The organism is Streptomyces sp. KL116D (assembly GCF_030766975.1).
Classification (GTDB): Bacteria; Actinomycetota; Actinomycetes; order Streptomycetales; family Streptomycetaceae; genus Streptomyces; species Streptomyces longispororuber_A.
The window spans coordinates 1-57215 of sequence record NZ_JASERH010000136.1; the positions used below are offsets into that span (position 1 = coordinate 1).

The 57215-nt window shown below is 69.2% G+C and carries 49 protein-coding genes and 7 pseudogenes (1 of these 56 running past the window's edge); 34 read left to right on the top strand and 22 right to left on the bottom strand.

Annotation, left to right across the window (positions count from 1 at the left end; genetic code table 11):
- Positions 1–807: 807 nt before the first annotated feature.
- The 3 genes from RBJ77_RS48480 to RBJ77_RS48490 form a co-directional block, all read right to left on the bottom strand.
- Positions 808–999, bottom strand: a complete 192-nt coding sequence (locus RBJ77_RS48480) for a hypothetical protein (RefSeq protein WP_372350797.1) — start codon at positions 997–999, stop codon at positions 808–810.
- Between the two features lie 312 nt (positions 1000–1311).
- Positions 1312–2403 (bottom strand): hypothetical protein, encoded by a 1092-nt coding sequence (locus RBJ77_RS48485; protein ID WP_372350798.1) that lies wholly within the window; start codon positions 2401–2403, stop codon positions 1312–1314.
- A 403-nt stretch (positions 2404–2806) separates the two neighbouring features.
- Positions 2807–4039: a hypothetical protein gene (locus RBJ77_RS48490; RefSeq protein WP_372350799.1), complete on the bottom strand. Its 1233-nt coding sequence runs from the start codon at positions 4037–4039 to the stop codon at positions 2807–2809.
- A gap of 320 nt (positions 4040–4359) precedes the next feature.
- Here RBJ77_RS48490 and RBJ77_RS48495 point away from each other — a divergent pair, with 320 nt between their 5' ends.
- The 3 genes from RBJ77_RS48495 (at position 4360) to RBJ77_RS48505 (ending at position 6306) form a co-directional block, all read left to right on the top strand.
- Entirely contained in the window at positions 4360–4869 is a 510-nt protein-coding gene (locus RBJ77_RS48495) for a hypothetical protein (RefSeq protein ID WP_372350800.1), read from the top strand.
- A 402-nt stretch (positions 4870–5271) separates the two neighbouring features.
- Complete coding sequence (locus RBJ77_RS48500; RefSeq protein WP_372350801.1) at positions 5272–5754, top strand: peptidoglycan-binding protein; 483 nt, start codon at positions 5272–5274, stop codon at positions 5752–5754.
- Positions 5755–5913: 159 nt separating this feature from the next.
- A complete protein-coding gene (locus tag RBJ77_RS48505; protein ID WP_372350802.1) occupies positions 5914–6306 on the top strand; it encodes a hypothetical protein in 393 nt (130 codons plus the stop codon).
- A 252-nt stretch (positions 6307–6558) separates the two neighbouring features.
- On the opposite strand, the gene RBJ77_RS48510 is transcribed toward RBJ77_RS48505, so the two are convergent.
- Both RBJ77_RS48510 and RBJ77_RS48515 read right to left on the bottom strand, forming a co-directional pair.
- Complete coding sequence (locus tag RBJ77_RS48510) at positions 6559–6981, bottom strand: hypothetical protein (protein WP_372350803.1); 423 nt, start codon at positions 6979–6981, stop codon at positions 6559–6561.
- Positions 6978–7295: a hypothetical protein gene (locus RBJ77_RS48515; protein WP_372350804.1), complete on the bottom strand. Its 318-nt coding sequence runs from the start codon at positions 7293–7295 to the stop codon at positions 6978–6980. Before RBJ77_RS48515 ends, RBJ77_RS48510 begins: the two co-directional genes overlap by 4 nt.
- Before the next feature lie 482 nt (positions 7296–7777).
- On the opposite strand from RBJ77_RS48515, the gene RBJ77_RS48520 reads away from it, so the two are divergent.
- Complete coding sequence (locus RBJ77_RS48520) at positions 7778–8089, top strand: hypothetical protein (protein ID WP_372350805.1); 312 nt, start codon at positions 7778–7780, stop codon at positions 8087–8089.
- Positions 8090–8263: 174 nt separating this feature from the next.
- On the opposite strand, the gene RBJ77_RS48525 is transcribed toward RBJ77_RS48520, so the two are convergent.
- Positions 8264–9580: an XRE family transcriptional regulator gene (locus RBJ77_RS48525; RefSeq protein ID WP_372350806.1), complete on the bottom strand. Its 1317-nt coding sequence runs from the start codon at positions 9578–9580 to the stop codon at positions 8264–8266.
- 289 nt (positions 9581–9869) lie between these two features.
- Between RBJ77_RS48525 and RBJ77_RS48530 the strand changes: the two genes are divergently transcribed.
- The 5 genes from RBJ77_RS48530 (at position 9870) to RBJ77_RS48550 (ending at position 16072) form a co-directional block, all read left to right on the top strand.
- Positions 9870–11105 carry a cytochrome P450 gene (locus tag RBJ77_RS48530; protein WP_372350807.1) on the top strand — a complete coding sequence of 412 codons (1236 nt, stop codon included), beginning with the start codon at positions 9870–9872 and terminating at the stop codon, positions 11103–11105.
- An 86-nt stretch (positions 11106–11191) separates the two neighbouring features.
- Positions 11192–12601, top strand: a complete 1410-nt coding sequence (locus RBJ77_RS48535) for a hypothetical protein (protein ID WP_372350808.1) — start codon at positions 11192–11194, stop codon at positions 12599–12601.
- A gap of 14 nt (positions 12602–12615) precedes the next feature.
- Positions 12616–13602 carry an aspartyl/asparaginyl beta-hydroxylase domain-containing protein gene (locus RBJ77_RS48540; RefSeq protein WP_372350809.1) on the top strand — a complete coding sequence of 329 codons (987 nt, stop codon included), beginning with the start codon at positions 12616–12618 and terminating at the stop codon, positions 13600–13602.
- A gap of 41 nt (positions 13603–13643) precedes the next feature.
- Positions 13644–14792: a glycine amidinotransferase gene (locus RBJ77_RS48545; RefSeq protein ID WP_372350810.1), complete on the top strand. Its 1149-nt coding sequence runs from the start codon at positions 13644–13646 to the stop codon at positions 14790–14792.
- A complete protein-coding gene (locus RBJ77_RS48550; protein ID WP_372350811.1) occupies positions 14789–16072 on the top strand; it encodes an ATP-grasp domain-containing protein in 1284 nt (427 codons plus the stop codon). Before RBJ77_RS48545 ends, RBJ77_RS48550 begins: the two co-directional genes overlap by 4 nt.
- Here RBJ77_RS48550 and RBJ77_RS48555 read toward each other — a convergent pair.
- The 4 genes from RBJ77_RS48555 to RBJ77_RS48570 form a co-directional block, all read right to left on the bottom strand.
- A complete protein-coding gene (locus tag RBJ77_RS48555) occupies positions 16033–17016 on the bottom strand; it encodes a phosphotransferase family protein (protein WP_372350812.1) in 984 nt (327 codons plus the stop codon). The two genes, RBJ77_RS48550 and RBJ77_RS48555, sit on opposite strands and share 40 nt — an antisense overlap.
- Before the next feature lie 129 nt (positions 17017–17145).
- Positions 17146–17532, bottom strand: a complete 387-nt coding sequence (locus tag RBJ77_RS48560; RefSeq protein ID WP_372350813.1) for a peptidase inhibitor family I36 protein — start codon at positions 17530–17532, stop codon at positions 17146–17148.
- Between the two features lie 221 nt (positions 17533–17753).
- Positions 17754–18209: a hypothetical protein gene (locus RBJ77_RS48565; protein ID WP_372350814.1), complete on the bottom strand. Its 456-nt coding sequence runs from the start codon at positions 18207–18209 to the stop codon at positions 17754–17756.
- A 189-nt stretch (positions 18210–18398) separates the two neighbouring features.
- Positions 18399–18596 carry a DUF6417 family protein gene (locus RBJ77_RS48570; RefSeq protein ID WP_372350815.1) on the bottom strand — a complete coding sequence of 66 codons (198 nt, stop codon included), beginning with the start codon at positions 18594–18596 and terminating at the stop codon, positions 18399–18401.
- 124 nt (positions 18597–18720) lie between these two features.
- On the opposite strand from RBJ77_RS48570, the gene RBJ77_RS48575 reads away from it, so the two are divergent.
- Complete coding sequence (locus tag RBJ77_RS48575) at positions 18721–20136, top strand: TfuA-like protein (protein ID WP_372350816.1); 1416 nt, start codon at positions 18721–18723, stop codon at positions 20134–20136.
- On the opposite strand, the gene RBJ77_RS48580 is transcribed toward RBJ77_RS48575, so the two are convergent.
- A complete protein-coding gene (locus RBJ77_RS48580; protein WP_372350817.1) occupies positions 20058–21386 on the bottom strand; it encodes an MFS transporter in 1329 nt (442 codons plus the stop codon). The genes RBJ77_RS48575 and RBJ77_RS48580 overlap by 79 nt on opposite strands.
- Before the next feature lie 6425 nt (positions 21387–27811).
- Between RBJ77_RS48580 and RBJ77_RS48585 the strand changes: the two genes are divergently transcribed.
- The 11 genes and pseudogenes from RBJ77_RS48585 to RBJ77_RS48635 all read left to right on the top strand — a co-directional run bounded on the left by RBJ77_RS48585 (position 27812) and on the right by RBJ77_RS48635 (position 35403).
- Positions 27812–28042 carry a hypothetical protein gene (locus RBJ77_RS48585; RefSeq protein WP_372350818.1) on the top strand — a complete coding sequence of 77 codons (231 nt, stop codon included), beginning with the start codon at positions 27812–27814 and terminating at the stop codon, positions 28040–28042.
- 74 nt (positions 28043–28116) lie between these two features.
- Positions 28117–28248, top strand: coding sequence for a hypothetical protein (locus RBJ77_RS48590; protein WP_372350819.1), 132 nt, complete (start codon positions 28117–28119; stop codon positions 28246–28248).
- Positions 28249–28439: 191 nt separating this feature from the next.
- Positions 28440–29027, top strand: coding sequence for an STAS domain-containing protein (locus tag RBJ77_RS48595; RefSeq protein WP_372350820.1), 588 nt, complete (start codon positions 28440–28442; stop codon positions 29025–29027).
- Positions 29028–29563: 536 nt separating this feature from the next.
- Complete coding sequence (locus tag RBJ77_RS48600) at positions 29564–29884, top strand: hypothetical protein (RefSeq protein ID WP_372350821.1); 321 nt, start codon at positions 29564–29566, stop codon at positions 29882–29884.
- 593 nt (positions 29885–30477) lie between these two features.
- Positions 30478–30771: pseudogene (locus RBJ77_RS48605) on the top strand (hypothetical protein); the annotation flags it as partial.
- A 137-nt stretch (positions 30772–30908) separates the two neighbouring features.
- Positions 30909–31580: pseudogene (locus RBJ77_RS48610) on the top strand (hypothetical protein).
- Complete coding sequence (locus tag RBJ77_RS48615; RefSeq protein ID WP_372350822.1) at positions 31577–32026, top strand: AAA family ATPase; 450 nt, start codon at positions 31577–31579, stop codon at positions 32024–32026. Before RBJ77_RS48610 ends, RBJ77_RS48615 begins: the two are co-directional and overlap by 4 nt.
- A gap of 194 nt (positions 32027–32220) precedes the next feature.
- A complete protein-coding gene (locus RBJ77_RS48620) occupies positions 32221–32541 on the top strand; it encodes a hypothetical protein (protein ID WP_372350823.1) in 321 nt (106 codons plus the stop codon).
- A 755-nt stretch (positions 32542–33296) separates the two neighbouring features.
- Positions 33297–33815 carry a hypothetical protein gene (locus RBJ77_RS48625; protein WP_372350824.1) on the top strand — a complete coding sequence of 173 codons (519 nt, stop codon included), beginning with the start codon at positions 33297–33299 and terminating at the stop codon, positions 33813–33815.
- Positions 33816–34012: 197 nt separating this feature from the next.
- Positions 34013–34261, top strand: a complete 249-nt coding sequence (locus tag RBJ77_RS48630; RefSeq protein ID WP_372350825.1) for a hypothetical protein — start codon at positions 34013–34015, stop codon at positions 34259–34261.
- Positions 34262–35139: 878 nt separating this feature from the next.
- Positions 35140–35403, top strand: coding sequence for a hypothetical protein (locus RBJ77_RS48635; protein WP_372350826.1), 264 nt, complete (start codon positions 35140–35142; stop codon positions 35401–35403).
- Positions 35404–35659: 256 nt separating this feature from the next.
- Here RBJ77_RS48635 and RBJ77_RS48640 read toward each other — a convergent pair whose 3' ends face one another.
- Complete coding sequence (locus tag RBJ77_RS48640) at positions 35660–36121, bottom strand: hypothetical protein (protein WP_372350827.1); 462 nt, start codon at positions 36119–36121, stop codon at positions 35660–35662.
- Positions 36122–37899: 1778 nt separating this feature from the next.
- Between RBJ77_RS48640 and cutA the strand changes: the two genes are divergently transcribed.
- The 5 genes from cutA to RBJ77_RS48665 all read left to right on the top strand — a co-directional run bounded on the left by cutA (position 37900) and on the right by RBJ77_RS48665 (position 46253).
- Positions 37900–38115 (top strand): divalent cation tolerance protein CutA, encoded by a 216-nt coding sequence (cutA, locus tag RBJ77_RS48645; RefSeq protein ID WP_372350828.1) that lies wholly within the window; start codon positions 37900–37902, stop codon positions 38113–38115.
- A 1994-nt stretch (positions 38116–40109) separates the two neighbouring features.
- On the top strand, positions 40110–40463 hold the full coding sequence (locus tag RBJ77_RS48650) for an ATP-binding protein (RefSeq protein WP_372350829.1): 354 nt from the start codon (positions 40110–40112) through the stop codon (positions 40461–40463).
- A 451-nt stretch (positions 40464–40914) separates the two neighbouring features.
- Positions 40915–41058 (top strand): hypothetical protein, encoded by a 144-nt coding sequence (locus RBJ77_RS48655; protein ID WP_372345127.1) that lies wholly within the window; start codon positions 40915–40917, stop codon positions 41056–41058.
- 593 nt (positions 41059–41651) lie between these two features.
- Positions 41652–42550 (top strand): IS5 family transposase gene (locus RBJ77_RS48660; RefSeq protein ID WP_372350830.1). Its coding sequence is split into 2 segments (ribosomal slippage): positions 41652–41988 and positions 41988–42550, totalling 900 coding nucleotides; the frame shifts between segments, so codons are not numbered across the junction.
- A gap of 3517 nt (positions 42551–46067) precedes the next feature.
- Positions 46068–46253, top strand: coding sequence for a hypothetical protein (locus RBJ77_RS48665; protein ID WP_372351578.1), 186 nt, complete (start codon positions 46068–46070; stop codon positions 46251–46253).
- 44 nt (positions 46254–46297) lie between these two features.
- Here the strand turns inward: RBJ77_RS48665 and RBJ77_RS48670 are convergent.
- The 3 genes and pseudogenes from RBJ77_RS48670 to RBJ77_RS48680 form a co-directional block, all read right to left on the bottom strand.
- Positions 46298–46393 (bottom strand): annotated as a pseudogene (locus RBJ77_RS48670) (patatin-like phospholipase family protein); the annotation flags it as partial.
- A gap of 146 nt (positions 46394–46539) precedes the next feature.
- Complete coding sequence (locus RBJ77_RS48675; RefSeq protein ID WP_372350831.1) at positions 46540–46866, bottom strand: patatin-like phospholipase family protein; 327 nt, start codon at positions 46864–46866, stop codon at positions 46540–46542.
- Positions 46867–46999: 133 nt separating this feature from the next.
- Positions 47000–47657 (bottom strand): annotated as a pseudogene (locus tag RBJ77_RS48680) (nitroreductase); the annotation flags it as partial.
- A gap of 141 nt (positions 47658–47798) precedes the next feature.
- On the opposite strand from RBJ77_RS48680, the pseudogene RBJ77_RS48685 reads away from it, so the two are divergent.
- Positions 47799–48487: pseudogene (locus RBJ77_RS48685) on the top strand (FMN-dependent NADH-azoreductase).
- On the opposite strand, the gene RBJ77_RS48690 reads toward RBJ77_RS48685, so the two are convergent.
- Positions 48459–48824 carry a MarR family winged helix-turn-helix transcriptional regulator gene (locus RBJ77_RS48690; protein WP_372350832.1) on the bottom strand — a complete coding sequence of 122 codons (366 nt, stop codon included), beginning with the start codon at positions 48822–48824 and terminating at the stop codon, positions 48459–48461. The pseudogene RBJ77_RS48685 and the gene RBJ77_RS48690 sit on opposite strands and share 29 nt — an antisense overlap.
- A gap of 819 nt (positions 48825–49643) precedes the next feature.
- Between RBJ77_RS48690 and RBJ77_RS48695 the strand changes: the two are divergent.
- Positions 49644–49742: pseudogene (locus RBJ77_RS48695) on the top strand (sigma factor-like helix-turn-helix DNA-binding protein); the annotation flags it as partial.
- A 143-nt stretch (positions 49743–49885) separates the two neighbouring features.
- Positions 49886–50107, top strand: coding sequence for a hypothetical protein (locus RBJ77_RS48700; protein WP_372351579.1), 222 nt, complete (start codon positions 49886–49888; stop codon positions 50105–50107).
- 190 nt (positions 50108–50297) lie between these two features.
- Here the strand turns inward: RBJ77_RS48700 and RBJ77_RS48705 are convergent.
- Together RBJ77_RS48705 and RBJ77_RS48710 are read right to left on the bottom strand one after the other, a co-directional pair.
- Positions 50298–51051, bottom strand: a pseudogene (locus tag RBJ77_RS48705) (SDR family oxidoreductase).
- 431 nt (positions 51052–51482) lie between these two features.
- Positions 51483–51980 (bottom strand): MBL fold metallo-hydrolase, encoded by a 498-nt coding sequence (locus tag RBJ77_RS48710; RefSeq protein WP_372345131.1) that lies wholly within the window; start codon positions 51978–51980, stop codon positions 51483–51485.
- Between the two features lie 277 nt (positions 51981–52257).
- Here RBJ77_RS48710 and RBJ77_RS48715 point away from each other — a divergent pair, with 277 nt between their 5' ends.
- The 3 genes from RBJ77_RS48715 to RBJ77_RS48725 all read left to right on the top strand — a co-directional run bounded on the left by RBJ77_RS48715 (position 52258) and on the right by RBJ77_RS48725 (position 54696).
- Positions 52258–52611 (top strand): hypothetical protein, encoded by a 354-nt coding sequence (locus RBJ77_RS48715; RefSeq protein WP_372350833.1) that lies wholly within the window; start codon positions 52258–52260, stop codon positions 52609–52611.
- A gap of 211 nt (positions 52612–52822) precedes the next feature.
- A complete protein-coding gene (locus tag RBJ77_RS48720; protein WP_372350834.1) occupies positions 52823–53518 on the top strand; it encodes an alpha/beta hydrolase in 696 nt (231 codons plus the stop codon).
- Positions 53519–53625: 107 nt separating this feature from the next.
- On the top strand, positions 53626–54696 hold the full coding sequence (locus RBJ77_RS48725; RefSeq protein ID WP_372350835.1) for an RNA polymerase sigma factor: 1071 nt from the start codon (positions 53626–53628) through the stop codon (positions 54694–54696).
- Here RBJ77_RS48725 and RBJ77_RS48730 read toward each other — a convergent pair.
- Positions 54662–54823, bottom strand: a complete 162-nt coding sequence (locus tag RBJ77_RS48730; RefSeq protein ID WP_372345132.1) for an ester cyclase — start codon at positions 54821–54823, stop codon at positions 54662–54664. The genes RBJ77_RS48725 and RBJ77_RS48730 overlap by 35 nt on opposite strands.
- 292 nt (positions 54824–55115) lie before the next feature.
- Complete coding sequence (locus RBJ77_RS48735) at positions 55116–55286, bottom strand: ester cyclase (RefSeq protein ID WP_372345139.1); 171 nt, start codon at positions 55284–55286, stop codon at positions 55116–55118.
- Positions 55287–55984: 698 nt separating this feature from the next.
- Here RBJ77_RS48735 and RBJ77_RS48740 point away from each other — a divergent pair.
- Positions 55985–56320 carry a MarR family transcriptional regulator gene (locus RBJ77_RS48740; RefSeq protein ID WP_372345133.1) on the top strand — a complete coding sequence of 112 codons (336 nt, stop codon included), beginning with the start codon at positions 55985–55987 and terminating at the stop codon, positions 56318–56320.
- Between the two features lie 40 nt (positions 56321–56360).
- On the opposite strand, the gene RBJ77_RS48745 is transcribed toward RBJ77_RS48740, so the two are convergent.
- Positions 56361–56600, bottom strand: coding sequence for a helix-turn-helix domain-containing protein (locus RBJ77_RS48745; protein WP_372350836.1), 240 nt, complete (start codon positions 56598–56600; stop codon positions 56361–56363).
- Here RBJ77_RS48745 and RBJ77_RS48750 point away from each other — a divergent pair.
- Positions 56587–57039 (top strand): low temperature requirement protein A, encoded by a 453-nt coding sequence (locus tag RBJ77_RS48750; protein WP_372350837.1) that lies wholly within the window; start codon positions 56587–56589, stop codon positions 57037–57039. The genes RBJ77_RS48745 and RBJ77_RS48750 overlap by 14 nt on opposite strands.
- A gap of 48 nt (positions 57040–57087) precedes the next feature.
- Here the strand turns inward: RBJ77_RS48750 and RBJ77_RS48755 are convergent, their stop codons facing one another.
- Positions 57088–57215, bottom strand: the end of a protein-coding gene (locus RBJ77_RS48755; protein WP_372350838.1) for a cupin domain-containing protein. The gene runs 187 nt beyond the window's last position; only the last 128 of its 315 coding nucleotides appear in the window; the start codon falls outside the window, past its right edge; its stop codon occupies positions 57088–57090.

Here is a 57215-nt window from a genome sequence, read left to right on the forward strand (position 1 = left end):
GCGTAGAGGATCTTGAGGTGGTCGGCGTCGTTGGCGGGCCAGTCGAGAAGGCGGAACTGTCCGTCGGTGCGGATGAGCAGCGCGAAGCCGGTCGGGATACGGGTGTTGGGCATGGCTTTCTCCATGGGTTTGGGGTGTGTCTTTGGTGTCGTGGGGCTTTGCCACAAGCCTTACCGACGAGATAAATGTACCGAACTTTCGCGATGCGCGAGGGGGTTTCGAGAGATTGCTGCGACGTGTTTTTGCAGGCCAGAGCTGGTTTCGCAAGGCGGGTAGGGGCGCAGCGTGGGGTGTGTCGGGGCCCTGCGGCGCGTAGCGCTGTGGGCAAGGAGTCCGGCAGCGCGGAGCGAGTGAGCGGGGCGCGGAGCGGCCCGGGAACGTCTGCCGGTCTCCGCAGTGCGTGAGAGCGCGGAGCGCTCGGTCCGGCGGCCGCGGAGCGGCCGGCGGCACGCGGCCAGGCCGGTGCAGCGCGGAGCGCTGCGCCTGCCGCCCGGCACACACCGCGCTGCGCCCCCACCCGCCCGGTGAAAGAGGGGTGGTGCGCCCCGGTGCGGGCCGCAGACGGCCGACGGTGGTGCGCCCAGTGCTGCGCCTCGGTGTCCGGGGTCTTGGCGTGCGTCGGCCCACTGGTACGGGGGTGGCCAGCGGGCCGATGGCTTCCTGCTCGCACGCTGTCGCGGGCGGCGTGCAGGGTTCGCGTGGGCGCTGTGTCCTGCGCCGGCGTCCGTGGCCGGCGCCCGGGGCAGGGTCCTGGAGCTCATCGGCTGGTGGCCGACGAACTCCAGGACCCTGCCCGGTTCATCGCTTCTACTGGTCGTCCTGAGGGCCTTCCTGGACGGGGTCGGTGAGGGTGAAGCTGTCGCGGGTTCGGGACAGAACGCGGTCGTAGGTGCGCTTGCGGTCGTCCATGCCGCCTCCCCCGCCGTCCAAGGTCAGGGTCTTGGCGTTGGCGCGCTTGACGGGGTAGAGGCGCGTCAATTTCCGCAGGTCACATGGCATTTGGGGTGGGTGAGGGCGCTCGGCGGCCGCACGGTCGGAGCCCGGCACCGCGCCGTAGACGCGGAGCGCGGGACGGGTCACGCGGCCAGGGCGGGGGCGGCGCGGAGCGGCGACCCCGCCCGTCCGGCGGGGCGCTCGGCGAGCGCCCTCACCCGCCCCGCCGCTGCGCCTAGGCTCAAGGCCGGACATGCCCCGACCGTCAGCGGCAGGCGGAAGCCGCGGAAGCCGCGGAAGCCACCGTGGACACAGCGCTGGGGCTGTCGCGGGTCGACGTACGGGCGTGAGGCAGGCGGCCGGCGTGCGCAGGTCCGTCTATTCGGCGGGGCGGTGATGCACCGGCTGGTGGCTTCGGTGCCGGCCGTCGTGCAGGGCCTCCACCACGTCCTGAGCCGAGGCCTGCAGCTGCCCGCTCAGGTAGAGGATCCCCTCGCCCTGCGGGGGCGTGCCCGTCTCCCGGCCCAGCGGGTGCCGGCGGTTCGTCGCGGTGCGCCAGCCCCACCGTTCGTCCCACACCAGCGCCGCCGCCGGGGCGTTGAAGGACAGCGCCACCCCCGCGGCGACCGCATCGTCCGCCACATGCACGACGACGACCTCCTGCGGCTCGGCCAGGCCCTCGCCGGCGAGGTGGTCGGCCACCTGCTGGACATAGGGCCGGGCGGCGCGGGCGCGCAGTTCGGTGACCGCGAAGGCGATGGCGGCCCGATGCACGAGGGTGGGGTATCCCAGCTCGCGCGCCGCCTGTTCCAGGTCTTCGGGCGGCACCGTCGCCGGGCTGGCGCTGAAGTAGTCGGCGATACGCGCCCCGCGCAGATGCGAGAGCGTGCGAGTGGCGGTCACCTTGGACAGGCCCAGCTCCTCTATCACCGTCTTCGCGGTGACGGCCGGGTCCTGGTCCAGGAGCTCACCGATGCGCAGCGCGATCTCGTCACGGGGCACCATGTCGCCGCTGCCGCGCGGTCGTCCGCGCCCCGCGGCCGGCGCACCGCGGCCATCGCGCAGGGCGGCCACCACACGGCGCGGGCAGTGCTCCACCCCCTTGACCTTGACCAGATGGGGGGCGATCCGCGGATCACTGCGGTAGCTGTCCCACGTCCTGGCCGACACCCCCAGCAGCCCGGCGCACTCACTGCGGTCCAGCAGGTCCTGGTCGCCCTCGCCCTCCGGCAGCGCCGGGACCGGCCGGCCCGCGTAGAAGGCGGCGGTCTGCTCGCCGTCCCACAACAGCACCCGTGCACCCGGCGAACTGACCGGCTCGGGATGCCCTTCGGCCGCGTACACCTTCTGCCGGGCAAACGTGCTCGCCTTCAGACCGGTATAGGGGAACGCGGCCTGCGCCAACTCCTCCCGCGTCTGCACCCATTTCTCACGGCCGGCCCGGATCACACGGACCTCCCCGCCCGACATGCTCCCGCCACCAGCACAGACAACTCCCCAGCCCGATCCTCGAGGACGCCGGCCACACCACACCAGCGAAAGAAAAGTACCGGACTTCCACGACGAACAACAAGGAAACCCCGGCCACGCCGCCACGCGCCGCTACACTCGATCCCAGCACACGGCGCAGGGTCTCCTTGCCTGGGTGTGTCTTTGGTGAGGCCGGCGCCCTTGCCACCCCGCCCCGGCGGGATTGGGCGCCGGCCACTTTCATGGGCCAAGCCACGCTGAGGGGCCTTCACCGCGTCGCCGAGCGCGGCCTTGTCCCGGGGTGCCGGCCGCAGCAGCCTCAGCAGCCGGGTTCATTGATCATCGATCGGATGGTTCGAGGAGAGTGCTCGGGCCGCGCGCCCAGGGAAGATGCGGGGCGGGGTCAGCGCCGCGGGGTGGGTGCGGACAGGACGAACGGGATGAAGGCGAGGCGAATCTCGCGGCTGGCGTCGTTCGCCGGCTCGAACACGAAGTCGTGCCGCTCGTTGTCCTGCGGGGAAAGTGCGCGCTTGCACTGGGGGTGCTTGCTGATGCGCTGTGCGGCCTTGCGAATGATCTCGCTGGGATTGCCTTCCCTGATGAACAGCAGGAAGGCGCCCTTGGTATCGCGCCAGACGAGGTAGCGCAGGAGCTGTTCGTCCAGGGCCTCGGTGACGGCTTTGGGGCCGCTCCAGATCTTGCACTCGGCGATGAAGATGTTCCGGCCGTCCGCGCGGACAAGAATGTCGGTCTTCCCGTTCCCGTTGAACACCTCGCCCGCGGCCTGGCCCTCGAACGTCGCGTTGAGGCCGATCAGGATCTGGTTGCGGATGTCCTCCTCGCCCAACTTGGCCACGGTGGTGGGGTTGCGCTCCAGGCCGTCACGGATGTGCCTGATGGCGCGAAGGACGTCCTCGAAGTCGTCCATCGCGAGCGTCGGCTCGGGCGTGTAGGGCCCCGCCGCTTCCGGGCGGGGCCGGGAGACGATCTTGCGGCGGCTGACCGGGGCCGCATGAAGCGTCGGGCCCTCCCGCCGGCGGACGGGAAAGCCGAGACTCGACTCCATGTTCCGGTCGGACAAAAGTTTCGCTCGGCGCTCCTGGACGAGCCGGTCGGCGACGGACCGGAGCTGCTCGTTGTGCGGCGTGATCTGGGCCCTGGCCGTGGCGAGGTGCTTGTCGATGTCGTCGAGCTCCGAGTCGAAGTGCCGGCGGGCGGCGTCGCCGGCCCCGCTCTCCCCCGACCACCGGACGTGTACCTCCCCCTCTTTCACCTGGACGTTGTCCCACGAGCGGAGCGTGTAGGTACTGGGCCGGAGCCGGAAAACCCGCGCTTCCCCCTGGAACGGTACGACGATGGTCATCACGGTCGCCTGGCGCGGGAAGGCCCGTCCGGCGATGTCATGGACCGTCACGGTGCTCTCGGAGACGGGGAGCTGGTGGATGTTGTCCCGGTCAAGCTGCGGACAGACCACCGAGTACTGCTCGACCAGGTAGTCGATGACATCGTTCACGGGCATCCGCAGGAGCTCATCCGCACCCCAGCCAAGGACTGCGTTGCGCAGGCCAGCCATCTCACCCAGTAGGGCCTCGCGGAGCTCCTGCTGCCCGAACAGGCCCACCCGCGCGAAGGACATATCTCTCATGTACTCATTGTGCAAGCTGGCACTGACACTCCGTTAGCGAACCGGGACGCGGGCGTCCGCCACGGAGCGCCGCCGGGGTCCGGCCCAGAACGCCGCGCGACGCTCATGTCCCCCTGGTACTGGGATACTTGAACCGGCGACAATGGAGGTCGGCCGTAGCACGCTGGCGGCCGCCGGCTTCGCCGCCTCATCCCCGTGACGGCGAAGCCGGGCGCATCGCCCCGCCACGCCCAGCGCATCCCGCCGGCTCCAGCGTCGGCGAGGGCGCGCATTCACGGGACGCGGCGTTCGATCACGTCTACGGTGAACTCATGGACGGGGAACGGTGGTTGGCGGCGTGCCACACCGATCCCAGTGCTATCCGCGCCCAGTGGGCCACCGCCCCGCACCTTGCCTCGATCCCGGCCGGAATCCGCTTCGATGTCCTGCGGCTGCTGCAGCCACTGGCCCTGAATGTCCTGTGGGAACTGGGCGACGTCGCCGACAAGACGCCCGTCCTCGAGGAGCACTGCCCACCCCGCCCCGTCCTCTACCTCCTCGCCGAACCCGGCACCGCTGCTGCCTGGCCACCCGACGCGCACAGCACCTGGCTCACCACCGGCCACATCCTTACCTGCCCCTCACCGGACGCGGACGCCATCGCCGGTGTGCAGCGCCACGCGTTCTTGTGGCGCACCCCGCCCGACGGCATCCGCCAGCCCGCAGCCACCGACCTGCTGCTCACCGCGTACAGGCACGCGCGTGACCCCGAGCGCCAGGCCGCCCGAATCCGCGCTGCCCGCTCCGTGTTCTGGGGCACCCAACGCGCTCGCCACACCTGACACTCCAAACTGCCCAAGAGCCTGCAGCTGCACGCGGCGGGCATCCGCAGCGACCAGCTGGTCGTCGACGCCAGTCGGATTGATGCGGCCGGTCTCGAGCAGGCACAGCGCTTCCGTGACGAATCACCGGGCCGGTGTGCAGGGCGTAGGGGCGTCGGCGGGCGTGTGCGGGCAAGCGGAGCAGGCGCGTCCTCCCCAGTGGGCTGGGCTTTTCAGGCGTCCCCGAACTCCCTGGCCCGCCCAAGGTCACGTCGGCAACACTCGGTTCACGGACAGCGTCGTCGAGGGCGCTGGCGCGCAGCGTGTGCGACAACAACGGGGAGGAAGCATATGAAGACTCGCGGGAGACGTCATGGGATCGCCACAGTGGTGGTGAGTGCCGCTGTGACAGGAGCGCTGGCCTTGAGCGCATCACCTGCGTCCGCGAAGCGGTCAGACGGCTGGGTGCGCGGCTACGACCAGTACTCCGACGACTGGGACGACGAAGGTCCCATGCAGTTCTTCCCCGTCAACAAGTCGAACGCGGTCTGCCTGTGGCAGAAGATCCTGTACGCCGAAGGAGCGCTGCAGGCAGACGGAACGAAGTTCCCGGAGAGCAGGGTGACCGGGAGTTTCACCACCTACACCATGCAAGCCACCAAGAACTTGCAGAAGCGGTGGGGCCTGGCCGTCGACGGGGAAGTGGGGCCTGCCACCTTCGGCCGGGCCGCGGATGAACTCATCAAACGTGACGGCAGCACCGCCCGCGGGAAGACGCTCTATCTCGACTACATGGGCGACCGGTACGGACTGAAGATCCGCCGGAACACCGAGGGCAAGTACCTCTTCATCGACAAAAGCGGCACCTGGCGGCAGGCAGGCTACGACTACCTCACCTGCTCCTGACACCAGCAACACCCTTCACCGCGTCCGCCGACAGGCGCCCGGCACACCAGGCTGGGTCCTCGTGGTGCCGACGGCTCACCACCACAGGCGTGCAGCGCCCTCTCCCACCAGCCGTCTTGCTCTCTGCCGTTCCCAACACTGCTCGTCAGGGGAATCACTATGCGTAACTTCAAGAAGAAGGCCTTGTCCGCTGTACTCGGCGGTGTCATGGCCGGCGGACTCCTTCTCGCGGGAGGGTCACCGGCAGCCGCAGCCTCCTGCAGCCTCACGCCCGGCAATGTGCTGAAGACCGGAGCATCCACTGGAGATTCCTGGGTCACCGGCTACGGTGCCTGGACCGGCAGCGGCTGCGGCTACATGACGATCAAGATTCAGCGCAAGGTCCTGGGGATCTGGTACACCGCGAACAGCGACGGCTGGGACGCCAGCGGCGACAGCTCCGGCAACGTCTACCTGCCGACCACGTGCAGTGGCACTCACACCTGGCGGGTGTGGCTGGACGGCGAGCACACCGACAGCAGGACCGGCCCCACCAAGTCGATCACCTGCTAGCCCTCCGACCACACAGGTCCACCAGATTGCGCTCTGGTCCGGGCGATGTGGTGAACGCGGAACGCTTCACCGTGCTGCGTCCAGCGCTCCGCAAAGTCAGTCCGAGCACCACGGCGCCGCGGGGCGGAGTCCCCGAGGAGCATCAGTTGCCATGTGACGGGACGTTCGGAGATGGGTCTGGATCCTTTGAAGTGACAGCCACCCCCTCGAGTATGTAGCGAAGAGCCCTTTGATCACAGGGAGTTGGTCTGGTCAGCGCCCGGACAGGTGTGTCCCCCCGAGAGGGCCTGTACTCATCGAGGATTCACGACGACGCCGAATGAGGGCAGCGCCCGGCATGGCAAGGGCAGTACCGAAGGCGATCCAGAACACGAGCTTGCCGGTCGGCCCGTTGACCGTCCGCAATTCCCCGTCATCGTGCAGGCAGAACGAGTCGGGCGGGAAGTACCGCGAGATCGGAGTGCCGATGCTGTGGCACGGCGATGTCTCAGGAAACAGGTCCGGTTGCGCACGCCGCGAGAGCATCCCGCCGACGGCCACCGCCAGCCATCCGGCCAGCAAGAACACAGTCAGCATCCAGGCAGAGACCTTCGCTCGTCGCCCCAGGAACCAAACGACACCTGTCGGCACGACAAACACAGTGACCACAACGGACAGCAGGAGCAGTGCCTTCATGGCTCGATTACAGCATCGGCCACCGGTGAGCCTCGGCCCAGGGTCTGCCCCACCAACAGGGAGACGATCTTTGAAGTGGCGGTGGCGACCGTGTTGTCGACCAGCGCCAGTCCCAGCGCAATCAACGCCTGGCCTGCCGTTGCCACAATGATCAGGCGACCGCTCTCGACCCGGTCGACGAGCGGCGCGGCCAGCGGTCCGATGACGACAATGGGCACCACACTCGCGATGACCAGCATCGAAGTCACCGTACCCAATGCGCCCTGGTCATGAAGTCGCAGCGTCAGCGCGACCATCGCCATCTGATCACCCATCGCGGACAGCCCATACGTGGCCGCCACCACGGATAAGACGACACTCGGGTTCCGAAGCATCCGCCGATGCTGCCAGCTGCCCCACCACAACCGCCACACCGGCCAAGGGCACACGCCCCCGCTTCTGACCAGAACCCGACTGCGCGAGTGGCCTCCGCCTCGTGGTCAGCCGTCCCTTCCCAGCAATTGCTGAGCCGGCCGTGCCTCAGCCCAGAGCCCCGCCGGCCCTGGCTGTCCCACCAGCCTTGAGTGTTCGGCTCGGGCGAAGGCTGACGCGTAGGATCTCGGTCCCACCGGCTCTGTGTCACCGCCCTGCTGCTCCTCGCAGGCGGCCACCATGACCACATTGGTTTGGTCAACTGGCGGCGCCGTGCTGGGGCGTGACCATGCGTGCTGGCATCTAGGCTGCGCCCAGGGACGCCGCTCACGGCAAGGCCATGACCGGCAGCCAGTGGCGGCCGACCATACGAAGGATGGTGCACATGACCGAGACGCAAGAGGAGATCGTCACCTTCCTGCGGCATACCTACGCCGAGCAACTACGCCTGGCCCACGACCTCGGCTTCGCTCTCACCACCGCCAGGGAAGACCTCGGCATTCCTGAAGGCGAGGCTGCGGCACAAGCACGCAGCTCGATGCATGCTGCCCAAACCCGTGCCCGCTTCCTGGAGGAGACAGTCGTCGCCTATCTGGGGACGGCCGGGCCGACAGGGCAGATCGCAGATCAGCAGCTTCGTCTGCTCGCCTTGGAGTTCATGGATTGCCGCGGCTACGACTCAGCCTGGATGTCCTGACGATCTGGCGCTGACATCAAGCGCCCCTCCTCAAAATCACAGCCGGCCGCCGACGCAGTGCGGCACGGCCGGGTGCCCAGACGTCGTTCGTCCGCGGCCCCCAACGCCTGGTCGTCCTTCCCTGCGCGACTGGCCGTGCGCCGTCGGCACCTCAGCCCCGCCATCGACGGCTGGTTAGACGGCTCGGAGCCGGTCCAGGAGTACATTCACGCCGGTCACGCCGGCATGGGCGGACAGTCCTGGCGCCAGGTCTTTGATCATCGTCACGCAGCGGGGGGCGTTGATCCGAGTGGCCAGGTCCAGGGAGTGCGTCGCGGTGGCTGCGGCGATCTCCGGTTCTCCGTCCTGCAGATAGGTCTCGGCCTGGTAGGTCAGGAACACGGCGCGGGTCTTGGAGCGGGCTTCGGGCAGCAGGGTGATGCCCTCGTCCATGAGTTGATGGGCCTGTCGGCGCTGGCCGAGTTCGGCCAGGCAGCGTCCGCCGTCGGCGGCGAGGTCGGCGTGCGACATCCACTCACACCAGACCGGCGGTGGGTCGTATGACGGGGCGTCGAGTGCCTTCTCTGCGGCGGTGAGGGCCTGGCGGCACTGGCCGGCCTCGTCGAGTGCGGCAAGAGCGCGGGCCTGGCGCAGGTGGAGCAGCGAGCGGGCGGTGGGGTGCTGGGTTCGGGGGATGGCGTGTTCGAGGATCGCCGCTGCGGTGCGCGCGTCTTTGAGCCAGAGCATCTGGTAGGCGAGGTCGGACAGGATGCCCGCGCCGAGGTCGCGCTGTCCGGCGGTGTGGGCGTTGTGCAGGGCGGCGTGCCAGAAGCGGCCGGCGGAGGCATGACGGTGTTCGTCGAACTTCTGCCAGGCGATGGCCTGGGAGAGGGATGCGGCCAGGGTGTGGAGGCGCTGTTCGACGGGGCGTGTGTAGCGGCCTTCGCTGATGATGTCGGTGACCGTGGTCAGATGCTCGCCCAGCAGGTGGCGGGTGCGTTTGCGGCGCTGGGTGGCCAGGCGGATCAGGTCGGCGCCGGTGGTCTCCAGCCAGTCGAGCAGTTCGGTGTCGACCGCGAGGCGGGCAGTCCAGCGGGGCGACGGTCCGGGTTCGGTTATCGCCCACTGGTGAGCGAAGGCGGCGAGGGCGCCGCTGGTGTAGGCGATGAACGACCGGCGGTCCAGGGAGGTCATCAGGGCCTCTCGGAGGGAGGGGACGGCATTGTGCGGGCCAAGGGGCAGCGGCTTGTCCTGGCCGGGGAGCCAGTTGGGCCAGCCGAGATGGGCGATGGCCGCATAGTCGATGCCGAAGACCTCGGCGATGAGCGGCTGGGATTCTTCCTCGTCGGGGGTGGTCCGGCCGGTCTCCCACTTGGAGATCCGTGATCCTCTGGTGCCCGATCGCAGGCCGCGGCGGGCGGCGGCCTGCCGGATGCGGCGGGCCAGTTCCTCTTGCGACCATCCGCGCTCGTTTCTGGCGTAGGCGAGGGGGTGGCGGATCTCGTCGTCCACCCGTCCATTGCACCACCCGCGTCAGCTGCGGGAGAGCCGTTCGGGCAAGCCGGGGATAGGGCGGGGATAGGCCCTCGCCCTAGGCGCGAGGGCCTGCGGGGGCTGTACTCGTCGTGGTCCCGCCCGGCGCCGCCACCGGCCGGTCGGATCAGGTGAAGACCGGTGTCCGCACCGTCTTCAGGCCCGCCGCCAGGGGATCGCACGCGCTCCTCGTCGGTGGGCGGGATGTCTGCGCCGCCGTCGATGCACAGGGAGGGGGCTGCCATGTCGTACGACCACTGAGCCCGGAGTGCTGGGGCGGGTCCGCGCGGCGGGCCCGCCCTGGTCCGTCCGTTTCTGGAAGGGATGCGCGATGTCATCTGCCACCGACCTGTATGACCCGCTGGACGCGCAGGTCCTGCGTGACCCGTACCCGGTGCTGGCCGAACTACGGCGCACAACGCCGGTGTTCTGGCACGAGGGAATGGGCTCGTGGGCGCTCACTCGGCACGCCGACTGTGTGCGGGTGCTGCGCGACCACGCCCTGTTCGCCCGCGATCCGCGCCGCACCGGGGGGAGCGTCGCTGAGCCGTCGTTGAGTGTGCAGACCCTTGACCCGCCGCAGCAGAGCCGCGTGCGCTCGCTGTTCATGACGGCGCTGCGGGCTCAGGACCTCGGGGCCGTTGAAGAGCGCGCCCGCCGCCTGGTGGCCGGCCGGCTCGGTGTACTGGCTGCAGGAGGCAGGGAGTTCGATGTGGTCGCGGATCTCGCGGTGCCCCTGTCCGTAGCCGTTGTCGCGGACCTGCTCGGCGTCGAGCCGCCGCCCTATGCCGAGTTCGCCGAGGTCTCGGACGCCATCATGCGGAGCATGGACGGCGAGCTGGACCCCTCGCTCGTGGAGCCGGGGCGGATCGCCCGGCAGAAGCTGAGCGACCTGGTCGACGGGTGGTTCGCCGCCTCGTCCCGGCCTGGCCTGCTCGATCACGTCCGCCAGGCCGCCGGGCCGGATGCCGATTCGCTCGCCCGGCTGTACGTGAGGAACACCGCGCGGGTGATGTTCCAGGGCGGCTACAGCACGATGGCGGCCGCCGTCGGGAACACGGTGGCTGTCCTCCTCGACCGCCCCGATGCTCTGGAGCAGATGCGTGATCCGGCGCGGCTGGCCACCGGTGTGGACGAACTGGTGCGCTTCGACGGGCCGGTGCAGGGCACCACCCGCGTGGCGGTGCGCGCGTGCCGGATCGGTGGGGTCGACGTCGCTGCAGGGCAGAAGGTGGTGGCGCTGTTCGCGGCGGCCAACCGCGATCCGGATGCCTTCCCCGGTGCGGACCGGCTGGTGCTGGAGCGCACACCGAATGCGCACCTCGGCTTCGGGTGGGGGCCGCACGCCTGCATCGGTACAACCGTCGCCCAGGCGGGCCTGCGCGCCCTGGTCACGGCTCTCGCCTCCTGCCCGGCGCAGCTGGTCGCCGCCGGCGAGGGTGTGCGGCGCCGTACGGCGACCATGCGGGCGTATCAGACGCTGCCCGCGCGCCTTCACCGCTGACCCGTCCTCGGCGACGCCGCCCGCCGCTCGGATACCGCCGCCGTGTCTTCCCTCTTCTCTCTTCCCTCTGCGTCAGGAGATCCGCCGTGCGCATCCTCATCGGCAACCACATCGACCCGTCCATTCGGGCACGCGGCGACATGCGGGCCTGGACACAGCGCTTGTTCTGGTTCGCCCGCCCCGGTGACCTGCTCGTCTTGTGCTGTGAGCCCGACGACGCATTTCTCGACTACGCCCTGGCCCACACCGGTGTGCAGCGCAGCGAGCTGACCGTCCTGGTGACGCCCGCCGGAGCGTGGGGCGACAAGCTCCTCGACCCGGCCTCCCTCACCGACCCCGGCTTTGTGAAGGCGGTGCGGGGCATGCTCGACACGGCGGGCGGACCGGGGGCGGTGAGCGAGGTGTTCGCGCTGTGGCCGTCCGCGTCCGTCGCCCATTTCGCCGCCGCCTGCGGCATCGAGGACCGGTTTCCCGGCGCCGCGTTCTTCGCCCAGGGCGGCGGGGAGATCGGCAACAACAAGGCGAACTTCCGGGCCCTGGCGGCCGCCGCCGGGGTGCCGATCCTACCCGGCCGCGTCTGCCGCAGCCGCACCGAGGCCATCGCCGCAACCGGGGAACTGCTGACGTCACCGGGCAGCGGCGCAGTCGTGGTCAAGCAGGCCCACAACGGCGCCGGCGTCGGCAACCAACTCCTCGTACGCGACCCGCAGCTGGCGGTGGACCATGTCGGGGCCCGCCATCTGCACCACCTGGCGCCCGGCGTGAACAGCATCACCGCGTACTGGGACCAGCGCTGGTCGTGGGCGAGCGGAGATGGCCGGTGGCCGGTCGTCATCGAGGCCTTCGCGCGGGATGCGGACGCGGTGTACTCCGAGTACTACGCCGCCGACACCGGCAGCGAACCGACCGAGATGGGCCGCCTGCTCTACGTCGGCCGGCGCCTGAGCCACCAGGTCGTCCCCCTCGACGGCGTGCGCGAGACGGTGCGGGCGGCGCTGCTGGACGGGGGCACCCGGCTGGCCGAGGCATACCGGGCCATCGGCTACCGCGGGCACCTGAGCGCGGACGCCCTCGTGCTGCCCGACCAGTCCGTGGTGTTCACGGAGGTCAACGCGCAGGTCTCCGGGTCGCTGCACATCTACCAGCAGATCGCCCGCCACGTCGTCGATGTCGCCGCCGCCCCGCGCCGCCAGGTGGTCGAGTACCACGTGCCGCCCACCTGGACCGTGCCCGACTTCGCCACGTTCCGCACCGTGCTGGACGAGACGGGCCTGACCTACAACCCGGCCACCCGGACCGGGGTGATCGTGTCGATGCCCGCCATCCCCCTCACCGACGGGGCGCCGGTCCAGTTCGTGTTCTGCATCGCCTACGACCCCGCCACCGGCTACGACGACGCGTTCGCCCGGCTCGCCAAGCGCTTCCAGACCCTGCCCGCCGGCGCCGTCGACGCCAGCGAGCACGTCGGCCACACGACCGTGTCCTTCTCCTCCTGACCGAAGGCCCTGCCATGACCACCAGCACGACGGCGGCCGCCGAGGCGGCCCAGCTCACCCCCGCCTTCGACCTCGACGCCGACCGGCTCGCCGCCGAACTCGCGGCCGTCACCTCCCACACCTGGAACGTGCAGCGCACCCACACCTGTGGCGGGCAGGTCGGCCAGCCCGCCCCGATCGACTGGCGCGTCCTGCCGCTGCGCAGTCTCGGCGGCGACGCGGACCGCACCGACCCGGGCGGCCCCGGCCCCCAGCCGTTCGCCCCAACCCGCTGGCTGAAGCAACTGCCCTACCTCGCCCGCCTCCTGGACCAGGTCCCCGCCCCGCTCAACGCCGTCCGGCTGATGGCGCTGGGGCCCGGCGCCGCCTCCACCCCGCACTGCGATCCCAAGTACCGGCTCGACCGCGGCCTCACCCGCCTGCACATCCCCATCGTCACCACACCGGACGCGGTACTCGTCCTGGACGGCGTCGACCACCGCTGGCAGCCGGGCACCCTGTGGTACGGCGACTTCTCCCGCGAGCACCTGGTCCGCAACACCAGCCGCGCGGTCACCCGCGTCCACGTCGTCATCGACGCCCTCCTCACCGCCGAACTCGCCAGCTGGTTCCCCGCCTCCTGGCACGAGCTGCTCGCCCGCGGGGAGGTCCTGCTCAACCGGCCCACCCCGGCCACCGCGCCCGCCTGGCCCACCGCGCTGCCCTACAACGTTCTCCTGCCCAGCGGGTTCGCGGACTTCGACGCAGCTGCACCGCTGGACGGCTCCCTCCTGCCCGCCCACCTCGACCACGCCGACGGCGAGGGTGACGGTCTCGCCCTGACCGTCGCCGGACGCTCCTTCGCGCTTCTCCCGGCCGGCGACAGCGGCGAGTGGCGATTCTCCGGCTGGAGCGAACAGCGCACCCTGCAGCCCGGCCCCGACGGCGGCCTGCTGCTGCGGGTCCGGCGCGGCCGCGCGCTCGCCGACCGGCACGTCCCCGCCGCACCCCCTGCGCCCTGATCTCTGGTCCCGCCCGCCCATCTGGAAGGAACCGTCCCGCCATGCGCCTGCACAGCCACGACGACTTCACCCCGCTCAAAGAGATCATCGTCGGGTCCGCGGAGAACTACCTCGGCCACGACCGCGACGTCTCCTTCGAGCTGTTCCACCACGAGAACATCAGCGGCTTCCGCTCGGACTGGGCCTATCCCCGGCTCGCGCACAGCGGCACCGGCGCCCGCGGGCAGAACTGGGCCGTCAAGCAGCGCTACGCCGAGGAGCTGCACGAGGACGTCGAGAACCTGGCCGCGACCCTCACCGGCCTCGGAGTCACCGTGCACCGGCCGCTGGTGCTGCCGCCCGACGCAGCCCGCATCGCGGGCCTGGGCTGGGAAGCGGCACCCACCCCCGCACTGAACATCCGCGACAACACCCTCATCGTCGGGGACCAGATCATCGAGACGCCGCCAGCGATCCGCTCGCGGTACCTGGAGACCCAACTCCTGCACCACGTCTTCCGCGCCTACCAGAGGGCCGGGGCCCGATGGACTGTCATGCCGCGCCCCACCCTCACCGACAGCTCGTTCGACCTGTCCTACACCCGCGATGCCGCCACCACCCTGGGCGGCCCGACCGAGCCGATCGCCGACCCGCAGCCCAGCCCCTACGACATCGGTCTGGAGATGATCCTCGACGGCGCCCAGGTGCTGCGCCTGGGCCGTGACCTCGTCGTCAACGTCGCCCAGCACAACCACGAACAAGGCCTCCACTGGCTTCAGCGCCACCTCGGCCACGACCACCGCGTGCACCGGGTGTGGCGGATGGCGGACAACCACATCGACTCAATGATCCTCGCCCTCAAGCCGGGAGTGTTCCTGGCCCGACACAACGGCATCCGCGACCTGATGCCCCAACCGCTGCGCTCCTGGCGCTACATCGTGCCGCCCGAACCCGATGCAGGCGCCTTCCCCGTCTACGGCGACGACGACCTCGTTCTCACCAGCCCCTACATCGACCTCAACGTCCTGTCCGTCGACGAGCACACCGTGCTCGTCAACGAGGACTGCACCGGCCTGGCCAAGACGCTGGAAGCCGAGAGCTTCGACGTGGTGCCCGTCCGCCACCGGCACCGGCGGCTGTTCGGCGGCGGGTTCCACTGCTTCACCCTGGACACCTGCCGGGACGGCGACCTCGTGGACTACCTGTCATGACCGGCACCACCGTGCTCCTGCTGGACGCGGCGGGCCCGGAATCCGCCGCGCTCGCCCGCGCGGCGGCCGCCCGCGGGCACCAGGTCCACGCCGCCACCGCGGCAGAGAGACCAGCGCCGGCGCCCAACCTGGCCGGGCGGGTCGTCACCGACTTCGCCCGGCCCGACCGGGCCGTGGAGGACATCACCGCGTACGCACGACGCCGCGGCGTCGAAGCTGTCCTCACCGCCAACGAGTACCTGACCGAGACCGCGGCGCTCGTGTGTGCCGAGCTCGGCCTGCCCGGCAACGATCCGCACCTCGCACACGCGGCCCGCGACAAAGCGGCGATGGCGAGCGTGCTCACCGCGGCCGGCGTGCACGTCCCCTGCACCCGACTCGTCCACGACGACGCCGAACTGCACGACGCACTCACAGACCCGGTCGTCGGCTCCCCTTGCGTGATCAAGCCGATCGGCGGGGCGGGCTCGGCCGGGGTCACCGTGGTCACCTCACCGGCGCAAGCCGCCGCGGCCGCCGACACCGCCCGCGAGGCGCGCAGCCGGTACGACCGCGGCGCAACCGGCGTCCTGGTCCAGGCGTACGCCGCCGGCGCCGAGTACAGCGTCGAATCGGTCACTCAGGAGGGCGTCACTACGCACCTGGCCGTCACGCGGAAGGCGGTGACCGGCGGCGTGCGCCGCGTGGAGACCGGGCACAGCCTGCCCGCACGGGTGCCCCCGGCCACCGAGACAGCGCTCCACCGGCAGGTGGGCGCGGCGATCCGGGCGGTCGGCATCCGCCACGGAGCCTCCCACACCGAGGTCGTCATCGCCCCCGACGGCCGGTGCACAGTCCTGGAGATTGCCGCCCGGCTCGGCGCCGGGCACATCGGCATCCTGCTCCAACACGCCCTGGGTATCGACATCTTCGCTGCCCTGGTCGATGTCGCACTGGGCCGTCCGGCCGCGCTCGCCCCCACCGCCCATGGCCACGCCACCGTCCGCTTCGTCACCGCCCCATGCGCCGGACGTCTCACTTCCGTGGCCGGGTTCCCCAAGCCGGGGCCGGGGGTGCCGTTCGTGCGCTGGCGTGCCGCGATCGGCAGCCCGGTGAAGGCGGCCGGCGTCAACGCCGACCGGCTGGGCGCCTTCGTCGTCACCGGCCCGGACGCAGCCGAGGTGGAACAGCGGGCCGAGCTGCTCGCCCGGCAGATCCACGTCCGCGTCGATGCGGCAACGCCCGAGCTGTGCGAGCCTGATCAGCTCAACTCGGCGAGCAGGCCGGACATCGCCCCGTAGCTGTCGTCGACCGCGTCCGCCTTCCCCAGCCGGTACCGCTCCAGCCGGATCGCGCCCAGATGCCGCGCCTCGTAGATCCGCGCCCTCCACACCGCCGCCGCAGAGCCATCCAGTAGCCCGTAGGACTCCCAGAACGCGGTCCGCTCATCGGTCTTGGCCCGCGCCATCCGGATCGTCCAATCCGCCTCCGGCGCCCCGAAAATGCAGCGGTCGAAGTCCAGCACACCGCTGATGGTCGGCACGTCGGCATCCCGGTCGAGCAGCGCGTTCACCGTCCACAGGTCGCCCGTCAGAAGGTGCGGTTCGGTGACCTCGTCCAGCACCGCCCGGTCATGCGCGGCCACGGCAGCGATCTTGCGCACGTCTGCCGAGTCCAGGCCCACCCCGTCCAGGTCCGCGGCAATGTCGTCCAGCGAGGCGATCACCGCCTCGCTCCACGTGGCGTAGCCCGGCCCGGCCACCGGCCCGAATTGCGGTCCCCGCACATCGTGCACGGCACGGGTAATCGAACCCAGCTGCCGGAAGAAACCTGTCCAAGAAGTGCGCGGGTAGGTGCCCAGATGCTGTGGAGCCGGGACACCGTCCAGGCACGTCTGGATCATCCAGTCCCGGCCGATCACATCATGCGACCAGTCCACCGTGATCACCTGTGGCATCAGGGGCGAAATCGCTGCCAGCCACGGCACGCTCGCAAACTCGTTCCGCATCAAGTGGCGCTCGCTGCGGAACTGCCGTCCCTCCTCCGGAGCGACCCGCAAGATCACCGGCTGCTCTCGGCCCGCCAGCGCCACACGGTAGACGTTGTTGTACATGCCGGTGCCCAGCTCAACAGCGGACACCACCACATCGCCGCCAAAGGCCCGCCCGCAGACAGCTTCGACCTCCGCAGCAGACAACGACTGCTGGAACGCCCCCGAGACCCGCTCGACCGGTCGGAAATCCATGAGACGCATCCTGCCCTACCTCGGCCCCAGCGCCATGCGAATCCGGCCGGAGTGAGCAGACCTCCGGCGTCCGTCGACGCGAAGGGGCCGCATTGCAAGCCGCGTGGCAGGGCGGGCTGATTCCGCGGATCAGGTGCAGTTGACCCACTTGTTGGAGAGGATCTTGATTTCGTGTCCGACTCCGGCGCCCTTGCCTCCGCGCTTCACGGTCCCAAGGTAGTTGGTGTAGTTCTTGCCGCCGTACAGGTTCACGTCGCAGCTTCTGCCGTTGTTGAAGTCTGACCTTGCGTGGACAAAGACCGTGTACCGCGACAGGTCCGTGTTGTTGCCCTCGACCTTCTGCATCTGTGCCGTGTAGTTCTCACCGGCCCACACACAGAACCAGCCCGGCGGGCAGTCAGATGCGGCTGTCGCGGAGAAGCTCTCGGCATGGGCCGAGCTGGTGAACGCGGTGCCCGCGAGCACGAGGGCCGCGATGCCGCCGCCGATCCGCTTGGCGCTGGCCTTGATGATCATGATGTGTTTCCCCCTGTGCTGATGGTGTTCAAAGCATCGGCAGTCAATGACGTACTCGCAGACGCGTCACCACCCAGACGCCACCACAGTCCACCGTGAGGCACCGATGCCTCGGCGGCGGGAGCAGGCGCGATCTACGGTCACGACCTCATGCTGGAGCGGCGCGGCCGTTGGCTGCCGCCTCACCCGGGTGACGCTGGGTGGTGGGCATACGTCCTGTCCTAGAAGGCGGCGTAGCCGCCGGAGTAGCCGCTGGTGCGGAACCGGAACCGGAACAGGACGCCGTCCTTGACGTCGCTGGCCACCACCACCCAGGTGCTCGCCGTGGTGGTGGTGTAGTTGGCCTGGCAGTAGTTGAGGCTGTAGTCGCTCTTGTAGAAGCACACCTTGACGTCGCGGCTCATGCCGGAGTCGATGTTGATGTCCGCGCACCGACTGGTCGTCTTGTAGAAGGCCGGCGTGTCCGGCAGGTAGTAGTCCCCCGAATCCTTGTGATAGACGACGTGATCCCCGTAGCAGCTGGCAGCTTTCGCTGTGGCCGCGCTGCCGCTCACACCGGTGACACGCACGCCGCCGTCGGACACCCCCGCCGACGCTGGCGACACGCCCAGCCCCACGGCGGCGAAGGCCACCGCCACGGTCAAAGCCACGCCCGCATTCTTCTTGCCAACAGCCATCCAGATTCCCCCTCAACTAGATCGTGCGGAGCACTGGAAGTCACCCCTGCGCTCCGCCTTCTGCACGAGCATCGCCAACCAGGCGAGCTGACAGCCAGACCTTTCACCCCTACCTAAAAGGCCGAGTTCAGGCACCTGAACGAGAGGATCCGGATCTGCACAGGACTGTCCCCCGCCTCGACGCGATCGTCAGTTCTCGGACGGGATCCGGCTGACGAGCTCCTGGGCGAACCAGCCAGCTTCCTCGCTCAATTCGTCCGGGCCCTCCTGGGCGATCAGCTGGAGCAGGCGCAGCAGGTCGTGTGCTTCCTCGAGGGTGAGCAGTTCCAGGCGGCGAGCCACGGCCGCTGCCTGGGCGGGGACCAGGTGATGAATGTCTGACGTCATGCCCAGGTAACGACCCCCGCCGGCGCAGGAATCCCCGCGCCGGCGGGTGAACACCCGCACGGACGCACCAGCGCGCTGGCACGTCGCGGCTGACGAGCTCTCCTTCTGCGTCCCGAACACGCCGATGGCCACTCCCCATGCGTGGAGTTGTGGCCGGCCGACAGCGGCGCGTCCTCCTTGGAGTGACGTTGCTGGGAGTGGACCCACCATCAGCCCCGCCGAGATTCGCGCCCTGCTGCCCGAGGCTGAGGTCCATCCGCCGGTCGTACATGGCGACCTGCTGCGCCTTGGCCTGTTCCCAGGCGACCGGGTCCTGATCATCGACGGGCTGTGGCACCAGAGCGCCCCGGTACGGCACAAGGAGATCCTCCTGCTCCTGGCCCACGGCGTGGCCGTGTTCGGGGCCGCGAGCATGGGCGCGCTGCGCGCCGCCGAGCTGGCACCGTACGGCATGGTCGGCATCGGCGAGGTCTTCCGCGCATTCCGGGACGGCGACTTGGACGGCGACGACGAAGTCGCCGTGCTCCAAGGCACGGACGGCCGGCCGCTGACTCTGGCACTGGTCGACGTGCGCGTCATGCTGCGCACAGCCGCCGAGTCCGGTCGCATCACCCAGGGCCAGGCCCGAGCGCTCACCGAGCTCGCGGCCGCGCTGCCGTATGCGCGCCGCAGCCGGACCGCGCTCGGCCAGGCCGCAGAAGACCACCAGCTGGGCGCGGCGCTCGAGGCCGCACAGGCACGGTGCGGGCGGCCGTACAGCCAAAAGCACGAGGACGCCGTGCATGCCCTGAGGCTGCTGGCCACGGGCGCCGCCGCAGCCAATGGCCGGCCGGCATGGGCCACGGAGCCGTGGGAGACCTCCTTCGTCCGGGCCTGGCGGGCACAGTACGAGCCGACCGGATCACGACTGCCGTTCCTCGCCCTCCTGCAGCACCAACAGCTCTACAACCCCGGCTTCCCGGCCCGGTGGCGCACTCACGTCCTCACCCGGCTCCTGAACACGGACCCAACAACCCTGACCGGCAGTGCCGTTGAGGCATGGGCGGCGGACCGCGGCCTGGCCGTCAGCGACCTGTCCGAAGAGCAGCTGGCGTACTGGCTCACACCGGACGAGCTCGCCTGCCCGGATCCGCATACGCAGCTCACCTTCCTTCTTGTACGGTCAGCGCGACTGAACGATGCCTGGCCGATCCTGCCCATCTCGCCCCAGGATGCGGGCCACCTCTTCGACCCGAAGCGGAACACCGAGCAGGCCGTGCGCGAGGCGCTGGAGATCAACGCCGCGCACCAGACCACCCACCCGCAGCAGACACTGGCGCACCTCAACGCTGAGCGGATGGCGGCCCATCTACGGCGCACCTGGGAGCTGCCGCCAGGCAGTAGCCCGCGTGGTGACGATGCCGCCGCACGCGACCGCGGCCTGCGCAGTTTCCCGGCCGCGGTCGAGATCTGCCGGAGCTTCTACCTCGGCGCGCTCACCAGGGCGCCCTCGGAATCGGCGGTGGCAGCGGCCGGCGCGAGCGCCAGCACGCGGACCTGACGCAGCACCAGCGGAAGGACCGCGGCGGCCACGATCACCACCGCCCCGGCAGCGAGGGTGGAGCGGACTCCGATGGTCGCGCTGAGCCGTCCGGCGATCAGATAGCCGACCGGTACAGGCAGCAGCTGGCCGAGAGTGGAGTAGGACGTGACCCGGCCCAGCCGCTCCTTGGGGATGCGCTCCTGCACCAAGCCGGCCCACACCGTCATGCTCAAGGCCAGGCCTGTCCCGGCAACACAGGTGGCCGCGGCCACCACGAGAAGCGGCCCCTTCAACGCCATCGCGGCCAGCGGCAGGGCCATGGTGCCGGTGCCCAGACAGACCACGATGCCTACCCTGCGGGCCGTCGTCAGCAGCGCGACGGCCGCGCCGAGGACCAGACCGCCGGAGAAGGCAGAGGCGACGACACCCCAGGCGCCGGCGCCTTTGAGGAACTCCTTGCCGTAGACCGGCCCCAGCAGCTGGAAACCGACAAGCCACGCCGGGACCACGACCGCGCCCTGGATGACCATGACCCACAGCCAGCGGCGCCCCCAGAAATCGGCCCAGCCCTCGCGCAGGTCCGCGACCACACCCGTCCTCACCTTGGCGCGGGCCGGGGGCAGGGCGATGCACGCGCACAGGACGGCCGCGACCGCGAAGGTCGCAGCGTCCCAAGCGATCACCCACGAGGTCCCGACAGCGGCGACGAGGACGCCGCCGACAGCCGGCCCGCCGATCTTCACGAGGTTCTGGCTCAGCTTGAGCAGCGCATTGGCCTGCCGGCGCATCGTGGCCGGGACGACCTCGACGACGATGCCGCCGGCGGCGGGCCCGAAGAACGCGGACGCGGCGCCGCACAGGGCCGACATCACCACCAGGTGCCACACCTCGGCGCGCCCGGCCCACAGCAGGAGAGCAGCGACGCCCTCGACGACGGCCGAGATGATGTTCGTCCACACCATGACCTGGTCGCGGGAGAACCGGTCGGCAACCACGCCCCCGATGAGCAGGAGAAGGATCTGCGGGATCACGCCGGCTGCGAGCACGAGGCTCAGGCCGGCCGGCCCGCCGCCCAGGCGCAGAACCGCGAAGGCGAGTGCGATCGGTGCGACGGCCGAGCCGGTCCACGAGCACATACGGGCCGCGTAGTGCAGACGGAACGGCCGCACCGCCAGGGGTGCGCAGGCCTCGCGCAGCCGGACCTTCAGCGATATGCGGGGCGTCGGGGCTGATGGTTCGGTCCGCCCTGGCATCCACGAGAAACGCATGATCGACTCCGCCCAGGAACCACGAAACCCGGCACCAGACGGCACCAGACGGCACCGGGACAGCGGCCCACCCTAGGACACCATGAAGATCACCTTGCCCGTTCGCCACATCCCGGCCGGGCCCCGGCGACGACGCGGTGAGCGATACCGGACACAGAACCCTTGCACCAGGCGCGCCATGGCGTCCCCGGCCGCCCCCCGACGGCCGGTGCACGGTCCTGGAGATCACCGCCCGGCCCGGCCGCCGACCACATCGGCGTCCCGCTCCAACATCCCCCGGGCATCGACGCCTTCGCAGCCCTGACCGCTGTCGCGCTGGACCGTCCGCCCGCGCTCGACCCGACCGTCCACGGCCACGCCACGGTCCGCTTCGTCACCGCCCCGTGCACCGGACGTCGCACCTCAGTGGCCGGGTTCCCCAAGGCGGGACCAAGGGTGCGGCGGAAAGGAATCATGTAGCGGCGGGTCAGGCCCTGCAGCCACCATGCCCGCCAGCACGGCGTCCCACCGGCCGAGCACACCCGGCTCCGATCCCCTCCCGCGCACGCCTGTGGACCTGCCGCCTGCTCTATCCCTGTTCTTTCCTTTCCTTTCTGTCTGCTGGGCCGGAGGGTGCGTGGGAGGGGTTGTCGGCACACCCGGTACACCCTCATTAGGTGCCCTGAGCTGCACCTTCTCCATGCCCGGCGCACAGAGGTGCGGTAGGGCATACGGCACCGCTGACGGACCCTCCCCGACGCCGCACCCGCCGACCACCCACTTGCCCGTGGGGCGACCGGACAGGCCAACCACCCACACGCCCGTCGGACAACCGGACAGACCCTCACCGGCACACGCCGCAGCCAACGTCCGGCCTCGACTTCGGCTTCAACCTCGGCTTCGGCTTCGGCTTCTGGGCGGAACCCCTCCGAGTCCGGGCAATCCGCCAGGGACATCGGCAGGTGCGATGGCATGAACGCATCGGGGCATCCAACACCACTGCCCATCAGCCGAGTTGGGGACACGCCCGGCAGCACGCAGCAGCACCACCGATGCCGTCCGGATCACGGCGGCACCAGGGCGCGCCGCAGCCGGACCCACGCCCCACGTCACAGCAAAACGGCAGCAGACGACGGCGCCCGCGGTCCACGTCAACGATGGGGTGAGGCGACGGCGTACCCGGCGCCTGAGTCAGAGACTGCGGGCTGCCGCGCGCCGCATTCGCGCACGTCTCACGCCCACGGGCCACGCTCCCCAGCCGGGCCAGCGTCGTCCCGATCACCGGAAACGGCGTCTCGCAGCCTCCCGACCAGGTTCGCTGACGACACCGGCTCCGGGCCAGCACACTCTTCTCACTGCGACCGGACGGGACCAGCGCGACCACCGGCCCCACGCCCTCAGGCGCGTACCAGCGGCTGCGCCACCACACTCCTGGCCCTGCTTGTCGCGGCGCTCGAGGAACAGCTGGTCGCGGCGGATCTTGTCCACCACGCGCTCGGGACCATCGTGGAGCGGTCGACCTCCACGAACAGCAGCGGGAGACGATGCTCGGGAGCGGCCAGGACAAGATCGGCCTGCACCGAGCCGCGGCCCGGACGGCTTCCGTGCCGGTGACCGGCAGGCCGACCTCCTCCGTACTCTCATCGCCTCCAACGCAGGCCCGCCGGCCGGGCCTCGACGACCGCCCGCTCCACCCGGCCCAGCCGCTCCAGATCGGGCCTTCCGGGCTGGCGGCTGCAGCTGCCAGCACGGTGGCGTTCACGTCCATGGCGTGCGCGGCGCCGTGAGTGGCCGCACCGCGGGCGATCGCATCTCAGCGGCCGCCGCAACACCTCGCGCAGCCGCCTCCAGACCGGCCAGACGTCAGACCCACAACTTATTGTGCCTGCTGATCGGCTCACTCGGACACCAGCAACTCCACGATGCGTCAGATCCAGGCGCAGGCATTGCGATGGGCCTTGGTCCGACGGCCGCGCGTGCGGCACCGGATGCCGCACCAGTCAGACTGCGGACGCGCCGGGCTCCTGCACCTGCTCCGCCGTCGCCGCGCTTCAACACGCCAAAACCCGCAGCACATCCTCACGCAACGCACCGTCGCCATACGGCCACCACGCGCTCTTCACCACCCACCACTCCCCTGAACGATCACCCCGCCCACCAAACAGTCTGTCACCGATCGACCCCTCAAAGCGTTCGAACCAGACCACAGACCCGGCCACGGCGCACCGCCGACTGACCCAACACCTCCACCACAGACAGCAGCAGTTACGCAGGAACGTGCGCAGTAGACGGGATCGAGAGGTGCGCAATGGAGTCGCACATTGGTGAGTGCGGCGCAGCAGACCGGGTCGAGTGAGTGCAATGCAGCAAGCGCGCAGGTCTCTCTCCTGCGCTGGCTGCCAGGCACCGGCGCCTGCCGGTACCCAGCAGACCGCCCGACGCCGGACGCGTCCTCCCGCAGCTAGCCCCCACACCCCGAACGCCGCAGCACCGGGCACGCGCTGCCCCGGGGCCCGAAAACGCGTACCGAAACGCGCACCGGCAGGGGTACCAGCCAGGTCACCTCCTGCCGCACAGGGACATGCGAATTCACCCCACCCGTGATCACCCAGCACCGGTACACGTTCTGCTGCGCACCAGCACCGACCGGTACGCGTCTCGACCCCACCCTCAAACGCGTGCCACTGCCCCGCGGACGACCGGTACACGAGTCCCCAAGACCGTGCGCAAACCGGATGAACGCCGAGCACTAAGCAATCGGCGACACCCGCCGACAGCCGAGTGGCACCAGACCGCAGCACCCACCCGAACGTGGCGTCCCACCGACGACGACAGCTCCGGCGCAAACCGCCGATGCCGCCTCACAGAAGGCGACTCCCCACAGGCCACCTCGACCTGCAACACGGCATCGAGCAGGCCACCACCACCGGGCTCGCCCGCATCACCACCGTTCTACCGGCCCGACGCCGCGTCCTTGTGGGCACCTTCCCACAAGCACGGGGAGCACAACGAGGGCCGGGTCCTGCATCGGCAGGAAGAGGGGACCATCCCCGCGGGCGCAGGGAGCACTCTTCGTGACCTGCATTATTGCTCGACCACGGCTCCGCTCAGGACACTTTCACTGACTCCGACATTAGGGACATCGTGACGACGGATGGTCACCTTCCATCGAAACGTCGGCGTTGGCGGCCTTGCTCCAGCCCTTCTTCGGCTCGAAGGGGATCGAGTCAGCATCTCGCTCCGGCCGGTGGATGAGGGCAGGCCCTGGTGATCGATGGGTGCCAGGCGTGGTCGTGGGCCTCACAGCTAAAACCCTGCTCGTTGGTGGTGGTGTTAGTAGTGAGCTGAGCACGCCCCGCCTTTGACCCGCGTTCCGACTCCACTTCGGAGGATCCGCACCCACTACCTTTGCAGGCAACGTGGTCGCGGGGATGGCAAGGTACTCGATCTATCGACGCCTGGCTGAGCCGTCGTTGAGGCGCAGCAGCCCTCCCACGCGTCGGCGTCCCCGGCGTCGACAGCGCTCTGATAGAGCTCGGTCGCGCGCGGACGTCACCGTGGCCTCATAGATCCGAGCGAGGGCACTCCAGGCGTACACGTCGCCCAGGTCGATGGCGGCTGGCAGTCGCGCGCGCTCGGCCGCTTCGGGAGTCGCCACGCTGCTCGCGCACGCGCGGCCAGCAGCTGTCCAGAGCACCGACACCGCCTGCCTCGGCGCCTCGGGCCAGCGCACGCTCGCTGCCGCCGCGGTCGTCCGCGCGCTCGCGCACGCATGGGCAAGTGACTGCCCACGCCTCGGCGTCACCGCTTCGCCGGCAGCCTCGGCTGCGGCATCGCTCTGGCGCGCGCGCTGCGGTCGCGCGCAGCTTCCCGCGTAGTCGCATCGAGAAGCGTGCAGGCGCCGGTGTCGCCCGCACCAGCGCGGCGGTCCTCGCTGCGGCGTCCGCCGCCTCCGTCTCGCCCGCCACCTCCGCGGCCGTGTGAGAACCACCCACGCCTCGGCGTCGCCTGCCAGGCCGCCTTACAGGCGGAGCGCTCTGCACCCGCCCGGTCGCCGCTCTCCTCACAGGCACGGGCGAGGTGGGCGAGCGCGTTGGTCGCCCCGTCGGCGGCCGCCCGGTCAGGGCCTGTGCTTCGCCCCTCGCCGTCCCCCGACTCTCGGCGAAGCCGCGCCAAGACGCTCCGTACGCTTCAGTGTCCTGCGCCTGCCGGCGGCGTCGCTGCGCTCTCTCCGCTCCTGCCAAGTCGCCCGCTCTCCACCGCAGTTCGACCAAGGAGGCGAAGGCAGCCTGGACGCCCGCGGCGGCCGCCGCCTCATAGGCCGACTCCGCCGCAAGGCAGTCGCCCTCCTTCGCGTCGAGGCGGGCCTGTCCCATGAGGCCCCACGGCTCGCCGGCGCGAACCGCTTCCCGTACGCCGCGCGGAGCCGCTGCGCGTCGCCGACATACGCTCGCCTCATCGGGCTCCGCCAGCCATGCCTGGGGATGGCCTGCCCGCGCCGCCCGCTCGGCGGTGTCGTCGCTGGCGGCACGGTCCCCAGCTTCCTCCGCTGAGCGGGCCAGGGCCGACCACGCTTTCTCCTCACCGGTCAGAGTCGCCCGCTCGTAGCGCGCCAGAGCCCCGGCTGCGTCCACGGCACCCTCACGCGCCGCCCCGAGCGCTGCCCACGCGGGCCCACTTTCCGCCGCGGCCGTCTCCGCGCCGCTCCGGTCACGATCGACTCAGCAGCAAAACGAGCGCGGGACGTGTGCCACCTCGCCGCCCCGCTCGATCGCCCGCCGGTAGAGCTGTACAGCGTGATCGACACACCGCCGATCCTGAGCCGCCTGGCCCAGGGCGCGCACAGGTCGTCAACCGTACGGGCGTGGGCCACGGCCGCGTCCCAGAGCGGCTCGGGCGGCGCCAGGTGTGTACGCCCGCGCCGTACGCTCTGGTCCAGGTAGTCGGCGGGTGGTAGCCGTCCGGTGCGCCGAGCCCGGGTGCAACTCTGACGGGGACGAGGGCGGACAGGGAACCGGTCTCCTGTGCACTCAGACTCTCGACGGCCCTGTCGAGCCATGAGCTGTCGTGGGTGACGCGCGCGGTCGCCGGCAGGTATCCGGTGACAGCCTCGGCAAGAAGCTCACCAGGCAGCGCACTGGCATGCCCGAGGCGCCGGGCATCGACGGCCGCGGTGACCACCGCGTACTCGATCTCGAGAAGAATTGCCCGGCCCGGCCTCGTACCGGCGCACCAGCGTCGGGCCGCCGGTCAACTGCTGGATGACACGGGGTCGTTCACCGCTCGATCTCAACTCCGCCGCCTGCAGGGCCGATCCGGACGCGGGCATCCCCGGCGGCGGCCCTGCGGGCCTCACCGGGCCCTTCACCGAGGTGGTCGGGGACGTGGATCTCGAAGCGGTGGGCTCCATCAGGGCTCGAACGTGGAAATGCCGGTCCGTCGCTCCCGCAGCCCGGGACGTGAGGGCGCGCGCGTACTCGGGCCACAGCGTGCCGAGCACGGCCAGCGGTACGGTGCGTCTGAGAAGCTCCGCAGCGCGCGCAGAGGCGGCCTCTCACGAGGGGCCGTCAGTTGCCGCTGCGCCTCACCCAGCCAGATCACGGTCCGCGCGTCGACAGAATCGGTAGCGGCCCATTCCGCGAGTCACGAGCCTGCGGGACGATGACAGGCCAGGACGGAGGTTCGCTTCCGGACGGCCTCATAGGCGGCCCGAGTCTTGCCGGTCGACGACTGGCCGACGAGAGGCGAGCACGGACTGCCCGCCCTCTGCCGCGTGCCGCAACCTCTCGCGAAGCACCTCGTCGTGCGTGCGGGCGATGCACGAAGTGAGGTCGTCGATGCCTGCCATCGACGGCGAGCGCCCGGTGCACACACCAGGGGTAGGGCCCCAGTCCTCGGCTGTACGCAGACGGCGGTCCCGGATCCTCCTTGGCCGCTATCCACAACTCCCCTGTGCGCGCGACGACTTCGGCCGGTTGCGCGGCGCGCGAGCGCGAGCGAGGACTGCCGCGACGGAGCTGCACATCGTGCAGACCGGGCAACCGTGTGCCGCCGATGATCCGGTGGACGGTGTCCTTGCCCGGTGCACCAGGCAGTGTGTCGTCACCGGCGATCGAGTCCACGACCGTTTCCAGGGCCGGGGCGCCCGCGGTGAGGTAGAGGCGGTAGAGGTGGCGCTTGAACTCACGCAGCGCACCGGGCGGAAGGCGAGGCGGAGCCAGCGGACGCGGCCTGCGCCCACCCAGCCCGTTCCCGTTTCCGGTGCGGCTCCCGGCGCCGGCACCTCGGCCACCCCGGCTCTCGTCGCCACTCATCGCACACCCCCGCCCTCCATCGCAGCCCATCGCCACCGGTCGACGCTCCTGGACGGGGGGCACGCTGAGTCTCACGACCACGGCCGGTGCAACGCACCGGACGAGTACACATCCCCATTCGCGGAGGAACAGTTGACCGCCATCGCCGCCTTCACCGCCCTCAAAGCACCCATCATCGCCGCCCTCGCCACTGCACTGCCCGCGCTGCGGTCGGCCCTGCTCGCCCTGCCACTTCTCCTGGTGACCCTCGCCTGCCTTCCCGCACTCGCAGTACTGCCCTTCCTGCCGGACGGCACCCGGCGCGCGACCGAGCTCGTACGCCAACTGATCCGCTGGACAAAGACGTTGACCAACGTAGCCTGATCCAGACGGGCTACGGGCGGGAGGACTGATGGAACTGAGCATCACCTACTGAGCACGTCTCCGACGAGACGACCGTGGTCAAGGTGACCGGCGAATTCGACTGCTACGCATGCTGGCCCTTCCGCCAGCTGGTCCATGACCTGCTCACACAAGGCCACATCGTGCTGGTCATCGACCTGGCCGAGGGTCACCTTTCCCGGCTCTGAACTCTTCGCCGGAGTGGTCCACGCCCTGCGACAGTCCCTTGCCCGAGGAGGCGCATGCCTGCTCGCTGCGCCCTCGCAGCGCGTGCTGGGCACCCTCCGGACCACAGGACTCATCAGGAGCTTCACTGTCTTTCCATCCGTCTCCCAGGCGATCGAGGGCGTCGCCCCACCTCACAGGCATCCGGCGGACGATGAACGCGGACAGGGAACTGCCAAGCATCACTTACGAGCACGCCACGGACGGGATCACCGTGGTCGCGGTGACCGGCGAGATCAACGTCCTCGGCACCCGGCTTCTCCACGAGACGCTGTTGGACCTCCATTCGCAGGGCCACGTGATGTTGATCCTGGACATGAGCAGCGTCTCCGACCTCTCAACACCAGGGGCCGATGTTCTGCTGAGCGTCCTTCGGTGCGCGGCCGCACAGAACGGGGGCCTTCTCCTCGCTGCGCCCAATCCTCGCGTTGTCGGCTCCCTTGAGTGCGCCCGTCGAATGCGTGCCCTCACGAACGCCAGACGGGTGATCCCCCGCACGGTCCTGTCGTCCGACCTCCTGGCGCAGGTGGGCGTGCCCGTCGACCTCACCGTCTTCCCATCCGTCGCTCTGGCACGGGCGGGCGTACCCGACCACCTCGCCACCATGCGTCACATTGTCGCCCGACTCCATGAGGTGCAACGTGGTGACGGCCATGCCAGGGGGCGACAGCAGGAGTGTCATGAACCAGGTGCGCACCTACCCAGAAAGGGCCCAGATGAGCACGAAGAAGCGATCACCTGAAAAAGACGCCGACGGCATGTCAGTCCCGTTGCTCGACGCCGAGTGATATACGCCCCTGGGACTGAGCCGCCTGGCATGGGCGGGCACCCTCAGTCGACCGGCAATCGATCGATCGAGGGGTCAAGTGCTGTCAGGGCTGGCATAGTTGAGGCCATGGGGAGAATATGTGGAGTTCACCTTCGACGGCGGCCAGGCGGTACTGCTGGAGGTCTTTCCCAGTCCGCTGGCCGACTCTGCGGCGGGCAGCTCAACTCCCGGTTCCGCACCGCTCGTGCCCGTTGCGGGCGAGAGGAACGGCCGGGTGGCACGTGCTGCCCAGGGCGCTCTGCGACAAGTCCTCAAACCGCTGGTTCCGGTCCTGCAGTCGGTACACGACACGGTGTCCGCCATGGACCGAGCGGCAGCAGCTCACCGTCGACCTGGGTGTCAAGATCGGCAACGATCATGACTCTCGGTATCGTCGCCAACAAGGGCGAGGCGAGCCTGACGGTGTCCGCGACCTGGAACCTCGAAGCACCCGCGACAACGGAGTAGCCGTGCGCTCGCCGTACGACGACGACCCGGACGCCGCCGTCCGTCGGGCGTGGGCCACTGTGCACTCTCCTGGTGCAGGGGCCGGGCTCGGCGCCGGACTTATCGTCGCGGACGGGTTCGTGCTGACCTGTGCCCACGTGGTCAACGCGGCTCTCCAGCGTCCCAAACTGGCCGCCGCCCGGCCGTCTGCGCAGGCCATGCTCCAGGTCACGGTCTCGTTTCCGGGCCTCGACGGCAAGCACCGCGCCGTGGAGCTGGTCAACTGGCTGGCCCCGAGCCGGCGGAGAACGAGCAGTGGTGGAACGGTGATCTCGCCCTGCTGAAGGTCGACGGGAAGGAGGAGGCAGCGCCCTCCGTGCCGGTGCGTGAGACGTCAAGCCGGCACTTGTCGACCTGGTACGCACACGGGGCGCGCTCCCTCGTGGATGTCTATGTCCAGACCTCGCATGGGTCCCTGGTACATCCTGGATCCGGCGCGGCCCCGCTGGAGATTCTTCCCGGCCACAGCGGAGCTCCCTTGTGGGACCGTCAGCATGGCTGCGTGACGGGCCTGATGGTGTCCACCGAGCCCGACAACCCCCGTTCGTACGCCGTCAGGGCCTCTGAGCTGTTGAAGCTGCTCGCCGATACCCCTGCGTTCCCGGCCGCGATCACAGAGGTGTCGGATCCTCGGACTGCAGGCTCGCCGCCGTGAGCTGATCGACGCGCTGGAGGAGCTCTCGGAGCGGAAGGTGCAGCGGTGCGCCCAGCGTTTCGCCCGTGCCCTGCGCCTGGCCCGGGCTCCGGGCTCCTGCACGAGACCTTGTCGACGCGGCAATGCGTCATCAGCGGGGCGCTGCCGACTTGCCTCAGCACACTCACGGCTCACGCGTCGGTGGCACAACGGGTCGCAAACGTCGCGGCATTGCTGGGATCGGTGCGCCTGTTCACTCAGGAGGAGTACGAGGAGCTCTGCGCGTTCCTGGGCCCCGGTACGTGCTCGGAGGTACGCGCCGCCGCCCGCCGCGCCGTACCGCACTTCTCGCTGCCGGAAACCGGTCCGTCCGATGTGGGAGCGCTGATCGAGGACCTGGAGGACCGTGCCAGTGAACCCGGTGTCGTACCGCCCGTGATCCAGGTGATCGAGGAAGTCGCCGCAGCCCGGCAGGTCGGCGGCGACGGTCTGCGGGAGTGGTCGCACCGCGTGACCACTCGGCTGGATGTCAGCCCGGAGGCGATGCGCCAGTGCCGCTGGTCGGCCATGGCGTGCTTCTGCCCAAACGGTGCAGCCGGTCCTGCGGGTGTGGCTGTGGACAGCGGACCCGGCTGCGGAAGCCTTCCACTACATGATCCGCCTCTACGATGCCCATGGGCGCCAGGTCGGGACCTGGACGAACAGGGGACACTCTGCGCAGCCGCGCGAGCCTCTGCGCCGACCTCTCCGAAGCCGTTGGCGACCTCGATCAGTATGAAGAGTCGGCCGGTGTGGAGTTCCTGCTGGAGGAAGGCTTCTTCGGGCTGGCCGTGGACCGGCTGCCCGTCAGTGCGGGGCCCTTGGGGACGCGGCCCATCGGGCTGGACCGGGTCGTGGTCCTGCGCGGGCGAGACGAGATGCGGGGCGGCGAGTGGAATTCGCGCTGGAAGCAGGGACAGGGTTTGGCGGCGGCACCTAGCGTGCTGCACGACCTGCACACGGGGAACGGCAACCTGACGAACGACCAGTGAGATCGCCTGCGTCATCGCCTGCCCCCCGCCCGGCCAACACGACAGCACCTGGCCCTGTGCCGCTGGCTGGGGGTTCCGGTGATCTTGTGGCAGCGCGATGCTCACGGCCCGGATACGGCCGAGGCGTTGCGGGCCGTCGTGTCGGGGGACTGGCCGCGCACCCTTCGGGAAGCGGTCAGACGCCAGCGCGTCCATGCGATGTTCGACAGCGCTCACATGGGTGCTCATCTGGCGCTGATGTGGGAGGACCCGGGCTGGACACCGTCGCGGCAACGGCTGACCAACCCGAAGAAGCAGGAAGGAGGCACCGCGTGAACAGCGGGACCCCGCAGGAACGGCTTTTCCGCGGCGGCGGAGGCACGTACGACGCTTCCGTCCCGCTGCCCCAGCCGCCGCCGTGGCGGCGGCCGCGGCCGGACGGCGAGGCTGTGCGGCGGCCGTATCTGATCGGCGAGAAACAGGTGGATGTCGTCAACGCGGCTCTGCGCCTGCGTCGTCCCCTCCTGGTGACCGGGGCACCCGGCACGGGCAAGTCGTCGCTCGCCCACGCCGTGGCGGCGGAACTCGGCCTCGGGCCGGTCCTGGTGTGGCCGATCAACACCCGCGCCACGCTCACCGATGCGCTGTATCGCTACGACGCCATCGGCCCTGGCTGCGCGAGCAACAGGACGGCACCGCCGACATCGGCAGCTTCGTACGCCTGGGGCCCCTGGGCACCGCGCTGGCCACCCGGCATGAGGAGCAGCCTCGGCTGCTGCTGATCGACGAACTCGACAAGAGCGACCTGGACCTGCCCAACGACCTGCTGTTCGTGCTGGAGGAGGGCGAGTTCACCATCCCCGAGCTGGCCGTCTGCCCGAGGAGCAGGCGGCGGTCGCTGTGCATGTGCAGGGCTCGCAGGAGAAGGTACACAGTGCGGCACGGCACGGTCCGCTGTCAGGACTTCCCCTTCGTCGTGATCACCAGCAACGGTGAACGGAGTTTCCGCCTCGCCTTCCTGCGCCGCTGCATCCGGCTGGAACTGCCGGAGCCGGCCCGGATCAGCTCGAGAGCATCGTTCGGGCGCACTCCGCCCAGGACCTGCATCAGTTGCAGGCACAGTGGCGCGCGCGTGCAGGATCTCATCCGCACCTTCGCCGAACGGCGCAGCCTCGGCGGGCTGGCCACCGACCAGTTGCTGCATGCCGTCCATCTGCTGCAGCAGGGCATCCGTCCCGAGGTGGAGCACCTCAGGGAGGCGGTGCTGCGTGAGCTCAACAACGGCGGGGTCCGGTGACGCGGACGAGCTCTGGGTCGCCGCCCTGCATTCCGCTCTGCGCGGCGCGGGGTGGATCTCTCACCGCGCGAGCTGAGCGACGCCCTGTGGCTCGCGCTTCACACACCGCCGAACCGGGATGCGGCCGATGTGGCGGAGCCGTGTGCCGTGCTCCCCTCTGCTGTTCTCCCCCAGCCGGAGCACCCGGGCCGTGACGTTGGCGAGTCCGCGGCGGCGTGTGAGCCGACGCGGCGTTTACGCCTTCACCGGTGCCTCGCGGCGGCGGGGCTCCGCGCCGGTCCGTATTCCTGGCGTACGGGGCCTGCGGCGTCCGCTGGGCGCGTCGTGCGGGGACTGCGCGCGCTCAAGCGGAGGGTTCGCGTCCGCACACCGGTACGAGCTGGACGGGGACGCCACCATCGGGGCCATCGCCGACAGTGGCGTCCTCGACGTCGTGCTGCGCGCCCGGCCACGGATCGCTGGCTTCATCTCGTGCTTGCCGTCGACGCGGGCCCGTCCATGCGGGTGTGGCACGACACCGTCAGCGAGCTGGCCGACGCGCTCACGGGCTCGAGGCATCTTCCGCTCCGTACGCGTGGGCCCTCTGGAGCGCCCGTCTCTCTCATCGGCGGTCGAACCGTCGTGCTCGTCGTGACCGACGGCGTCGCTGACCACTGGTACACCGGGACCGCCCACGCACGTCTGGCCTCGCTGGCTCGCAGCGTGCCGACCGCGGTGCTCCATGTGTTCCCGCTCGGCTGTGGGGCGAGACCGCGTTGGCAGCCGAACCCGCGATCGTCCGCACGACCGGGCCTGCGCCGCCCAACAGCGCGCTTTCCGCCCACGATCCCTGGCTCCCCGCCGTGTTCGGTCCCCGCCCCGGCCTGCCGGTGCCCGTCCTCGAGCTGGACGAGCTGAGCCTGCGCCCCTGGGCGGAGCTGATCGCGTCGCACGGCGGCAGGGCCGCTCTACGCGTCATCGACGCGGAGAGCCCTCCAGACGCTGTGCTCTTCGACGAGGCGGTCGCCGATGAGCATCCCACCGCCGCCGAACGCGTGCAGGCCTTCCAGGCAGCAGCCTCGCCGCACGCCTACGACCTCGCAGGCCACCTGGCGGCCGTCGATCCGCTGACGCTTCCCGTGATGCGGCTCATCCAGGCTGCAGCCTTGCCCCACAGCAGCCCGGTCTGTCTGGCGGAAGTCCTGCTGAGCGGTCTCATGCATCTGGACAGCCCGCTGGAGGGCAGGACGTCTTCGCCTTTGCTCCGGACGTGCGCGCGCTGCTTCGGACAGTGATCAAAGCCAGCTCGACACAGCGCACAGCTGACGCCGTCAGTGACTTCATCGCACCACGCCTGGGCCGCACCCCGACTTTCCGGCGGTTATCGCCGACCGTTCGGGGAGCTGGCCTGCCCCAAGGGGGCGCTCACTCTCGCAGAGTGTGGACGCGGAACGAGGAGAACAGGGCCCATTCGCGTGAACCTCTGCTCCGCGTGATCGACGCCCTGTCCACGCTGGACTGTCTGGCGGACGCGCCGGGGCGTCTGCAGTTCGCTGCTCTGCTGGGAGACGTACTGGGCCGGCCCATCGACTTGCGGGGCGTCAGGCTCCGTGAGGATCTCGTCGTCCTGTCACGGATCGCGTTGGACACGGACGGCGGCGAGCAGGCCCTGCTCGATGTGGTGCGGATCCTCGAAGGGGCGGTGATCTCCGCGGAGTTCGAGCGGCTCCTCGTACCGTGAACGGCTCGAGCGGTGTCGGGACGATCTCACCGGGCAACGCCGACAGCCGGCCCGGATGCCTGCGGGCAGGTCGGCCAGCGACCGGCCGAGAACCGAACGGCGCGGGCCCGGCACCGACCAGGCACTGCCGCCACAGGCGGATCCGGCCCGTGTCTGCGCGCGTTGATCGTCGGCATTGAGCGCTACGACGTCGGACCTACCTGGGACCTGCCCGGGCCCGCCCGGGATGCGGTCCGCTTCCACCAGCTGCTGCGAGCCGCTGGCGTGCGGAGGCCAACCTGCGCCTTCACCTCGCTCCCCTGCCGCCATTTGTCCCTGACCTACCGTACGAACCCGCCGACCATGCGACCCTCCGCCGCGTCCTCGTCAGCGAACTGCCGTCGACCGAGGGCGACGTGCTCTGAGGTAGTGGTGGGGCGGGCACGGTGTCACCGACCGTGCTGACAGACAACGACTGTTCTGCGCGGACGCGACCCTCGCGAACAAGACGAACCTCGATCTGGACGCGGCGCTAAACCGATACGCCGGGGAGACCGTCCCCGGCCATGCCGCAGCAGTTGTGGATCGTGGACGCCTCCGCGGCAAACGAGGACGACCTCGCCTTCCAACCGCCACTGCCTTCCGACGCCCTGCCAGCCGCGCGGCCGCGCGCCCAGAAACTACCGGCAGAGCATCATCCGGGCCGCCAGAGCCGGCCAGGCCGCCAGCAACGACCCCGTGCGGTCTACCGGTCTCTTCTCCGACGTCGTGCTGGATCTGCTGGCTGACCGCCATGCCGTCCTGCCCGGACTACCTGATCCGCAGGCCCTGTACGACGCGGTCAAGGCACGGTTTGCAGACCTTCGGGAGGCTGGCCGCACTCGGCAACATCCGCGATCATGCTGCGGAGCCCCGGCCGCACCGAGGAGCCGGCGCCGGCCCTGTCCTCGGCGCGGCCAGTATCTTCCCTTGGACGGGCTGTAGAGGCTCTGCTGGCCTATCCGCTGATTCACGACCCCTCCGACCGGCGGTTGGTGATCGGCATGCTGGACCCGCGCATCGTCGCCGCACTGCCTCGCAACCCCGCACCCCGCCTCGATGTCACGAACATCGTCAGCGGGATCATGCGGCATCACCCGGAGGCGTTGGACGACCTCTACTGACGCCGTGGTGTCCGCCGATGACGATCCCGCACTCGCGAGGACACTCCGCAAGGCACTGGACGACCTCATGGCCTTGGCGAGCGACAGCAGGCGGCCGGGCGTCATGTGAAGTGCGTCATGCCGTGGGATCGGCGGTCTGCGAATGCCGTCGAAAATGTGACGGTCGTGTCCTGTTCATCGGCCTGCCGGTCGCGGCACTTGCGACAGGGATGGGGCGCTGACCGAGGCGGTCCAGGCCGATGCGCTCGGGCTTCCGTCACCTGGACGTGGCGAAGGCCGAGTTGGCCAGGAGGACCAGGGCCCAACGCGTGCTGGCAACGACAGATTGAGCTAACGCATGCTCTCGACGCGGGTTGACGGCCTCGATGAAGAACATCCTGTACAGCCCGTTCAGGTGCTCCAGGGTGTCACCGAGATTCAGGCCGAAGTAGTCCCGCCATGCCTTTAGCGCTGTCTCCAGCGCCCCGGCGACGACTGCAACGGCCGTCATGACGGTAGCCGCCTCGCCTACCAGGTCATCTTCAGAGTCCTCGGCCAGCATTCGTGCGCGATTCGTCATCCATGGGCGACCGTGGGCGGCACCCGAGAGGATGCGGTAGGGCGCTGGCATGTGAGACGGCATGGCCTTGGCCTCTTCAGTGATGTTGATGTCCAGACCGGACTTCTCGCCATCGACCTCGTAACCGATCAATCTCCCCTGCGAGTTGGTTCGCTCCACTGCAACGTACGCGGAGGGCCGTCAGCACGTGCTCCTTAGCCTGGGCGACCTCCGCCTCCTGGGCCGGCCCGAACGCCTTCGCCGTCTTCTCCATGTGCTCGACGTCGGTCCGCCAGAGGCCGGCACAGCGTGCCAGCCGCTTGGCGGCAGAGATGTCGGATCGATCAAGTAGTGCAGGAACAGGCAGTTCTCCATCACAGCCCTGCTCAAAGTCAGCGGCGACCAAACTGGTGGCGGTTGCATGACCACGTCGTGTTCGAGAGCCCTTACGTGATCGAGAGCGTTGGACCACGACAACTGGGCCAAGTCGAAGATCATGCCGTGCATCGACCGCCGGGCTTCGCGTGTCGGCTCGGGCTGCGCATCGAAGGCCGCCGCGTCCCGCCTGAACGGCGCGTCCGGGCCACCAACCTCGTCTGGAAATGCGTTGGCGGCCAGCTCTCGCAATTCCTTCAGTACCTGTGCAGCAGCTCTCGCAAAGGGCTCGCTGATCGGGACGGTGAAGGTCACGGGAGTGCCATCCGTAGGAGCAGAGTCGTCTGTCATGCGCGGATCTTAGGTCGTTTGACGCCCGTCAGCCCCTGACCGGTCACCGCCACCACACGCGCGTGAGGGTGAGCCGGCAGTGGCCCGGACCTCTCCGCAGAGGACAAGGAGCGCCTCCGTCAGCGCCACGCTGACGGCGTCAGCCTCAACGAGCTTGCCCGTCAGATGGAACAGATGAACGTAAAGCTCAGCAAGATGTCCGGCTTATCGCTCGGCGGATCACATGCTGCCGAAGAATCGCGTCCACCACGTGGGCCGCGCTGCGAAGTATCTCAAGCGCGCTGGGGCCCTCATGGTCGCTCTCCAGTAGCTCTTCGGGGAGGCTCACGTAGCTGAGTTCGGTCAGGGCCTGTTCCACTCTGGCGAGGTCGACGGGATCCAGCGCGCCTCCTCACGGGCTTCGTCCGTGCCGAGGAAAGCCCCGGGTTGTCGGCACATACCTCGGCGAGGAGCCGAACTTGCTCACGCAGACCACGATCCGTGTTCCGCAGATCGTTGCGTCTGCAGGCACGCGGATGCGCCCGTACTCACTGGAGTCCTGAGTGTCCCGCTCGGACTCGCACGGGAGCTCCGAAGTCCGCTTCGAGTCGGCGCACCAACCTGCTGAACGCGAGGCCGGTCGCGGCGCGGTCGTAGTGCAGCGGTTGTTCCAGCCGTTCGGGGTCGTCGAGTTCGTGCAGGAGGGCTAGCAGTTCCGCCTCGCTCATTACCATCCGCCCATCTTGCCGCTCAGCGGGCGGGAGTGGCGGGGCAGTGTGTGCAGGAAAGGGTCGGCTCTGGAGGCAGTGGCTAGGTTGCGGTCTCGCGCTTGATGGCTGCGGGACTGTTCTTGATTCAACTCAGGCTGTCGCAGGTGTCCCTCGCATTTGTGGTGCAGTGGGCTGCGTCGGGAGGCCGATTGCGCCACGTGTGGCTTGGCTCCGACCAATGTGGTCAGCCCGGCGTGGAGGGATCTGCGGCATCGTCGTGGCGGGAGGAGGCGTAGCTTCTCTGAGGGAGATCCGGGCTCGGCGGAGTAGATGGTGAGGGTGAGTCGAGTTCGGCTGCCAGCTCGAGCCCCTCGTAGGCCCGGTCTGTCCGAGGGAGAGGGGTCTACCGAGCAGCCCATCCCATACATAGGCTGCGGCGCATGACGCACTATCTACAGGTCGCCACCGCAGCGGCCACCAGGGACGAGGCAGTCGTCCTCGTCAAGGCCGTCGTCGGCAGATCGGCTGGCTGCGGGTGCACAGGTGATTGGCCCGGTTGTCTCGGCCTTCTGGCACGACGGAGCGTTCGGTACTGGGGAGGAGTACCGGGTCCTCTTCAAAACGCGCGCGGATTGCTACACCAAACTGGAGGAGTTCATTCTCGCGCATCATCCTTGGGAGCGTCCCGAGCTCAATGCCGTGATCTTCAGCGAGTCGTCGGCCGACTTCAGGGACTGGGTCGACAGGAATCTCGGCTAAGCCTGCGCACGTTCCAGGAGTTCCTCCACCTCTGGTAGACCACGATGCCGGGTCAGGGCTGACAGTGTGGGCGCGAGTCGCTGTCGGGGACGCACCGATGCGACCCCGACAGATAGCTCCAGTACGCGGCAAGCCGACGCGGCCGCGGTCTCTACTTCCCCGCTGCCAGATAGGACTCGCCAGCCAAGACGTGTACAGCGCCTTGTCCCTGGCGTGTGTGTGTCGCTGAATCGAGCCAGGACGGATTCGAGTACGGGGACCGAGCGCAGTGGACGACGCAGTTCCGTCCAGCACCGGCCCTTCGATCGATCTCTACTTCGTCGGAGTCGACCCAGGCGGCCCAGTCCGGCACCGGGCCGCTGCTGTCCTCGCTTGAGCGCCTCCTCTGCAGCGTGCAGGGCAGCCTCTGTTTCTCGGGCGTGCCCGGCGACGGCGTGGGCCCAGGCCAAGCGTTCGTGCAGGAGAGCTCGCACGCCGGATGGGGCCCGGGGCCCTGCGGTACGGCACGACTCGATGGCCGTCGCAACCGCCTTGCTCTGATCGGTCCCCGAGTGCTGGTAGGCGAGGAAGGCCAGGGCGTTGCCCTCCAAGGCAACGTCGCCGGCCGCGTGAGCCGCGCCTGGCTGGCCTCGTACAGTCCTTGAGCCTGCAGCCTGGCGCCCAGCGTCGAAGGCTGCCCAGCCTGCCTGTTGTGCCTGCTCGGCGAGCAAGGAACGCAGGAGCGTTGCCGGTGGATTCGCTGTAGGTGCAGTCGCACAGGAGGCCGCGTGTCCTGTGGTACTCACCGAGGTAGAGCCTGAACGTGTCCCCGCCTCCGAGCACGTCGTCCAGTCGTCTCAGCCGGGCGGTGCGTCGGCTTGCAGCAACTCGACGCCGCGCGTGCTCGAGTCGATCCCCGGGCGGTCGGAGGCGTCAGGGCGACCAGCCCGCCGGCTGCCAGTGACCCTGACGCCTTTACGAAATCCCTGCGTCGCACCTTCGTTGCCTCTCCTCGCTCTCGCCCTGCTCACCTCCCATGAGCGGTCGGCGAGTCCCAGCAGACCACCACCCGATTCGAGTGCGTCTGCGATCGCGCAATCTTCTCGAAAGTAGTGACGGCGCTGCCACTGCCTCGCCAGGGACCCACACGTGCTGAGCTTGAGCGATCGTCACTCGCTTGCCAGCTTGAGTGAAGCTGATCCCCGCGTGCGCTTTGGCCAGCCGGAACACCGTGCCAAAGTCGTGCGCCTTGAGAGCCGCGAGCATCTCCGAGCTGCGAGGTCTCATCCGGCAAGGCCGTCACTGGCCGGTACTCACCTCATTCGGTGCATTGCTGCCTACTGCTGATTCTCAGCCTCAGCGGTGAGATTGATCCAGAAGCCTACCCATCATGCGCACCTATCGCCGCGCAAGCCAGAAACCCATCCGCTCGGCATGGTGATCGCATCAGGCCGACGAGGAAGGGAGCGGCCGCGCAGCGACGGCGAACTCACCGAACCTCCGCAGTCACAGCGCAGCGCTGAGCCCGCCTTTGACGGGCGGTCGCGCCTTCTGTCCAGCTGGAAAGTCCCCCGCGCGTGGGCCATCGTGCGACGAGGAAATCCCTGAGTCGCTTTCGGCCCAGAGGAGGCTGTGCTTCATGGCGCGTGAGGCCCGAAACCGCTCCCGGATTGCGGCGATCGCCGGAGCGCATCCCGCAGTCGGCGCCCACGGTTGGTTCTTGGCCCTTGTCCTCGCCGCCGAGTTGCTGGCACGCGTCGCCCCCTACGCACGTCTTCGTTCGCTCTGCACGCCGACCATCCACGAGCAGGAGCCTCACATGAGCTTCTCGCCGGCAGACCAGCATCTCCTCTGCAACAGCGCTGACAGGCCTCGAGCGGGACCGGCGGAGCTCGGCCGCACTGCGCACCCAGCCCCACCTTGCAGACCTGCCTCCAGTCCTTCCCTCGCCGATCGCAGTCTCGGCGGGCGCGCGAGAGCAAGCAGGTTCCTCTCGTACGTCGCATCGGGGCTGCGTGGCTGCGGCAGGCCTGTCGTATGCCGGAGGATCGCGTCGAGGTGGCGCTGATCGTGCTCTCGAGCTCCTCACCAACGCCGTCCTGCACGGTGCGGGATCTTCAGTGGCCTACCGCAGCTGGTCTCCGCAACCAGGCCTGGTCCACATCGAGATCGATGACGGCACCGAGACCCCGGAGCCCCAGCCCACCCAGGCTGCGGCGTCGGACGAATCCGGCCGCGGCCTGTTCCTCGTCCAGATGCTCGTCCAGGAGCTGGGTGGCGACTGGGGCTTCAGCCATCGCGGCACCACCGTATGGTGCCGCTTACCCATCGGCGGCCAGCAGACCGGACGCGAGCGGAGCCAGCCGTGAGCAACGATGTGATTGAGGCGCCGCCGGCGCTACCGGCGGGGACGAGGGTCATTGTCTGCGGGTGTCTGCCCAGTGCGGAGTCCGGGACTCGGCGCTACGCGGCGTGCACAAGACCGTCGCTCGGTGGAGGTGGGTGCCGGTCGAGACGTTGATCGACATTGGACTGTTCACGTCGCCGGCCGCGGGCCGCCCCGCGCGGGCGACGCGCGCTGGACCTGGTGACCGACGGTGGGGCCGGCGGTATCGTGATGCTCAGCTACGTGATGCCGTTCTTCCTCCCCGTCGAGCGGACCGCGATCGTCGCGTGCCAGCGGCGGACCGGGGCGTGGGTGTCGAGCCGGTGGAGCACTGCGGACGTCGCCGCCCGGTTAAACCACTTTCGTCCGGTGCAGGCAAGGCGGTGAGTGCGGGGGCGTCCCGGCGTCGGGCGCGAGGGCGTCAGCTTCTGCGGGTGCCGCGGCTGCGATGGGTGATACGTCATCCGCTGCGCTACCTGGCCATGCTCGGCTTCGGCCCCGTCCAGCTCATCCTGCTGCCGACCCTGGTCGGCGCCATCACCCTCCTGGTGATGACACTGAGGCCGCATGCCTCCTGAGCCGGGAGCCCCGAGGCAGGTCGGCGCCACGTCTCGTCTGCCCCCGGTCGCGCTTCTGTGGGGAGGTCGCGGCCGGCCAGCCTCGCTCCGCCCCCGTCTGCTGAGCGGGCGGTGCAAGACCCGGATGCGGCCCTGCCACCAGGGTCCTGTCCGGACGGGCGTGTGGAGGTGTCCTCCCCCGCCGTCTCCCCACACGCCACCTCCCACCGGTTTTCCGTGAAAGGGAACCTCTGACGCACCAGCGCGGGTCTCACCGTCCCGTACATCACCGTCCGGCACGGCGAGACACCCGACCTCGAGCGACACCTGTGCGTGCGCCCCGGCCCCGACGCAGCCGCCGGCGGCTCGCCTGGATCAACGAAGGTCTTGGGGACCGCGATCTGCGCGGCGTGCTGTGGGGCCGGGTCTCGCAGGAATTAAGCGTCGACCGCCGCGCCCTGAGGGGACACCGCGGTGGCGGCTGGTCCATCCCGCCCGGCAGCGGGAGACCATGCTCTACCTCCAGTGCCGAGGTGTGCGTGACGCGGGTGCGCGACGTGCGCCGCCAGAGCGTGTGTTTGAGATGTCGATCAAGGTCGTGAAACGATCTTGGGATGGCTCGTGGAGATCTGACGGACGACCAATGGCTGCGCCTGGAAGCGGTGTTGCCACCGCTGCCGACGATGGGGCGCAAGCCGCGGGACCGGCGGCAGGTCTTCGACGGGATCTGGTGGCGGGCCCGGACAGGCTCACCGTGGCGGGACATACCCGAGCGGTACGGACCATGGGAGACGTCGTACTCGGCGTTCCGGCGCTGGCAGATCGACGGGACCTGGGCCCGCGTCCTGGAGAAGTTGCAGGTCAAGGCCGATGCTGCTGGACACGTCGAGTGGGAGGTGTCGGTGGACTCGACGGTCTGCCGGGCCCATCAGCACGCCGCCGGAGCCCGCAAAAGGGGGCTGACCGTGAGGGCCGGCCGGACGACGGCGGCCTGGCGGACGAACCGGCGGACCACGGGCTCGGCCGTTCGCGCGGTGGCCTGAGTACCAAGCTCCATCTGGCCGCCGACGCCGCCGGGCACGTCCTCGCCATCGTGGTGACCGGCGGCCAACGCGGCGACGCGCCGCAGTTCATCGAGGTCATGGACCGCATCCGGGTCCCCCGGCCGGGCGGCGGGCGGCCTCGTGTCCGGCCTGATCACGTGCTCGCCGACCGCGCGTACTCCTCCCGTGAGATCCGCGCTTACCTGCGCAGACGCAACATCGCGCACACCATCCCGGAGAAGCGCGATCAGGCCGGACACCGGCGGAGCCGGGGATCGGCCGGTGGCCGACCACCCGGCTTCGACCGAGAGAAGTACAAGGCCAGGCACAAGGTCGAGTGCCGGATCGGCTTGTTGAAGCAGGCCCGCGGCGTCGCCACGCGCTACGACAAGCTCGCCGTCCGCTACGAAGCGACCGTCCAACTCGCCTTGATACGGCAGTCCTGTGACCTCATTTCAAACACGCCCTAGGATTGCGGTGCACGTTCGCTGACCCGATCTTCTCAAGCGCCTCCGGCAGTAAAGAGGCTGCAGCCATGAGACGAAGGCGTCGTGAGTCCGAGGCGTTTCCGATCGACGGCGTGGCAGTTCCACTGATGAAGCAGAGGGCGAAGGTCTGCTCGGCGGCGTAGTCAGGCTTGCCCGCTCTTGAGCCGCTCTTGCCGGCCCACATTACCCCACGAGGCCAGACGAGCCGTGGAGGCAGTCTGCGGATCATGCTGGTCGACGACGAAGTCAGTCAGTTCGCTCCGCGGCCGCGGCGCCCTGCGTATCCGCGGTCACCTGCGTACCGTCGGCCGAAGGCGACGCATCGATGACATCTGGGAGCTCGGTGATGTCAGCAGGCTTTCCAGGAGGTGGTGGTCCCTCACCACTCTCGCTTTCCTCGAGGCGTCGTCGCCCTTCTCCTTCCGTCGCCTCTTCAGCTCGAGTTCCCTGGCCGTCTTCTCTGAGTACCGCCTCATCTCGTAGCCCCTCAGTCCGGCTGCTCGAACACTTCTGCTGCCTCCTTACCAGTTCGTGGGGCGCGCCGACACCGGTCCCCAGCCCTCTGGTCACTGACTGCTGTCCGCCGCTGTAAAGCTTCACCTCCTGCGGCTTCTGTGACAGTGCCGTGCCTCAATTCTTCTGCGTTCGGCGTCATGGCCGCGGTTCGTCAGTTACCGGAGTCGCGTTGTAGTAGGTGCGGATGAGCGCGATCACGGTGTTGGTCGTGTGGTCGAGGTAGCTGCGACGTCGGGCAGAAGGCCTTCCGGGCTGATGTAGCTGTTCGGCCCGAGGTGGTGGCTGGGTCAAGGCGATGCACGGTGATCTTCCCGGCTCGGCGGGCGCGGTTCCACGCACTCCGGCGGAGCAGGCGCAGCGCTGAATATCCACGTTCCGACGCGTTCGATCCGCGGTCGCCGGCACTGGTGAGTTGGTGCACGTGCTCAGCGTGGGTGACATCATTGGACCCGTTGTGGAACCCGCCCAGCGTGATCACCACGACAGGGGCGCGCAACTGTGTGCACACATCATCGACCGCGCCTGTGGCGACCTGTGCGCCGCCACTGTAAGAGAGCAACTACCACGGGAACACCGCTGCCGGACCGGCATCCGCGAGCTCGAGCTGCGTGGCGATCTGAGTGCCGACGGCCCGGTTGTACAGCGGACGGTATCGGTGGTCCGCGGCGACGAAGACCGCATGACGTTGTGCAGGAGAGAGCAGCAGCCCGATCCGCCAAAGCCGCAGTCACGCCCGCCACCGGCCGGCTCGCCAGTGGGTCGCGAGCGGTGAGTAGGGCTGCACCTGGCCCAGCACGCGCAGTTCCGGTGCTCCTTCTCGAGCACTGCCGGACCAACTGGCCGCCGTCCCTGGTGTCGCGGACACAGACGCTTCCGATGCCGTCCAGGTAGTCAAGTAGGCGTCCGGCGGACGGCCGGATCCGCGCCGCGCGCATAGGGATGCCCTCCGAAGGTGGGTGAGGGGGCGCGCAGGCCGGTCCCGCAGACCAGCACCGCGTGACGGGCCAGCAGCCTCGGCAAGCAGCACGGGTCCGAGGTTTCGAGTGCCGAGAGCAGAACCGTCATGCGAGCGACGCATCGCCGGGGAGCGCTGATCCTCACTGACCAGACGCCGCACGGCTCCACGACGACACCAGCCCGACTCGGCGACGGCCACACGTAACCGGCAGCGCTCCACTCAACGCGAGCCCGGTCGCCGCATGCAGCGGGTCAGCGAGAGCGGCACCGACGCCCACGAAGATGCAGTGGAAGTGGAGGGAGCGCCGAGCACTCGAACGCGAGGACCGCGGTGAGCGGCAGCGGGCAACCAGGCCTGCCGTCCACTCCAGGCCCTCGCCCGGTGGCGAGGACATGACCAACTCGGTCGATCGCTCCACGCGGCCAGCGGCCAGAACGCGAGCACGGCGCCTCGACGACGCTCGCTGCGGCCGGCGAGCAGCCCTGCGACGAGTGTTCGCGGCAGGCCGGGCCTGCGCGCCAGCAGCGGCAGGATGCGTCCGACCGCCTCGGACAGCCCGGCGCACAGCAGCAGAATCACGACGACAGACGACATCACTCAGCCTCCCTGTGGCGGATCGACCGAGCCGACTGATGAACCTTGTCGGCGACGCGCGTGTACCGCTCCAGTTCGTCGACGGCCCTGCCGGTGTCCGCCCGCCTTGTGCTGGGCGGTCTTCAGGCTCGTCGCGGCCGCTGCGAAGCCCGGTTCGTGGAGCAGGCGTCGGCAAGAACACGAACGGTGTTCCTGCGATGTCCTGGGTACGCATCGACAGGCCGGCACCGAGTTCGACGACGCGACGAGCCACCATCGCTGGTCCGCGCCCTGCGGGATCAGCAGCAGCGGACTCCGGCGTACATGGCTCAAGCTGACGCTGTTCATTCCGCCGTGGGTGACGAACAGCGCCGCGCGGTCCAGCATCTTCCGGCTGCGCACGAAGCGGCGGGCGAGCACGTTCCCGGCAGTGGCCCGAGCGCGCTCGGATCGGTGGGGCCCGTCGACACGACCACCGCGCGCGGAGGTAGCGAGCGCGGTGGCGAAACCGGCGCAGAGCCGCGGGCCACCGTTGAACACCGCTCCCAACGACGCGTACAACACCGGTCCTGGAGCCGGTCGAGAGGGAACGACGGATCGGTGGACGGGCGCCGACACTCGGGCCGAGTGGAATCTGCACGACTGGTCGAACTCCTCGACCGCGGGCTGGAACTCCGGGGACGTGTAGCACGAGGTTCAGCGCTTGGCGGATGTCCGCCAGGTCGAGCAGGGAAGCCCGAGGTGTCGTAGCGTCGGTGCAACTCCCGACGGGACCGCAGATAGCCCCGGGCGCTGCGGGGCCGGGCCCTTGCGTCGGCCAGCAGCTGCCAGGAGCCCCGAGTGGGGCTCGGGACATGACTGTTGAAGGCGAACGTGGTGAACGAAGAGGCCGCCGGAATGCCGAGTTCACGAGCGGCGATCGCCCCCAAGGACAGGCGCTGTCGTGCACGATCAGGTCGGGACGTTCGCGGCGGAGTTCGGGAGCAGGTCGGGCAGTCGGCGCAGAGCGCGTGTGTCGCCAGCGCCTCCATCCAGGTGAGCGGCGTCGGCTCGGCGGGGAAAGGCTGGTCAACGGGGTCGGGGAGCACCGTCGCGCCGTTGGCCCGATCTCCTCACGGAAGGCGGGCGACGTGTGGTACACGACGGTGTGACCGCGCTGAACGAGTTCGGCCACGACCGGCAGCGTCGGATTGATGTGTCCGTGCATGCCGATGTTCAGGAACGCGATGGTGCTCACTGTTCTGCCTCCGATGCCGAAGAAGTCGATGAGCCGCACGTGCCGGCGGAGAAGCCGCGGAGGGGCCCTCGACGCGGTAGAGTCCCGGCCCGTCGATGCGTAGTTCGTCGAGGAAGCGCGCCGTGCGGCTCGCGGTGCCGATCAGCCGCTGAGTGCGGCCGAAGTCCCACGGTGCGGGCCAGGTGTCGATCCCGGTGGGCAGCACGACGGTCGGTATGCGTGCGGGACACCTCGCGCAGGTCACGCTCGATCTGGTGGTGCAGGAGCAGCAGCCCGGCACGGGCGGCGATGGCACTCGCGGCGCGGCGGAGCGGATCGACGGACGCAGGGCGAGCTCTCCGGCACCGCCACCACCACGACACTGGCGGCCCGGCCTGCAGCGCGGCAGCACCGGAACGTAGGCGACCACTCCACCGTCGACAAGCGTCCGGCCGTCCCGCTCCACCGGGGGCAGCATTCCAGGGATCGCCGCGCTGGCGAGGAGCGCGGATTCCAGGTCTCCACGGTCGAGCAGCACGGGAACGCCGGTGGCGAGATCCATCGCCACCGCAGTGAAGGGGACCGCCAACTGCTATCCGCGAGGGCAGTCCGGCCCGAGCGATCAACCGCCGTAAGCCGCGGTCGGTGAAGGCACTGGTCCTCGAAGACGGATAGCCGAGCGGATACACTCACGGCGACGCAGCCGGGTCACACATGGTCCAGCCATGGTGCCGCCTCCTCTGGATGAGCGGCCGCGATGGCCCCGTTCAGTGCTCCGACCGAGGTTCCGATGATCATGTCCGGGACGAATCCGCGGCGCTCCAGCGCGTAACCGATGCCTACTTGGGCCGCGCCGGGCACGCCACCGGCGCCGACCACGACGGCCACAGGACGGGGAAGGGCGCTCAGGCCCACCGGCTCCGGATCCTGTGCGCCACGTTTCATGAGAGGTCGAGCCCGAGCTCCGGTCGAGTCCTGTTGCGCGCTGTGAAGCGGTGGGTTGAGCGTCTTGCTCTCAACAACGGGCTCGGCCATCACTGAGCTCCTCGCGTCGACAGAGTGCATCTGTGGTCCCACTCCAATGACAGGCGAACCGCACAGGTGTGACACACGCTGTGGACCGGTGTGGGACGGCACCGCCCGTCTGCGTCAGAGGGCGTCGACGAAGAGTGACCGTCTCTGTTGAGAGGGCCCGGTCCGTGCGAGTGGCCGCCTCCGTGATGTCCTCGAATCCGATCGACATGCCGCAGAAGAGAACGAGAGTTCGCCCGGGGGCTCAAGGATCTCCGAGACAGTTTTGTGGTACTTCGCCCAGGCCATCTGCGGACAGCTGTGCAGTCCCTCGGCGCGCAGCAGCAGCATGACCGTCTGCAGGTACATCCCGCGACGTCCGACCATTGGGCCGGGCCCATGTCGCGATCGATGTAGCAGAACAGCGCGGCGGAGCGCGCGCGAGCACTGCCAGTTCGCCGAGGCCGCCCTCTGTCGAGCCTCGACGTCCTCGCGCGCAATGCCCAGTCACTCCGTAGCGCTGCTCGCCGAAGGCCGATCGGCGCTCGCGGTAGGGCGACTTCAGAGCAGCGGGGTACTGCTGGTACTCCGGCTCGTCCCAGGGCTCGCCCGACGCCAGTCGCTCGCCGGCTCGCCGCTTGAGCTCGGCCAGGGGGCCGTCGGTGACGACGTAGACCCGCCACGGCTGGATGTTCGATGCGGATGGCGCCCAGGCCGCACTGGACACCACGCGCTCCAACGCGGCCCTCGACACCGGCTGGTCAGCTGAATCGACGTACCGCATGCCGGCTCCGCACTGCCTCATGGACTTCCACGGTCGACTCCCTCTTCCTCGTCGCTCGATCGCCAACGTTCGTATCGAACGAGATGGTATCGTTCGATACTATCACGCTCGAGTCGAGCGCTCGGTGGGCGCGAGTCCCCGCCGTCGGACACCACCTCATGGGAGAAAAGTCATGGTCACGCTGTTGCACATCGATTCATCCGTGCTGCCGGGCGCGGCATCCTCGTCCCGTTCAGTCGGGGCGGCCTTCGTCAAGGCATGGGAGGAGCAGCACCCGCAGGGCACGGTGATCCACCGCGATCTGGCGACCGACCCCGTCCCGCACATGACGGCCGCCGCCTGGACCGCTGGGTACACCGCGCCGTCGGACCGCACACCGGAGCAGTCCGCGGCATTCGCCGCACGTCTGGAACTCATCGAGGAACTCGAGCAGGCGGACGCGGTCCTGATCGGCGCCCCGATGCACAACTTCTCGATCCCGTCGACGCTCAAGGCATGGCTCGACAGCGTGCTCCTGCTCGGCCGGACCGCAGGCGAGAGGCCCTCCGCCCGGGACGTCCCGGCCGTCGCCATCGCCACCCGCGGCGGCTCGTACAGGCCGGGGACGCCTCGTGAGGAGCTTTGATTTCGTACAGAACTACCTGGGGGCAGTCCTCCGGGACACTCTCGGTCTGGATCTGGACTTCATCGTTCCTGAGCTCACCATGGCCCGACGGAATCCGGCCATGAGCGAACTGATCCCCCTCTACGAGACCTCCCGCGAACGCGCTTTCGCGAAGCGGCTTCGAAGGCAAGGAGCTCGCGAAGCGAGTGGGGGCGCACGCGCCAGCGCCTACCCGGCAGTGTCGGCTGGATAGGTGAACCGGGTCAGCAGGCCCGTCAGCTGCTCGGCCTCACCCGGCGCCAGTCCGGCGACCAGGTGCTCGACCAACGGTTCCGCCGCCACATGGGCAGCGTCGTACAGCTCGAGGCCCTCGGGGGTGATCTCCACCGCGCGGGCACGCCGGTCCCCCGGGACGGCCTTGCGCTGGGCAAGCCCCTTGCGCTCCAGGTCGTCCACGACCCGCATGATGCCGGCCTTGTCCGAACCCGTCGCCGCCACCAGGTCCCGCTGCACCGTGGGCCCGCGATCCACGAGCACGATGAGGACGGCGAAGTGCCGCAGCTCGATGCCGAGCGGCCGCAGGGCCTCTTCCATCACCGCGGCCGCCCGCCAGTGAGCTCGCCGGAGCAGCAGGCCCAGAGCAAAGGGGGACGCATCCCGGGGCGGTCGGTCACACGCGCGGGGAACCTTGCTCGGCGGCACTTCGGCTGTCATGCAGTCACCTTAACGCAATTGGCTCGTTCGATACGGTCTCGCATGAAACGGATGTACTGTCGACGCAGCCCCACAGAGCGCCATCGTGGCGAAGTCGCCTTCGCCACGATGACGCCCCCTCGCGCCCCACATCAAGCAGACGCCCACAGCCACGACTTGATTCACCGTCACATGTCACACCGGCCCCGTCTGTTCGGTCTACGTAGCAATGGACAACAAGCAGAGGCAGTCATGCGACAGACTCTGATCACCGGTCGAGGCACGTCCCGGTGTCACCCAAGGTGCGCACGCGGAAACCATCGGTTCGCCCTTCCTCGATGCGGCGGCTCAGCCAAGCAACGGAGGCCAATGGATCATGAGTGCCGAACCGTTCTCCCCCACGCCCGACGACCTCGAGGATGTTGTCGCCGTCTTCATACAGCTACCGCCAACGGCTCTTCGGGATCGCCTACCGCGTACTCGGCAGCACCGTTGAGGCCGAAAACGTCGTCCAGAGGCCGGCTGCGCTGGCAGAAGACCGACCGATCGCTGGTGATGTGTCCCGCCGCCTTCCTGTCCAGCGCCACGACCCGCCTGGCCATCAACGTCGCGCAGTCGGCGCGCGTACGCCGTGAGACATACATAGGACCGTGGCTCCCGGAACCTGTCGACACCAGCGTGGATCCCGCCCTGGGGGCGGAGCACGCGGAGACAGTGGGGATGGCGCTGCTCCTGGTACTGGAGAAACTGACTCCCGTCGAGCGCGCCGCCTACGTACTGCGCGAGGCGTTCGACTACGCCTACGCCGAGATCGCGGACATTCTCGACGTCAGCCTCGTCAACGTACGGAAGATCGTCAGCCGTGCACGCCGTCACCTGCTGGACGACCGGCGGGAGGCCGTGGACGCGGCCGAGCACCGTCGCCTCTCGGCGCATTCGTCTCAGCGGCCAGGACGGGAGACGTGGTCTCGCTGGAAGCCCTGTTCGCACCCGACGTCGTCAGCCTCTCTCCGACGGCAACGCGCATGCGGGGCTGTGCCCGCGTGCCTGTACTCGGCCGTGCCCGGGTGGCCAGGCTCTCGGCCTATCGGCAGCTCTGGCGGGACGCCGTGCCCGAGCTGGTCGACGCCAACGGCACTACAGGCGTACTGATCCACCGCGATGGCCGGCCCTCGCTTTCGTGACCGGAGCCGCCTCCAAGCGCGGCATTCACCAGGTGCTGTGGATCTTCACTCCGAGCAAGATCGCCGCCTTCCTCGATTCACGACCCAATTCGAGGAGCGCGAGCCACCCTCCCGCTGGAGATCAATGAACCCGCCCCGTCGCCACAGGGCAGAGGTGGCCCTCACCTTTCGGTGAGGACCACCTCGAGGACTACTTCTGCTGTGCGAGCCAGTCGGCGAACTTCGTCTCGCCCAGATCGGCGTCCGGACCGGGAAGCGAGCGTTCCCTCCTGCAGCAGGGGCGCCCCAGTGCGCGTCGCCTGCGGGTCCGTGACGATCTTGCGTGGGTCGTTCAGAGCGGCCAGTCCCATACGGATGAACTCTTCCAGCTCGAACACCTCGGGCCGCCGATCTCCACCACACCGTTCGCCGGTTCACCGACCGCCCTGCGCCCGACGGCCGCAGCCACGTCGCCGGAGACCATGGGCCGGATCTTGGCATCGGGCAGGTGCACGGTGTCACCCTCGGTGACCCCGTCGGCGAGTCCTTTCGCGAACTCGAAGAACTGGGTGGCGTGGATGATGGAGTACGGGATGCCGGAAGTCCTGATCAGGTCTTCCTGGACCTGCTTGGCGCGGAAATACCCGCTCCCCTGGAGCCGGTCGGTACCGACCACGGACAGCGCCACATGGTGCGCCACGCCGGCCTCGGCCTCCGCCTCGAGCAGATGGGTGGTGGACGTGCGGAAGAACTCCAGGACTGCCTCGTCCTCGAACGAGGGCGAGTTCGGTACACGTCCACCACGACCCGGGCGCCCTGCAGCACCTCGGCCAGCCCCTCGCCCGTCAACGTGTTGACGCCCGCTGCTGGGCGCCGCCGCCACCGCTTCCTGCCCGTGCTCGCCGAGCCCGGCTGACCACCTTCGAGCCGATGAGCCCGGTTCCACCAATGACTACGACCTTCATGACGGACTTCCTTTCGGCTTCCCTGATGCCTCTATCAGTAGAGACCGGGGACGGGCTCTGCTTGTGACACCGCCGGCTCCTGCTCCAAGCGGTCAGTAGTCCCACACGGCCGGCACGAAAGCGGAAAGCTTCGCCGGCCGCCGCCACGTGACACACGGACGGGAACGGCAGGTGCGTCGCCAGCAGCTGCTCGCCACTCGCCGCCATCTCTGTCAGGAGCCGGACCCGGACGCGGGCTGCCTCCTCGGGGTCGTGTTCGAAGCCGTTGAACCAGCCGGGGTTGTCGAACCCAGCACTGGAACACCGCATCTCCGGCGAACGTCAGCCGGTCGCCGCCGGACTCCAGGCGGACGATGCTGTGTCCCGAGTGTGACCGCCCGTGCGAACGATCGTCACACCCGGCGCCACCTCGCGCTCGGTCTCGAACGGCTTCAACTGGCCGCGATACACCTCCAGGAACTTCGAGGCGGTCTGCCGAAGGACCTCGGGCACCGGCTCCGGCATGGCAGTGCGGGAGAAGTCGGGCGCTTCCCAGAACTCGGCCTCGGCGGAGGCCAGGTGGACCCGCAGGTCCCTGCGCAGCCGACCCCTGAGCCCTCGACGAGCAGCCCACCGATGTGGTCCATGTGCAGGTGGGTGAGCACCACGTCGGTCACGGATGCGGGGTCGATCCCGGCCGCGTCCAGGCGCATGGCCAATTGCCCGAGCCGCGGAAAGCCCGGGAACTCCGTCCCCAGCCCGGAGTCGATGAGGATGGTCCGGCCGCCGCTGCGCACCACGGCGACATTCAGCGGATAGACGAGCAACTCCGGCAGGAAGTTGTCACTGAGCCAGGCGGACAGGTCGGCCTTGGCCGCGTTGGTGGCTAATGTTCCGGCGTCGATCTGCATCGTGCCGTCGCTGATCACCGTCACATCGATGTCGCCCACCTTCAGCGCGTAGCGAGGACGGAACCAGTTCGTCGTGCGCCGGTGCGTCGGGGTGTGTGAACGTCATGGTGTTCTCCTCCTGAAGAGCGTCAGCCGAGGACACCGACGGCGCCATGAGATACGCCGCCCGGTCATCCCTGTGACCGGACAGCAGCCGGTTCTGTGACAGCCGCACTGCAGATTCCGCCGGCCGGCAAGGCGGCGAAGAACGCCGTCGGTGGCCGGTAGGGGCGGTCACATGCGATCCGACAGGGCAAGCCGCACCGTCCGGGCGGACATGGACGCGGATCCGGACGACGCACAAAGAGGCGCAATTCCCCGGCTCGGCCGCGATGCCGTCGGCCACTATGGCGCCATGACGACTTACGACGGACCCGCTACTGCCATCGCCAGTGGCATCGAGTACCCGGTCACCGCCTCCCTTGCCATCGCGAGCAGGGGAAACGGCAAGACGTGGCACGGCACGCTGACCGCCGAGGACGAACGAGCCGCCTGGGAGATCTTCGACGATGAAGACACTCAGCTGAGGATCGGGGACCGTCTCCCCGAGGACTTCAGGAGCGCATCATTCGACGCGCACACCGCCGAAGTCGTCATCCAGGGGCGTGGATCCGCGCCCTTCGGATACTGACGCACGGCACGATCGAGCTTCTCTGCCCGGTTCACGTCGCTTGCAGTTTCCCTCCTCGGAACTTTGGCCTCACTCGACTCAACCGCACACCCTTCAGTGTGACCCACATCACACACGGAGGATTGAACTCCGCACCACCGTCTGCATCTTGCTTCTGTCCGGTTCTCCAGCGGCAGCGCAGAGTCGACTGCCGCTACACGAGAGGGAGTTGGTGCACTGTGAACAATCCAGTGAAAGCCCGCAACGTCGTCCTGGTGCACGGCGGATTCGTCGACGGATCCGGCTGGAAAGGGGTCTACGACCTGCTGCACGCCGACGGCTACCAGGTACGGATCGTGCAGAATCCACGCTCTCCCTGGAGGGAGACGTCGCCGCGACCCACCTGGCCCTCGACGCGCAGGACGGGCCGACCGTCCTGGTCGGGCACTCCTACGGCGGGGCCGTCATCACCGAGGCCGGCAACCACGACAACGTGTCCGCCCTCGTGTACGTGACTGCGTTCGTGCCCGACAAGGGCGAGTCCGTAAACACCCTCATCGCCGACCCGCCGCCCGGCGCCCCCGTCCCACCGATCCTGCCGCCCCAAGGCGGCTTCCTCCACCTCGACCGTGCCAAGTTCGCGGCCTCCTTCGCCGCGGACCTGCCACCCGGAGAAGCGCAATTCCTGGCCGACTCTCAAGTCCCCTGGGGCATCGAGGCACTTGAGGGCGCGATCACCAGCCCCGCCTGGTACGGCAAACCGAGCTACTACCTGATCGCCAGCGAGGACCGCATGATCCCGCCCCCGCGCAGCGCGCCATGGCCGATCGAGCCGGCGCGGACATCACCGAGACCGGTGGCAGCCACTCCGTCTCACGTCTCTCGTCCCGCCGAGGTCGCCGCACTGATCAAACGCGCCGCGGGCTGAGGAATTGCCCTACCGGGCCTACGCTGCACACCTGACCGGCCGGAAGCGGGACGTCGCGGTCCACCTTCCGGCCGGAACCCGTCACTTGGCCCTCGAAAGAGGTGGTCATGGAACCCGTCGAGCCACTCACCGATGCGCACCTCACCCGCCGCGCCCAGGCGGGAGAGACGGGCGCCCTCGGTCTGCTCCTCGCCCGGCACCAGGCCCGCATGCACGCGGTGGCCCTGAACCTGCTGGGGCACGGCCCGGACGCCGAGGACGTCGTCCAGGACGCCGCCCTGACCGCCCTGCGCCGCATCGGGGACGTTCGCGACCCGGACGCCGTGGGCGCCTGGCTGCGCGCCATCGTCCGCAACAACGCCCGAATGCGGTTGCGCTCCGCACGAGAGGTCCCTGGCCTCGACGGACTCGACCACCTCCGCCCACACCTGCCCGACGACCACGAACAGGTCATCGAGCAGCACGCCCTTCGCGACTGGATCTGGGACGCGATCGGTGAACTGACCCCCAAGCTGCGCCTGGTGGTGATGTTGCACTACTTCACCGCCACCACTTCGTACGAAGACATCGCAGCTGCCTGCGACATCCCGGTCGGCACGGTGCGCAGCCGCCTCAACCAGGCCCGCTCCCAACTGGCCCGCCTGCTCCTCGCAACCGCGGACCAGGCCCACGACGACGCGGCCCGGCGCACCAAAGCCAGCCATGAGGAAGGTCTCGCCACCCTGACCGGTTGGGAATCAGGCACACTCCCCCGCGAGATCAGCGAACTGTGGCCCGCTCACAGCCAGATGACCGGCCGGCTCACCCGCCCCGGCGAACACCGCCACTCCCATCCCGGTCATGCGCCACTTCCTGGAGGACGGCGTACGCCAGCGCCTGCACCACGTCACCGCCGGACGGGACGTCGACATCTGGGAGATGACCGTCACCACCACACACGGCAGCCGGCACCACTGCCCGCCGACCCTCTCCTGGCTCATGCTCCGCCGGGACGGGCGCGTCCAACAGCTCCGGGTCGTCTACCCGAAGGCGTTCCTGATCGGAACCGGTTTGAGGCCCGTACTCTCTGCCACGGCGCCAAAGGAGTTCCGCACGGGAAGACGACTACGAACGGGCTGGGGCAGAGCGGCCGGCCACCTCGCGCTACGCCTTCGCCAAGTCCTGGAGGAAGGCCGTGAAGTCCGCATCGGACCAGTGGTCGACGATCATCCCGTCCGCGACGCGGTCCACGGTGGTCGCTGTGAACGCGGCGTAGCGTCCGGTCGGCGGCAGGTCGAGGAAGCTGCCCGTATGGTGTCCGGCCAACCGCCAGCAGGGTGGCCACCTTGTCCGCCTCGGCGAGCTGGTCGAAGACGGTGATGGCCAGGTCGCCGAATGCCGCGATCAGCTTGCTGTCCATCTCCAGCCAGGACCTCCGGTCGAAGCCCGGCACATGCATCACCACATCGGGGTGAAGGTAACGTTCCCAGGACACTGGCAGATCCCGAAGGCGGTAGCTCTCGTAGAACTCCCGCACGATGCGCTTGTTCTGGTCACGTCCGACTCGGTGTTCATGTCGTGTCTCCCGTCGTGTCGTCGGGGTGACGTTGATCCGGCGTCAGGACTGGGCGCCGCGGAGGGTGTCCAGGAAGCGGCCGAAATTCCCCTCCGACCAATGCTCGACGGACTGCCCACCCACGATGCGGTCGATGGAGATGCCGCTGAGGTGGACCTCGCGGCCGGACGGCGGGATGCCCAGGACCGTGCCGGTGTGGACACCACCGAGGATCCAGCGGGTGACGACCTTGAGTGCCTTCGGCTATCTGGTCGAGGACGTCCAGCCGGTAGCCGGTGAAGGACGCTTTCAGCTCGAGGTCCCCGGCCACCCAGGCGGAGCGCTCATTGGGGCCGTCGAAACCGTGGAGCACGAGGTCCTTGGAGATGTACCGCTCGAATCCGGCGGCCAGATCGCCGTTGTAGCTGGCGTAGAAGGCCGCGGCGATCTGACGGGGCGAGCGGCCCGAGGGCATCTCGGTGACGGGTGCGTCCTGGCCGTCCGCCGAGGCGGCACCGGTCGCAGCGGCGAGGGCTGCGACCGCACCGAGACCGGTGAGAGTGCCGATCATCTTGCGGCGGGTCGAGGTGGCACCGAACGGGGTGGGCTGCGTTTCGGACATGGGAAACTCCTCGGGCTCGTGGGGGCTACGCCCCAGTTGGCCATCTCCTTGACGCGTCAAGCATTTACTTGACGCGACAAGTAGACATCGAACTCCTTGACGCGTCAAGGAGCTATGGTGGAGGCATGTCCTCCGATCAGCAGCCCTGCAGCCCCTCACCCAGGACGAGGAAGCCTTCGTTCGCGAACTCAGCCGCGTCATGCTCGCTCTTCCGCGCGCAGTCGACGCCGACCTCGTCCGCGCAACCGCACTCCCTCTGTCCGAGTACACCCCTCATGCACTCTCCGAGGCCCCGGACAGGACGATGCGGATGAACGAACTCGCTGTCGCCTGCAGCATTTCCGTGAGCGGGATGACCCGTGCCGTGACCCGCCTGGAGCGACAGGGCTGGGTCAACCGCAGCAAGAGCACCCAGGACAAGCGCGGCTGGAACGCCACCCTCAGCGATGCAGGCATGGCTCGCCTCCAGGAGGCCTGGCCCTCCTTTCTCCGTGCAGTGTCCGGCACCACCTCACCGATCACTTCAGCGGCCAGGACCTGCCCGGTCTCACCACCCGCCTCCGGCTCGTCGCGACCGCACAGGAGGGGCCGGAGCAGGGCTCTCCATCACGGCAGCGGTGAGCATCCTCAGTTGGCCGCTGGTTGATCACCGTCGGCGCCACACCACCGCCGCCCAGGGCCTTTTCCTATGCGCGGCGGGCCGGTAGCGGTTCGATCAGGTCGATGATGGTGCAGTCCAGGATGTCTAACAAGGCCATCAAGGTACGGAGGCTGAGCCGCTCCGGTCGCTCGGTCACGTGGAGCGGCACGCCCTGCTCCTGCTGGTGGTGCTGGGTGAATCGGTCGTGGCCATCAGGATCGGCGCCGAGAGCGCGGACAGCCGTGCGGTGGGACGCGCCGTTGGCACTGGGCGTGGCCCTGGGCATCGCCGTGGCATCGGGCCTGTGGTGGGTGTACTTCGATGGCGACGAGAGCCGCGCCGACGATGAGTTCGAGCGGGCCACCGAGCAACGCCGCCAGATGCTGGCCTACTACGCGTTCACCGGCGCGCACCTCGTCATGATCATCGGCGTGATCCTGGTCGCGGCCGGCATCACGGACGTCATCCATCCCCTTCGACCAGCCGGCTCACCGCTGGTGGCTCGGCAGCGGCACCGCGGTCTTCCTCCTGGGCCATGCCGCCTATCGGGGCCTCTGGGCAGCGGCCGGATCACCGACCGCGCTCTGGGAGCCGCGTGCGCGGTACCGCTGGCCGCCATGGCGTCGCGTGCGGGCGGCTGGCTCGGCATGGTCTCGATCGTTCTCGTTCTCTCGGCCATCGCCGCCGCCGACCACCGTACGGTGGCTCAGCATCGCGAAGGGTGATGGCGGCACGCCGTCCGTCCCTCGCCCAAGGATGATGCGGCCGCGCCGTCAGAGGCCACGGCGCCCGACCGCGCAGGTACCCTCAGCTGGCAGCTGCGGAGATTCATCCGTCCTCGGGCAGGATCGTGACGTGATGCGCAAGGAGGCCGTCCACCACTGCCGCATACCGCGCTCGG

Bases quoted from the DNA above. Each gene is read 5' to 3' on its own strand.
- RBJ77_RS48480 (WP_372350797.1), bottom strand. From the start codon at position 999: ATGCCATGTGACCTGCGGAAATTGACGCGCCTCTACCCCGTCAAGCGC.
- RBJ77_RS48485 (WP_372350798.1), bottom strand. From the start codon at position 2,403: ATGTCGGGCGGGGAGGTCCGTGTGATCCGGGCCGGCCGTGAGAAATGG.
- RBJ77_RS48490 (WP_372350799.1), bottom strand. From the start codon at position 4,039: ATGTCCTTCGCGCGGGTGGGCCTGTTCGGGCAGCAGGAGCTCCGCGAG.
- RBJ77_RS48495 (WP_372350800.1), top strand. From the start codon at position 4,360: ATGGACGGGGAACGGTGGTTGGCGGCGTGCCACACCGATCCCAGTGCT.
- RBJ77_RS48505 (WP_372350802.1), top strand. From the start codon at position 5,914: ATGCGTAACTTCAAGAAGAAGGCCTTGTCCGCTGTACTCGGCGGTGTC.
- RBJ77_RS48510 (WP_372350803.1), bottom strand. From the start codon at position 6,981: ATGAAGGCACTGCTCCTGCTGTCCGTTGTGGTCACTGTGTTTGTCGTG.
- RBJ77_RS48515 (WP_372350804.1), bottom strand. From the start codon at position 7,295: ATGGGTGATCAGATGGCGATGGTCGCGCTGACGCTGCGACTTCATGAC.
- RBJ77_RS48520 (WP_372350805.1), top strand. From the start codon at position 7,778: ATGACCGAGACGCAAGAGGAGATCGTCACCTTCCTGCGGCATACCTAC.
- RBJ77_RS48540 (WP_372350809.1), top strand. From the start codon at position 12,616: ATGACCACCAGCACGACGGCGGCCGCCGAGGCGGCCCAGCTCACCCCC.
- RBJ77_RS48545 (WP_372350810.1), top strand. From the start codon at position 13,644: ATGCGCCTGCACAGCCACGACGACTTCACCCCGCTCAAAGAGATCATC.
- RBJ77_RS48550 (WP_372350811.1), top strand. From the start codon at position 14,789: ATGACCGGCACCACCGTGCTCCTGCTGGACGCGGCGGGCCCGGAATCC.
- RBJ77_RS48555 (WP_372350812.1), bottom strand. From the start codon at position 17,016: ATGGATTTCCGACCGGTCGAGCGGGTCTCGGGGGCGTTCCAGCAGTCG.
- RBJ77_RS48560 (WP_372350813.1), bottom strand. From the start codon at position 17,532: ATGATCATCAAGGCCAGCGCCAAGCGGATCGGCGGCGGCATCGCGGCC.
- RBJ77_RS48565 (WP_372350814.1), bottom strand. From the start codon at position 18,209: ATGGCTGTTGGCAAGAAGAATGCGGGCGTGGCTTTGACCGTGGCGGTG.
- RBJ77_RS48570 (WP_372350815.1), bottom strand. From the start codon at position 18,596: ATGACGTCAGACATTCATCACCTGGTCCCCGCCCAGGCAGCGGCCGTG.
- RBJ77_RS48575 (WP_372350816.1), top strand. From the start codon at position 18,721: ATGGCCACTCCCCATGCGTGGAGTTGTGGCCGGCCGACAGCGGCGCGT.
- RBJ77_RS48580 (WP_372350817.1), bottom strand. From the start codon at position 21,386: ATGCGTTTCTCGTGGATGCCAGGGCGGACCGAACCATCAGCCCCGACG.
- RBJ77_RS48595 (WP_372350820.1), top strand. From the start codon at position 28,440: ATGAACGCGGACAGGGAACTGCCAAGCATCACTTACGAGCACGCCACG.
- RBJ77_RS48635 (WP_372350826.1), top strand. From the start codon at position 35,140: ATGCTGCGGAGCCCCGGCCGCACCGAGGAGCCGGCGCCGGCCCTGTCC.
- RBJ77_RS48665 (WP_372351578.1), top strand. From the start codon at position 46,068: ATGCGTGCGGGACACCTCGCGCAGGTCACGCTCGATCTGGTGGTGCAG.
- RBJ77_RS48675 (WP_372350831.1), bottom strand. From the start codon at position 46,866: ATGGCCGAGCCCGTTGTTGAGAGCAAGACGCTCAACCCACCGCTTCAC.
- RBJ77_RS48690 (WP_372350832.1), bottom strand. From the start codon at position 48,824: ATGGAAGAGGCCCTGCGGCCGCTCGGCATCGAGCTGCGGCACTTCGCC.
- RBJ77_RS48715 (WP_372350833.1), top strand. From the start codon at position 52,258: ATGGACGCGGATCCGGACGACGCACAAAGAGGCGCAATTCCCCGGCTC.
- RBJ77_RS48725 (WP_372350835.1), top strand. From the start codon at position 53,626: ATGGAACCCGTCGAGCCACTCACCGATGCGCACCTCACCCGCCGCGCC.
- RBJ77_RS48740 (WP_372345133.1), top strand. From the start codon at position 55,985: ATGAACGAACTCGCTGTCGCCTGCAGCATTTCCGTGAGCGGGATGACC.
- RBJ77_RS48745 (WP_372350836.1), bottom strand. From the start codon at position 56,600: ATGCCCAGGGCCACGCCCAGTGCCAACGGCGCGTCCCACCGCACGGCT.